This is a genomic window from Pseudomonas palmensis, from assembly GCF_017848315.1.
GTDB classification, from domain to species: Bacteria; Pseudomonadota; Gammaproteobacteria; order Pseudomonadales; family Pseudomonadaceae; genus Aquipseudomonas; species Aquipseudomonas palmensis.
The window spans coordinates 1-48,710 of the sequence record NZ_JAFKEC010000041.1; the positions used below are offsets into that span (position 1 = coordinate 1).

Here is a 48,710-nt window from a genome sequence, read left to right on the forward strand (position 1 = left end):
TTTGCCTGGTAGATCCGACCATCGACCACGACCATCTGGTCTTTCACGTATGGCTCACCTGGGTCGTATGCCTTGAGCCCGTCCAGCGCATCGATCTGGTCTTGCAGGCCATCGATCTTGTCGATGACTTCTTTGCCCAGCTGGGTCTCGCCGATCTGCCCTGCAATGAGGTCGAGGATCGGCGAAGCATCCATGCCGCTCTGCCCCAGTACGCCGTTGTCCACGGGATACCATGGACCGATGTTGCCGGTGCGGTCGACGAGGCGTGCCCAGAAGAAGAACGACACGCCCGCAGCCAGCCCCTGCAGCATGAAGTCGCGCTGCGGGTACGCCAGGTCGGTGAGCTTCGTTGCCACCGACAGGTCGTTGCTTGGGCTGTACCAGATCTCGGTACGCTGTGTGTCCTCGGCGCCGGGCGGAAAGCCCCAGCGCAGCCCGATCGCGAACAGCTCGCTGGTGGCCAGCAGGTGGGTAACTGCCGGCGGCGGCGTTGTCTTGCCCGCCACCTCGGTCAACATTGAGCTGGCAGGCATCGACGCCACGTTCATCGCGTTTACGGCGCGCACGCGAGCCAGGTACTGGCCGGCATACACGCCGCGCACGTCGGCAGAGAGCTCGCCAGTGCGCGGCAACTTGATCCAGTCCCGCGCACCCCAGCGCCATTCGACCTCATAAGCCACGGCCCCCGGCGCGGCATCCCACCCGATTGTCATGGTGGTGACAGCCAGCCCCTGCTCTATCGAGCTGTGGCTCCTGATCAATACCTGCGCCGGAGCTTCCTGCACACCTGGCGGCAGCACGCTGATCGGCCGATCGTCGATCACTGCGCCGTAGTCAATGACATCAAACTTTTCTGGCTCGTGCTGGATCAGCTCGAACTGGAACTGGTGCCATTCCGGGCGCGTCACGTTGCGCACGAAAAACTGCATCAGCTTCAGGTCGTCGAAGTCCAGCGCCCAGGCGCATTCCGACTGCGGGGCCTCGCTGAAATCGGCGATCACTGTCACAGCCCGCCCGGCAACCGATCGAACTTGCCGGGTCTCAGACTTGCCGCTGGGCAGGTTGACCAGCAGGCGGGCACCGGGTGTCACCTCGGTATCCCGGTCGAGGGTGATAACCCGGCCTGCAACTGCAGCGATACGCCCGCCGTTGGCGCGGCCAGAGAGCATCGGATCAGACAGGGCGATCACCTGGCCTGGCCGCGGGATATGCCCATCGAGCCCAACACGAATAGTCGCACCCCGAGTTTGCAGCTGCTCGGTCATTAGCGCCCACTGGCCGGCGCGCTGCGCCTGGCCGAGCGATGTGCACCCCAGCGCCTCGACGGACACTTCGCGCACGCCGATTTCGGCCATGGCCTCGTCGTCGAAGATGGGCTCCTTGTCGGTCTCGAAGCCCTGGGCCGGGTTGTCCCAGGCCACCATCGCCAGGCTGTGCCGGTCACGCAAGCGGCTGCCGCCGTACTTGATTGCGCCGTCGCCCAGGATCTGCGACGGGGTGTAGGTGTATACCGGGTCGCTGGGCATGTCGGCGTTGACGACGATCTGGCTACCGTCCCAGAAAGCCATGCCGTGGAAAATCGAGGCCAGATCCTGGAGCACAGCATAAGCCTCGGCCTGTTTCTGCAGGTAGAGGTTGCAGGTGAACCGCGGCTCCTGGCCGCCGGCGCCGTTCGGCACAAGCTGGTCGCAGTACTGTGCGATGCGGTAAAGAGACCAGCGGTCAATCTGCGTGGCATCGATGCGCTCGCCCAGGCCGTAGTACGGGTGCAGGACCAGGTCATAAAAGACCCAGGCTGGGTTGTTCGTGTAGGCCTGCTTGAACGTGCCGTTCCAGACGCCATTGGTGGTACCAGGGCCGCTGGTGTGATAGGTCCGTGTCTCCGGCTCGTAGTTCGCCGGCACGCTAACAATTCGGCCGCGCATCAGCGCTGCGACTTTGGCGATGTCCCCGCCGAACTGCTCGGCGTCGTACTCCAGGCAGCCGACGGCGGTCAGCGGGTACTCCTGGTCGCTGTCGACGACTTCAGCGATTGCATCGATCCACATCCCATCCTGTACCAGGGAGCTGTTGGCTTCTGGCGTGATGCGGCGAGCACGCACCGACCACCGGCTACCCTCGGGCAGGTTGATGCGGTGGGAGCGCTCGTACTTGGTGATGTTCTTGCGGTTGACCGAAGACGCCAGTACCTGCTGGTACGGGCCGCTATCGGTGGCCACGTCGATCGCGTAGTCAATCCGCACGCCGTTGATGTTGCCGGACTTATCCTGAGACTGGAGCTGCGGCCAGCTGAAGCGCACGCGCACGGCGTCGACCATGGAGTTGGCCACGGTGTAGATGTAGGGCGTGGTGCTGCGCAGCTCCTGACTGACGCCGATCTCGTTACTCGACTCGGCAATACCGTCCAGGCGAGGCTGGTTTAGTTCGCCAGAACGGAATTGCCACTTCACACCCGGGTAGTTGATGGTGCCATTGGCGGCCTGGATAGGCGTGTCGCCGAGCTTGATCGACCGCAGGCCATCCACCGGGCCAACAATTGGCCCCCAGCTCCACAGATAGACGATGCGGGCCGTGGCGATGGAGGGCGTGCTGTTCGATGCAATGCTTGGCTGCTTCGGCTTCGAACTGCCGCCCTTGGCCCCGGCAACACGATTGCGGGATGCCTGCGGCCTCGCTGCAATTGCGCTCATGCAGATCTCCTGAAAACAAAAAAACCCGCCGAAGCGGGTTGGTGGTGGCTCAACAGCTACAGCCTGTCCTGGGTGTAAATCCCGCCAGACTCGATGGCGCCGCCAATCTCGCGCTCGCCGTACAGCAGCGGGTACGGGTTGCCCTGGGCGATGGTTGTGACCGCGCTGCCGAAGCCGTAACTCGGGTTGTTACCGTCTTCGTTCTTGGTTCCGGTACCAGTCCGCGCCGTGGGGGACAGCATCTGCACCACGCCACCGAGCGACAGTGCAGCACCGCCCGCGATCAGTGCCATGCCGAGGCCCGTGGTGGTGCCGCCGGCGAAAAAACCGGCGACGACCAGTACGGCCCCGAGGATCGTCTGGAACATCCCGCCCTGCTTGCTGCCCTGGATGATCGGCGCGATGCGGATCTGTCCTGGGTCATCGCCCTTCAGATCGAGCTCGGAATTGGCCAGGTTTCGGCGGCCAGAGAACACTGCAAAGACCAGACCCCGCTCCTCACCCGTGCGCAGGAACTTCTCGAACCCCGGCACCATGGCGCACAGGGCGCTGATCGCGTCCCGCACGCTGCACACGTCGAGGGTGAACTCATTGCCGAAGTGCTTGCGCAGCACGCCGTAGAGCTTGATGGTTCGCATCATGGCCGGTAATCCTTGTGGCGCAGCACCAGGCGCAGGCGGCTGGCCATCGACCAGCCGTAGATTTCACGAGTCGATGCCCGCCCTGCCATGTGGTGATAGATGAACGGTCCGCTGCCACCCAGGTCCGGGGCTGGCTCGCTGACAAAGGCCGGCTCGTCGCCCAGGTAGATGGCGGCGTGGTTGGGGTGGTGGCATGGCCGGCCTGGTGACGGCACGATGAATACCAGCATGTCGCCGCGGCGGGGCTCGTCAACCAGGTAGAAGCCGGCGTCCGCGAAATTCGCCTCATACAGGCTCGGGCCATCACGCTCTTCCCACCACAGATCTTTGCGCTCGAAGTTCGGCAGCACCAGACCGGCCTCGCGGGCGTACCAGTCGCGGCACGCGCCCCAGCAGTCCAGCAGGCCGCGCGCAAAGTCACGCCCCAGTAGAGGCGCCTGGTAGGCCGAAGGCTTGAACCACTCCATCTCACCGCCGGGCCAGCCGACTATGCCCCACGGCAACTCATGCAGCTCACAGCTCACCTGATCAGCCATGCTGGGTGCCGGCGACTTGTCGGGGTGGCTGTGGATGATCGCGAGGACCTGGCCACGGTCTTCAGCCTGGGCCAGGTCTTCGGGGTTCAGCGAGAACTGCTCGCGAGGTGTGCTGGCCTGGTTGCGGCACGGCACATACTCGCGGCCTTGCTCGGTCTTGATCAGCACCCCGCAGGCCTCGTCCGGGTATGCCCGCTCGGCATGCTCGCGAATGGCGGCTTGTAGTTGTTGGTTGATGCGCATGGTTACCTCGAGCTGGCAATGAGACTGGCGCCCATGGAGCCGCCGAAGCGGCGCGTATTACCCCGAGCCTTGCAGCTCTTCCAGCGCCCGCCACAGCGGTCCAGCGCGGGGTTGTTGGTGGGCTCGTCCTTCTTGGTGAACTTGGCTGTGCCGGTGTAGCCGCACGCCTCCTGGCGGTATTGCCCACGGCAGGCCCAGCGGCACAGCTTGGTGATCTGCTGGGTAGGCAGCATCTGCCCCTCCAGGTCCAGCGGGCTGGAGAGCTGGAAGGTCACCTGCTCCCGGTCCTCATCGGTCTTCTGCTCGATGTACCAGAGGTTGATGCGCGCCTGGTTGGCGGCGGCTGGGTTGCCGTCCGGGAAGTTCGCGGCATCCAGGAAGTGGCGAAAGGTCTCGATGACCTTGACCTTGGCGCCGGCCAGGTCGCGCAGGTGCAGGCATAGCGCTGAAATTGCACCCCTCACCCCACCCAGCTCGTTGGCCAGCTGCAGGGTCGGCGACGAAGGCCGGCCATCGCCGCGGATGTCGAACCCTTTCGCCTCGAGCTGGATCGGCTCGTAGAGGTGGCCCTGCCAGATGATGTCGCCCTCTTGGGCGTGGCCGTGGAAGCGCCAGAGGTTACCGCCCAAGCGCGTGGCATCCACTTCGAACAGCCGGATCTGGTTGCCCGGCTCGAGCTTCTGGATATCGGTATTAAAAGTCATGGGGCCTCAGAAACAAGAAGCCCCGCACGGGCGGGGCTTAGTAAGGGGTGAATCGTTGATCGAACGTCCAGCTGATCGTTACCAGCTTGGGGTTGCCTCTGGCTTTGAGCTTGTAGCCCTTGACCCGATACCGCCCCTGCACTCCACCAGGCGGGGTCCAGAAGAAGGTTTTGTAGCCTTCGTGCCGATCAAGAAATTTGCAGATCTCAAGGGCCTCCTCTCCCTGCTCCAGCAGGCCTGTGTGAGTTGCATTCCAGGACTGCGACTTCGTATTGATGCCGGTACCGCCTGACTGCGCGTAGCCATCGCCGAAGTCGTTATCCCAAGTGCGCTGACTGATGTCGCCATCGGCGTCCGCCTCTATGTCGAAGTCAAAGGTTTCTGTCATTACCGCCTCCACATAGAGCCGCCCTGCCCGAACTCCTCTCGGACAACCTCCCGGCACATTTGCCGGAACCCGTCCTCCATCGCTGCCCCCTGGCGGCGTGCGGCTTCGTCGCTCATACCGGGCTGGGCCTGAACATTGATCGGTGAGTTGATGATGATCGGCGCGGGGCCGCCGGGCGCCGGCGCGGTCGCGGGAGCGCCGCCCGAAGAAGTACCCACCATCCCGATCTGGCCGTTACTCAGCGCCTCCAAACGACCCACGCCAATGCGCGCAGTGGCCTCGGCGTCGAACACGTACTCGCCGCGGTGCACTGGCCCCGCCACCTCATCACGTCGGCCGTGGCCGGTGTAGCCGCCATCCATGAAGCCCGCGCCCGCCATCGCGGTCGCGGTGGATACCGCTGCAACCATGGGTGCAGTTGCAGCAGCAGCCGTAGCTGCCGCGCCCGGGGCCAGGCCAGGCCCCACGACCGGTATCGCAGCCGTGGAGGCATACGCAGCAAGGCTGGCCTGGAACGACGTTGCCTGGGCGTTGGCGACCATGCCAAGGCTCGCAGCGCTCTGCGTCGTGGACCCGACCAGTGCCTGCACCGCCTGATACACAAGCCACTGCGCGGCCATATCGCTGAGGGCGTTTATCATCGACTTCGCCATGCCGGCTGCAGCATCGGCGAACGCATCCTCTGCACTCTTCGACTGCGTGATGATGTCGGAGAAAGCGCCGCCCAGCTCGCTGGTGGCAGACCCAAGCGTGCCACCTACAAAGTCCGCCGCCTGCGCAGCGTAGTTCTGCGCCGCATCAGCGAAGTCGGCCCAGGCGTCCCGAGCTCCATTCACCCAGTTCGATTGGGCCTCATCGACCTGCTCGTAGTAGAACTGCTGAGCAATCAGTTGCTTGTTCAGCTCGTCCTGCAGCACCTTGCTCTGGCTAGCGTACAGCTCCGGACTGATCTGCCCGGTGTTGCTTTGCTCGTTGAGCGCCTTCAGATCCTCGACGTACTTCTGCTGAATCGCCAGGTTAGCGCGCATCCGGTCGCGAGCTTTATCCCCCATGCCGATGCCGGCCAGCTCCTGCGAGTAGCCGTTGATCGTCGTCTGGGTACCGGCAGCCTGGGCGGCCTTAAACGCACTGAGCTTCAGGGCGTCCTCGTTGGCCTTCTTGATCTTGTTCAATCCGTCCAGCTCGGCGGCCAGCTCAAGCAGGCGCTTCTGCTGAACCTTGGACAGATTCCCCAGCTTGCCCTCCTGCAGCTCGAACGAAAGCTTGGCTACCTCGGTGGCGTCCTTCTGCTTGTCGCCGGAGGTGTTGATCAGTTCGATCTGGCGCTTGTAGCCCTCTTCGGTCGACTCGAAATCCTTGAGCTGTTTCTTGCTGGCTTGCTCGCTTTCCGAGGCGCCCTTGCGCTTGGCCTTGTTCGCGGCCTCGTTGACCTTCTTCTGCGACTCAATCGCGTTCGCCGCAGAGATAATCGCCTGACGATCTACTTCGGTGAGATCCGCATTCTCGGCGAGATGCCGGTTGGCGATCTTGAGCGCGTCGCCGTTGTCCTGCAGGCCGGCCAGCTGTTTCTGCAGCGTCTCCAGGTAGGCCTGGCCGGCAGCGCTCATGCCAGCCTTGGCGACATTGTTGGCCTGGGTGGCCGAGGTGTTTTGTTCGGTGACACCGGTTAGCACGCGCAGCGTCTCGGCGATTAGCCCAGAGCGCTGATCGGCGTCACTCACAGCGCCGGCCTGCGTCAGCCATCGCTGCACTGTGCTGGCTGGGATCTGCAACCGATCGGCAACCTCCTTGAGCGTCGGCGAGAGATCTTCCCCGGCGGCGCGCGCCTCGTTTAGCCGATCAATGATCGACCGGTAATCAGCCAACTGCTTGTTGTACTGCCCGTTGGAGTCTCGCGCCGGGGCAGTAACAGTGGCTGAGCGAATGGACTGGGCCAGATCGCCATAGGCATCCTTGACCTTATCCGTAGCCGTGATCTGCTCCTGCTGCCATTTCACCAACGATGCTTCGCGCTGATCCTTGTTGAGCTTGGCGAACTCTTCGCGCAGTTGAGCAACAGGCTTGTGCAGATCGTCGAGGCTCACGCCAGCCTTGTCCGCGTTGTCCCGCAGCAGCAAGAAGCTTGCGGCCGCCGTTCCAGCAAGCAGAGCCAGCCCCATCGGGCCGCCCAGTGCGGCCAACAAGCCGCCAGTCGCTACCCGGGTCAGGTTTGCCTGGGCTACCGCCAGGGCATCTGTGGACGCCTTGAGCGCGGCCTGCCGCGGGATCAGTTGTGTCTGCACCAGCGACAACCGCTGCAGACCACTGGTGGCAGCGACTGAGGCCTGAGCTTGCTGGAGCTGTGCCTGAGCATAGATCCGTTGGGCGTCGGCGGCTCGCAGCGCTGCGCGGGCATTCTCGACCTCGGCAGCGCGCTGGGCCAGTGCAGCCTTCAAAGCCAGGCCGGCCTTCGCGACGTAGTTGGTCAGCGCAGCGGCGCCTGCGCCCCCCATCGCGATGGCGACCAGGTTGACGTGCTCAGCCAAAACCAGAAGAGCCTTGGAAAGCCCGGCCACTAAGCCGGTGCGCTCCTCCATGCCACCGAGAAAACTGCCAATAGCTGTGCCCATGTTGGTCAGCGCGTCCTGCACGCTGGTGGACATGTCCGCCGCTGCCTTACGGTTTACCTCAACCGTACGCAGTAAGCCAGTGTTCAGGTCATCCAAGGCCAGCTTGCCATCAACGCCGAGTGCGCGGATTTCCTTCGCGCTCTTTCCGGTCGCGCTGGCGATCGCGTCTGCAACAGTCGGCATCGCTGCTTGGATAGAGATCCAGCCGTCGGCGGAAACCTTCCCAGTCTGCAAAGCCTTGGAGTAGGCATCAAGTGCTGATCCCGCCTTGTCGGCAGATGCAGCGTTGGTCACAAGCAGGAAGCTGAAGCTATCGGTGATATCGAGCGTCTGCTGGGTGTTGAAGCCTAGGGTTTTCATTACGTCCGCGGTGCGGATGTAAAGCTCTTGTGCCTCGGCCAGCGGGCGGTAGGTCTCCTGGGCGGTACGTAGCAGGTGTTGCTGTACGGCTTGATACTCTTCAGAGCCCCCTGCCGCAGCCCTCATGCGATCCGACATCTGCCCATAGGCGTCGACTTGTTTAATGATGCCGCCAATCAGCCCTGCGCCAGCTACAGCAGCGAACGCTCCCCTGATCAATGTTCCCGCTTGCTGAGCCGCGGTGCCAACTCTATCGAATGCAGTGTCGACCCGTACCAAGTTCCGATCAATAGACTGCGAAGTTCGCCCCACCAACTGATCGGCACTGGCAAGCTCGCGGCGCAACTGGGCGGTGGTGGCCTCAATCTGAACCAGCATCCCCTGGACTTGTTGGTCAGCCATGCTTTTCTCCAGGCAATAAAAAACCCGCCGAAGCGGGCGGTAAAACGAAAAAACTAACGACAGTGCGTTGACCAAGCTTTCTCAAAATCGCCCGGATTCATGCGGCCATCATTTTCGAAAACTACCATTTCCTTGCTTGCCGCGATAAATCTCCTGAAACCAACATAGCCTCCAAAGGAATTTTTAGAATTCACTTCGCCACAAAGCCCGCGCTGATTACGAAATTCAGCGCTGTCGGGATCTTTTAAGGCTCCACCCACAAACTCTCTAGCCACACGCTGGTTTCTTATCTCAGCCATTGCGGCAGCACTTTCTGCCTTCTGGGCATCCGATTGCCCGCATGCTGCCAGCAACAAAAAGGCAGGAAGCATCACCATCATTTTCAGCATCGTCAATCCCTCGCACTTGGACAGGGAAGACTAACAAAATGCTAACTAGCGCGCATTCCCGTCAGCGCCTGCCGCAGCTTCTCAGCAACATCAGCAGGCTTGGGCTTCACCTTCTGGCTGGCTGCTTTGCCGCTGCCAAACGGATTGGTCATCTGCGACCACTCGATCTTGGCATCCAGCGCAATGAACAGTTCGGGCAATGGTGTACTCCAGGCCGTGGCGGGGGTCCATCCCAGCCAGCCTGTCGCGATGGCGTAAAGCCGGTCGACGTAGCTGCCGTCCTCAACGACGCTTACGCCGCCCCGGCTTGGTCGTTTCCCTGGTCACCACCGCGCGGGTTATAGAGTGCAGCGAGGTAGGCGTTCAGTTGCACCGACACTCCCAGCACACCAGCTTGCCAGACCTTCTCGGGGATCGCCTCAGCTGACTTGCCTTCCAGACCGGCGCCGGCGGCAAGGATGATGGCGCAGCCATCCACGCTCATGGCATTGAGAGTCTGCGAGGCGCCGCGCAGCCCGCCAAAGCGGCTTTCGATCGCGCGCACCGCCTTCAGCGTGGGCTGCAGGGTGAACTCCTCGTCGCCCAGCTTCACGGTCAAGGTACCGTGCAAAGTCTTGTTCATGGTTCAGGTCCTGTTGAGGCGGGGCCGAAGCCCCTGTTGGTTACGGGGCTGCGTGTGCTGGAATTTCCAGAATCTCGGTGTTGATGGCGAGAGTGATGTTGCGGCGCACCACGTTGTCAGCCGCACCAGGTGCCACGGTGTTGTTCATCACCTTGACGCCGAAGTAGAACGTGGTCGGAAGGATTGCCGGGGTCGCGCCAGGGTCGCCGTCGTTGAGGGTGACCATGGTGTTGTAGTTGCCCTTGGTGCGGTCCTTGTGCGCGACGGACACCGCTTTCTGGCCGGCATCGCCGCTATCCAGGCCGACAGTCAAAGTGATGTCGCCCGCGTCTGCGGTGCCCTTGTACTTACGCACCCGGCCATCGCTCAGCGCGGTGAAGGTCACGCTGCTGAAGGTGTCACCGAATTCGCCCAGGTCCTCGATCTCTCCCACGTCAATGTAGTCATCGGCCTTGTACTCGGTTTCGGTGGTGGCGGCGGTCTTCCCGCCAAAGCGTAAGCGGCAGCCGGCCGCCGTGTTCAGGTTGTCTTCGGCCATGGGGGTTCCTCCAAAGGCACATCGGATAAAGCCGCGGGGCGGCCGATAGGTGAATCAGTGGGTGGTGATCACGCGAACCGTGATCGAGCCCTGGTACGTGGTGCCATCAGCATCGCGCTGGGCGTCGGCCTGGAGCACGCGCACGGACACTGCCCGCCCGTGCTCGAGCACCAGACGGCGCTCGTCGAGGGCGGCGATGACCTTGCCGTTGATGCGCTTGACCTCTGCCTGGCCAACGGCATCAGACCAGACAGACAGGTAGATCAGGCGCTGCTCGCGCTTGCGCCCAGCGATAGGGCTGATGTTGGTCGAGACCTCACGGTCGATGGACACATAGGGCATCGGGGTGTTGATCCCGGCCCCGTCCAATACAGGACAATCGACCTCGTCGCGCAGGCGGGCGACCAGCGCTTCCTGCAGCGCAAGGGATGGGTCAGCCATTGCCGGCCCCCTGACTTGCTCGCCGCAACGTGCGAGTGATAGTTGCCCCGATCTCGGCCAAGACAAACTCCCGGTTGACCTGCAAAGCTGGCCGAAGCCAGGGGTGCGCCGGCCGTGCCGGAATGTCCGGATACTTGCCAAAGAAGTTGGCACCGTCCGACTTGTTCTTCACCTCGCGCTGCCGCAAGGAATTGCGGCGGCCCCTAAGCTGTGTTGTGTCGCGGTTCTTGGTGTGCGCACCGCCGATGGCATTGCTGTCGGCGCGGCGATAAATGGTGCCGGAATAGCCCTTCGTACCGTACTCAATGAAGCGCATGTAGAAGAACCGCTCGTTGTCCCACTTGCCTCGCAGGCCAACCTGGGCATCCAGCCCGCTCTTCGATACGAACGCAGACAGGGCCGCCGAAGCGGCCCCAGTGTCTTTAGGGATAAGCTGCTGCATGGTGCCGAGGATTCTGTTCGCACACGTCTGCATGGTGCTGCGCAGCTCGTTGTCCATCATATTGTGGATATTGCGTAGCGTCCGCCGCAGCTTGAAGTCACCGCGCAGCCTTGATCGACGGGCCATGGCTTACTCCTTGGCCGGGGCGGCCTTCGGCCTCTCGGCTTTGTCGGTGACCGCTTCGGCGTAGCCGCGAGCAATCAGGCCCTCGGCATACTCCTTGGCCAGCTCGAACTCTTCGCCCTTCTCTCGATCGCCGGAGGCGCCCGAGAGTCGGCCCAGTGCACGAATTTTCATTGGAGGTACCTCATGGGTTGGGGACTGATGAGCACAAGAGCCTCATCATTGAGTTTTCGTTGTCAGGCAAAACAGCCTCGACCTTGTAGGTAATCCCGCGCCTGGTCACCCGCCAGCCCGCAACAATGTCAGTGCGTGACCTGGCGATGATCTCGGCAGTGACGACGGCTTCCAGTCGCTCGGCAACAGATGAAACCCGACCGCTGGGGGTCCTGATTTCAGCCCACATATCAGGACGAGCAGCGGGCAACCACGTCACTGTGGCGCCCCCGGACTTATTGCGCTCCTCGTGCGGGAAGGTGACCTTGCACAGATGACGCAGCGGGCCGGCCCTCATACGCCCCACCCAATGCGGTGCGGCGTCAGGAGTGCCTCCGAGCCTTTCGGCAGCTCAGTGGCGGTGGTCCCGATCACAACGTCCTCACGGTTCGCGTAAAGGTGGCCGAGGATCAGCAGGCAGGCAGCCCTGATCTGCTTGTTGCAGACCATGGGGGACTCGCCGGCAGCTCCGGCGGCGACAGCCTCATCCAGCGCCTGCTGATCGGCATAGAAACGACGGTTCAGGTAGTCCATCGCCTGCCCTTCCGAGGCCTCGATCAGGAGTTCTAGATACTCGTCATCGTCGTCAGGGTCTCGAAGGTGATGGCGTGCAATGGTCAAACTGATTACAGGCATGCCTTCACTCCTCCAGCGGCTCGAGCGATGCCAACTTCCGCTGCACCAGCTCCTCTGCATGCCGGCGTGGCACCATGTAAGCGGGACCGCCGCGGCGACGCAGTTCGCCCTCATCCATGTAGGAGCGCATCGGGTAGATCTGAAGAGTTGCTGGATTGGGGTTAGCTGCAACCAGATCCTCGCCAACTGGCTGGTCGATATCGTCGCCACTCTCAGCCGCCGCTGGGCCGCTCTGTCCTGCGCCTTCCGATGCCCCCGTTTCAGTAGCGGAGGCTTCGGCAATAGTGCTCAGGTCGCTTGCTGAGACGTTCGATCCAGGCCCCGAGTCTCCCGGTGCGGGTGGCAGTGCCTGCTCTGTGCTATCCCCCGAGCCTGGATCAGTTTCAGAAGCGGCCGATTCGCCAGGATTTGGCGAGACTGCATCACCCGGCGAGAGGGCCAAAGCCCCATCTTCAGGCTGGCTGCCGCTCGTTTCAGTGGTCGAGGCAGGATCCTGCGGCTCGACCGTAGACTCTGGTTTTTCCTGTTTACGTGCCATGGGAGTACTCCGTTGAGGCGCCATTTCTGGCGCCGTGTTGCGGAAAGATTAAGGCGTGACCAGCGGGCCAGTGACGAACGCTTCGTCGCGATAGATGGCAAAGGCCAGGCGCTCTTCAGCACGAATCGTTGCCATGTTTTTCTCGAAGTCATCACCGTTTTCGGTCGAGATCAGCACTTCAATTTCCATGCGATCGAAGATCTGAGCGCCGAGCTTGAAGGCGCCGACCAGGAAGTCGTTCTGTGTCATGGCCTGGGTAGAAACCACTGGGCGATTCCAGAGTTTCGCGTTGGTGCCTTCCTGAGGCTGACCGATGATGTAGCGGCCCTCCCCGTCCTTGGTCAGCTCGATGGCCGCCCAGTCGATCGGGTTGAGCACGATGCCGTCGGATGGGAACTCGGCCAGCTCGGCCTGCAGCAGCGCCAGGCGCAGGCGGTCAATGCGCTGCTCGCCCACTACAGCTACGCCAGCCGGGGCGGCGTACAGTTGAGCAACCGTCATGAGGCCCTGCAGGTTCACGCCGGTGCCGTTGCCGTAAAGCAACTGAGCTTCTTCTGCCATGGTGAGGCCATAGCGTGCACGACCGTCGATATAGCTCTGCAGTGCCTTGGCGTCGTCCAGCATCTGGCGGCTGGCTTTGAACAAATGGGCGATGGTCCGCACGTTCGCCGTGGCCAGGCCGAAGGTCAGGTCGGAGTACGGCTTGGCAGTGTTCTCCGCCACAGTGCGGGCGTTGTTGACGAAGCCGGTTTCACGGACGTACTCGATGGAGTTCGATTCGGTGGTACCTGGCGCGACCAGGTCGCGGACGGTCAGTCGGCGCTGAGGCGGGGCAATGATCCCCGGCAAGCGCTGAGTCTGCACCAGGTCACCGCCGGTTGCGGTGGTGATGGCCGCGCGCGGCACGGAGACACGGCGGGAACCACGGAAGGACGAGTTCATGTCCTTCATTTCTTCGCTCTCGATCACAAGAGCGCCTACCGATTTCTGCGGCTCTTCCTGATGGCTCCGATCCCGGCTTGCATTCACCAGTTTCTGCTCTGCCTCGCCCAGGCGCGCCTGAAGTTCGCCCTGCTTGGTCAGCAGTTCATCGACCTTGGCACGGGTTTCGGTATTCATTTCACCGGAAGCCTTGATTTGCTTCTCGGTCGCCTCGGCCTGGCTTTTGATCTGGTCGCCAATGCCCTTGAGGCTGGCGTTGAGTTCTTTGACTTGGGCTTCAAAGTCCATGGTCACTTTCCTTTCAGAGAATTGAGGAGATTGGTTGCCGCGCTCAGAGAGGCGGAGAGGTCTGGCGCGACAGCGCGAGGCTTATCGGTCAGGGCAGCGTTATGCGTGCCCCCGCCGGCAGCGCGAGGCATGCCGGACTTGAAACTGGCGAACAGCTCGCGTCTCTCGGAGCGAGGCATTCCTCCCTTGGCCAGGGCTACATCCATGGCCTTGAGTGCATTGGCCTGGGCAGCGTCTTCGGTTTCGCGCTCGGTGACCTCGGCGGACGACAACAACCCAGTGGCCAGACCAAGCTCCACGGCACGCTTGCCGCGGATGTAGGTTTCGTCGTCCATCAGTTCGGCCATGTCTTCAGCCGACTGCCCGCTGGTCTCGGCATAGAGGTCAGCCATCGCGGCATCGAATTCCTCCATATCGTCGGCGATATCGCGGAGGTAGTTGCGGTTGCCGGCAAGCCAGGTCCAGCAGTTGTGGATCATGAGGAAGGCGCTGCTGGCCACCTCTCGCTTCTTCCCCGCGAGGAAGACAATCGAAGCAGCGCTCGCCGCCATGCCGAGCACCTTGGTGGTGACCTCGTGACTGTGCTCTTGCAGGCGGTTGTAAATGGCAATGCCTTCGAACATGTCACCGCCTGGCGAGTTGATGTAGACGGTGACATCACGCTCGCCGATCGCCCGCAAGGCGGCGTCGATTCGCTTCAGCGTGACGCCCTCGCCATACCAGTCTTCGCCGATCACGCCGTACACGGTGATGGTGTCTGAGGTGTTCTCGACGGCCGCCTGGATCGCGGGATTCCATTTGTCGAGCGCGCGCGGGCTCATCTCGCTGCGCAGGCCGCGAGACTGGATCTTGTGCTTCATGGATTACTCCCGTGATTTACTTTTCGGGCTGTTGGAGCCAGTTCATCAGAGCGGCCCTTGCGGCCTGGCTATCGTTTTGCTTGCCCAACTGGTCAAGTGGAACCAGGTTGGATTGCACGGTCAGTACATCGCCACCCGGCATGCTCGGAAGGTTCTCTTTTCGCCGGCCCTCGTTTCGGGTCAGGTAGCCGTTCTGTCCCATCGTGCTGAGATAAGCCGCACGGCCCGCGCTATCCGCACGCAGGAATGCTTCAAGCGAGTACTCCGCATAAAACTTGATCCGGTCAACCGCCGTCATGCACCACTTGTTCACGCACTGCTCAATCGGCGCCGTGAAGGACATGATGCAGTAGGTGAGAAACGCGATCTGCTGCTGCTCCAGTCCTGTGCCCCAGTTGCTGCCCTTGTCGGTCTTCATCACCATCCAGGGTGGAACCCCGAACCAGCGGCAGATTTCCTCGATGCTGTGCCCTCTCGACTCCAGCAGTTGCGCATCGGCGGGGTTGATGCCGATCATTTCCGGCTTCACGCCCTGCTCGAGCACTGGGCTCTTGCCGGCATTCAATGCCCCGGAGATTGTCTTAACGTACTCACGAAACTCGACGCGCTGAGCCGGGTTAAGCGTCTTGTCGACCGAGAACGCGACTGTGGGCATCATGCCGTTGCGGAAGGTGCTGTTGGCGGCATCGTCTGCAGACATCGCAGAACCGAACACATCTGCGCCGTACCGAATAGCAGAAAGCCCGACCCGCCCATCCAGGGTGAATGCTGGGATATGCAGCATGTCCTGCCGCTGAATCTCTCGGCGGGCTCCCTTTCGGGGCCTGAAGAAGTATCGCAGCCTGCCGTCATCATCGAACTCGAGGTCGACTCGAGACGGCATCAGGAAGTCCAGCGCAATGACCCGACCTGCGGAGCGGTGAATCTCGCAGTAGGCGTTGCCCCACAGCAGCATCGATGCCACGACTGCCTGCCAGAAATGGAAGGCAGCCATGTCTTCGTTGGGGCTGTTGTGCACAACGTCGTACAGCGGGAAATCGCGGGCACTCTCTCGGCTACCATCGGGCATCCGCCGGTAGATGCTCAACGGTAAGCCGGCTACCGAGGTCGAGATGATACGAACGCATGCCCACACGGTGGACAGGCGCATTGCCTTGTCGACGCTGACTGACTTACCACTACTGGACTGGGCGCCGTTAAAGGCGCTCCAGAAACCTCCATCCGACAGTTTGATAGTCTTGCCCAGCCATTCACTCATACTGGCTGAAGGCTTGGTGGCAGCAGCGCCCAGTGCCTGGGATAGGGTTTTAATCACTGACAAGCCCTCTGCGGATGAAGCCGGCGATGCAGAAGAAGCTCAGTGATCCGGCCAGCAAAGCCCAGCCGGTACCAGCCAGCATCCAGACCCCGCTGCATGCCAAGCAGAAAGCGACCACTGCGCAGGCGATGAAAATATGAAATGCGTTCATGCGATCAATGGGTCCCGAATGCCAGCCATGAAGTTTTCCATGCCACCTTGGCCGGCGGGGTTGAGGGCCATAAGCGTCACAGCGTTAAATAGAGCCATCAGCGGGTCAATCTTGGCCGAGCCGCTGGCCTGCTTAGTAATGAGGATCGAGTTGCCACGCGGCTCGACTTTGGCGTTACCGCAGCACCAGGCCATCATCGGCTGGCCCCCGTGTAGCAGCGTGCCCTCGGCCAGCTTGCGTTCGGCAGTCTTGATGGCTCCGCCCAGGCGCCACCCTTGTGAAATACCGTCGATCTTTTCGCGCGGAATACCCATAGCCTCCAGCGCGTCGAGGATCGCGCCGACACCGGCCGGGTCCAGCCCGACCTTGTCCAGCAGGCCGGCCTGCTCGACCTGCGCCACCAGGTGCGCAACCGCTTCAATGTCGTCGCCGATGCGCTCAACAAGGGTAAGGTGCCCATCCTTGGCGAAGTCGCGGATGCGTGGCGCTTCGGCTTTACGCCGTTCCAGTACTGATGGATGGGCCCAGGCGTGAGTCCAGGTCAGCCAGCGCCGTGTGCCCTGCTCTCGGCCAAGTGCTGCAAAGCCAAGCAAGTCATCCAGCCCTCCGCCATCGACACCGATGTCGATCACTTCGCAGCGCTCGATCAGGTCTTCCAACGTGCGGCATAGCTCGGAGGTCTGCGCCTCCCAGAAATCAGCACCAGCCCATCGATCCGAAAGCAGCGCCAAGCCGATCTCGACGTTGAGGTGCTTGGCCAGGAAGACGCGGAACGACTCCTCGCCGTCCAGCTGGGCCTGTGCGTAACCACGCTCGATGAAAGGTTCGTCGACCGACAGCCCAAGGTTAGGGTTGGTGATGTACGCGTTGGAGAAGTCCCGGTGTTCGCCGGCATCCAGCATCGCCTTGGGAAACTCATACAGCACCGGCAAGAACGACTTATCGACGATCTCGCCGTCGCGCACCTTGCGGGCGTACATCAGCTTCTGCCGGAACACACCAGCAGGCGGGGCGTCGGACTGGGTGGTGGCCCAGATGATGAAACCCTCCGGTCGGGATGCCAGGCCACCGGTGGCCTCTCTCAGCATCGCCTCGGCATTGGCGCGCTTGCCGAACACCCACAGCTCGTCGATGAACACGCCGATTGCCTTCTTGCCCGACACCGTCTCGCTGTCTGCCGCAACGACCTTCAGCGTGGCGTTGGTCTGACGGTGGGTCACGGTGCGCAGGTGGTCCTGCACCTTCAGCAAGGCTTTGAGCTCGTCGTCGGCCGCCACCATATCCCTGATCGGCAGGTAAGAGTTGTCCGCGATCTCCTTGGTCGGTGCGAGGATGATGAACTCACCTGAAGCTCGCCAGTTGAGGATCAGCGCGCTAAGCATGATACCGGCGGCGATGGTCGACTTGCCGTTCTTCTTGCTGATAAGCAGCATGAATTCGCTGACCAGGCGCCGGCCTGAGTCTGGGTCGTAGGCGCCGAAGATTGCGGCCACGAACTGGTTGACCCAGTCACGCACGGTCTCGCACATCAACGGACTGCCAGTGGCGTCCACCATGCGCAATGCACCGAACACGTCCAAGGCTTCCTCAGCCTCAGTCGGGAACAGCGGCTCGAATGGGATCAGGCTCTGGCGGGCAACAATGCGCTGCTCCCAGTCTGGACAGGCGGTTGACCACTCCATCATTTCACCGACTGCAGTGGGCCGCGGCGCGTGCCGAACTTGCCGGTGGCCGCTTTCTCGGCATTAGCCTGAGCTTGGTCCTTCTTGCCGCTCTCACCCTTGCGCGGGTGAACGAATGGCATCAGGGCTTTGGCTGCATCAACACGCAGCTTCGGTTCGCTGCCGTGGTCGTTCATCACGGACAGCAAGAAGTCTTTGGGGTCTCGATGCAGGAGCGCCTGGGTCAGGTCGAAACCAGCTGGCTCGGGTTCCGGATGTTCCTCGGCTACAGGGTCCGAATCTGCCGCCTGCTCATCCTTTGCCGAGGCCTTCTCAGCAAGCTTGGCTTTAACATGCGCTTTAACATCGCCTTTAACATCTTGAGGCATCAAACCCAGGGCGCGGAGCTTGAGCAGCTCAGCCGCTACATCCTTGTCCTTGACCAGCCGAGAGCCCGCCGCAGACGCTGTCTTCTCGGAATAGCCGGCCGCCACGGCAGCGTCTCGATTAGACGCACCTTCCCTCAGCGCAGCGATGAAAGCGCGCTTGCGGGATGTTAAAGCCATTTAACAAAAATCCTGTGGGGGAAAAAAATCTGTACATGGGATCGGAGGCGGTCTAGCTAGATGAGAATCCCTAGCTTTTGACCCCCCCTACCCCTTTTTGATGGGAATCAGTCTCATTAGTGACGATTCGGACGCTTCAGCGGCACTTTCGAGGCCGGTCGCACCAATCCGGTGCGAAATGCGGATTTCTACAGCCCTCTCCATCCAATTTTTCTTAGAAAAATAAGATTTTTATAGCGCTATAAGATTCCGGCCGCTTCCTCAGCCTGCTTAACAGAGTCGTGGCAGAGCTTGCAGAGGCTCTGCCAGTTGGCCTGATCCCAGAAAAGAACCATGTCTCCACGGTGAGCAACAATGTGGTCGACAACCCTGGCAGCAGTAGTGCGGCCGTTCCGCTCGCAGTAGACACACAACGGGTTGTCGCGCAGGTACCGATCTCGGGCTTGCTGCCACTTGTAGCCATAGCCGCGCTGGGAGCTGGTCATGCCGCTTCGCCAACTGCCAGGGCTCACCGCCTTGACCCGAGAGCCTGCGCTCTCCTTTATACGAGAGCCGAGCGTCTTGAGCCTGGCCATCAGTCTTTCGACTCGGTGATCAGGCGCACGATGTCATCAGCCCGCTGCTTAACCTCCAGTACCTGACCGTCGAACGTGCGAACGATGGCGCAGATGCCGTGCCACTGACTGCTGGTGCAGGCTTCGTCCACACGTGCGATGGCGGCGGGAGCGAGGTAACGCTTGAGGCCGTTGCTGTCGGTCAATGTGATCATCTGCTTACCCCTGAGCCTTGCGAGATAGGAACAGGTCGGAGTAGCCGCGAAGCTTCTCCACGCCCATGAAACCGACCATGCCGCCTGCGAAGGTGGCCATGCCTTGAGGCAGACCCATCCATTCGAGCAGCGGTACCAAGGCCAGGGTGATGAGGCCGCACAAGGCGCCCTCCAAGAACATCTGCCGGCGGGTGCCACCGCCATACACCACCCGGAGGACGGCGATCGCGACGGAAAGGCCAGCGGCATACAGCTGAGGCTGGTGGGCCAGCACCCAGGTGAGCACAGCGGCCCACAGGCCAGGATCCTTCTCGGGCATGTTTGGCATCTCGATTCCTCCCGTTGCAGGGAGCTTGGTTTATTGGCCGCTGGTAGCTGCAGCAAGCAGAAGTGCCTGCCCTTTCAGCAGCTCGACCACGCCGAAGTTGATCAGCTTGTAGTCTGCCGAGGAATGTCCATGCAGCAGGTTATCCAGCTCTCGTATCTCGGCCTTGAGGTCCTGCACTCGCTTCAGCACGGCGCCGTCATACTCGGCTCGCGCTTGCTCCACGATGGGGAGCACCACACTACGCTCGATCCCGACACCGGAACGATGGGCGGCCCTCGCGAAGATGCCAACCCCGTCGGTGTAAACCGCACCATATACAACCCCGTCCTCGTAGTAGAACGGCGGGAGCGTATTGACCAGGTTAGGGATGATGGCAGTGGAAAGTGACTTCTTCTGATCGGTGTTCAGCAGTTGTCTGGTAGCGTTCAGGAAAATGATGCCATCGCATTTCGACAGGCGACGCAGCGCTGACTCCAGCTTATCGGCATCTCCTGCCACAACTGCGTCCACAACAGCTTGCTCGTAACGCTTGGCCTGCTCGCTCATCCTTCTCTCCAGAAACAAAAAAGGCCCACCGACATGGCGAGCCTTCAAATAGGTCGGCCCCAACAGCACTCCCAGCTCGGAGCGATGGGTGTGGTGTAGCCGAAAACGAAAAAGCCCCGGCGAATGCCGAGGCTTCAATAAAAAACCCGGCCTTTCGACCGGGTATCCCGAACTACCTTGCCGACCCGTGTTGCCACGGGCATGTGCAGTTCGGGCGTCAATACTGCCACGCAATCGCTTCAACCGCCACGTCAGCTGGAGACGCGTCACCGGTGAACCGCAAAAGCTCAACGCAGATACAGCGTTACGCTTGCGGGACGGGAACTTCATCAACGCTGATGCAGTGCTCAATTTCGGTGATCTTCACAAGGGCCTGCTCTGCGAGCGGATAAGCGCCAAACACCCGACCTTGGTAGAACACAACCCATACGAACTCTACCGGTTCAGAGCCACCGAAAGTGCGAACCAGATCTTGGAACCTCTCAGCCAAGTCATCGAAATGCATCTGCGCCATGCCACGCAACACCATGCTGAACGCTCCTTCACTCAAAGCTGCATTCTGCGCTCAGTGAAATGTGTGGGCAACTCGGGGCTTGATTTCAAGGGTGCAGAGGGCCGGTGCTTACCCGGCTTGACGGGCTGGATCGCTGGGTCACGTACCCCAGCCTCTCATCGCGTAACCGATCAGGGAGCGCGCGGCTTTGATCGATGCCACTACCGACTTAGCCCAGCTGCCTGGGCGCGTCATCTGCATAAACGAAAAAGCCCAGCACGATGGCTGGGCTATTTGATAACACTACTCTTCTCAGGATGCCTGGCGACTATGGTGCCAGTAGAGGTATGCAAGGCCCACGGGCGCAATAAAAATAGCGAAGAACCAGCACATAAGCATCGTAATGACCTTCACCATTAACATCAGGGGCGCATTCACGAAGAACACGTTGTTTCCCATGATGTATCCAATGACGCTCTCGTAGACGAAGCGTGAGTAGGGATAGAGCAGCGTGCAGACAAGCGCGAGGGAAATCACGTCAAATGTGACGCCGCTTGGCGACCTCGCCTTCATGAAAATGATGGAGGCTGCGAATAGGGAGCCGAAGATCATCTGGCGAATGTAGTAACTCGGCGTCAGCCCACCGAAAGTCTTGGAGAAAAACTGTTGCATAAGATCCGTCTCAGGCTCGAAAAAGGACGCAAACTTTAACAGCTCTGCTCCACCATTCAAGGAAGTGCTGAAACAGAAAGCCCGACACGATGGCCGGGCTTTCAATTGTCTATCCTCTGAAACGCGCAGGAATGACAGGATGGGGATAATTTCGCTCACGCGCTCACTAATGTCAACAGGCAATTACGCAGCCTCTTGCATCAGCAGCCCTTCAGCTTGAAGGATCGCGCGAACTTCTGTTAGTGCGTCACTAACCATGCCGTCGAGTTTCTCGTTGATATCGGCCCTCCATCGGCGGCGCGTCGACTCCGGGGCAGCATCCAGATCCCAGGTATTCATGTCGTAGAAGCTGTCGACCAGGACGATCACCTCCTCCTGCTGCCCCTCGATGCGGTGCTTCTCTGCCTGGCCTGCCGCCACCGCAGCATTGACCAGCGAATCACGCCGCCAAGCAGGCGCATCCAGCGGCACCTCGACCGATACCGAGCGCGGCGCTTTCCGGCGGGCGCCCTTCAACTTAGGGATCGCCCAGGCCGTCACTGCCTTGAAGATGAACAGCTGCGGCGCAGGGCTGGCAATGCGCGGGCGAACAGCCGTGATTGCCTGCAGCTTCTTCACTTTGTTGGTGCTGTACTTCGCCACCAAGGCATCCCAATGCCAGTCCTTCAGGAGGTGATGAAGACGTGCAGCAATCCAGTAGTCCACTTGCGTCCGGTCAAGACCGTGCGCCTGCCCCCCCAGCGAAGCCAGGCACCCACCCTCCTCTTCAACTGCCCTGTACAGCTTCTGCCACGCCTGCCCCTTTGCTGAGCCCTTCTCGCCAGCCGCCAATGCCGCGACTACCGCCCCCGATACGCTGCTATAGATCATGTCCTTCCCCTCAATCGCCCGTGTAGTTTGTGCCGCCGGCGCCCAGCCGGTTGCCATCCTGATGCAGAGCCTCCGGCCCAGTGGCCCGAGGCTTCTTCAACTGCTCAATCTGCCGTGTCGCGGCCTGCAGCCTCATGCTGAGCTGGGTCACCAGTTCATCCAGGGGCAGGGCCTCGCCAGTTGCAGCCACCACCCAGCCTGAGGCGTTGCAGTGATCGCATGGCAGTTCGTAGAACGTGCCCATCGTGACCGCTCTCCCACGGCACAAAGGGCACTTGCCCAGCTCGATCACGGCCTTCTTGAAGGCTGGACCGTGCTTCCTAATCAACCAATCACCTTCAGTCCCTGAGACTGCAGCGACTTCTCCGCAACCTCCCGAGCCCATGCTGCGTCCGGATCACCCATCTGGACTGGGAACGGATTGGTGACGCGAAGTGCCTTGGTGCAATCCAGCCAGGTCTCCCAGCGGGCCGCGTAGATCGTGTTGAACACATCCGTGCAGCAATCGGCGCACTCAAGAACGTAATAGCCGGATAGCCCGACTACTGGGTCCCAGCGCAGGCCGCTCGGCACCGGATAGCGCCGCTCGAATTCGGCGCGGATCTGGTCAATGCTCTTCATTTCGAATCCTCGCCTATGGTTTGTCGTTGGAATGGCTGGAGCCCGCGCCAATCGCGGCCTCTGCGGAAAAACACGAAACTTCACGTAATGGCTCGGCAATGGTGTGAATCGAGGTGAAGCCACGCCCATCAAGCCATTGGTGCCACTTCTCCAGAGCCTCACGCTTTCCAGTCTCCACCCACGAATGGATGTAGGTCTGCACGTTCCGGCCCATCGCATGGTTGAGCAGCAGCTCGCCAATCAGAAAGTCGATGCCCAGATCCACCCAGGCAGTGCGCGCTACTTTGCGCAGGTCATGGCTGGTCCACTCGCCACGCCCCAGGCGGGTAAAGACGGCAAAAGCCTGGCTGTCGCTCAGCGGCTTGCCGGATTTGGCCGGGAACAGATACAGGCCGCTGTAGCCACTTGCTACCTGTGCACTGCGGTAGCGCTGGAGCAACCCACACACCTGCGCGGTCAGCGGCAAGTTCAGCTCGGTCCGGGTCTTGGTGTTCTTGGCCGGGATATGCCACTGACGCTCCTCCAGGCTGAAGTCCCGCCACGCCGCCAAGCGGGTCTCGGATACACGGGTGCCGTGGGACAGCATCATCAGAGCCAACATGGCCTCGGCCGGTACCTGAGCAAAATGCTCTTCCAGCTGGCTCAGTAGCCCTTCAACCTGAACGTCCCGCAGACGGGCGGGCTTGGGCTTGATCTTTGCCTTGGAGAAGTCACTGAAGCGAATGGCGGCCATGCCATTGGTGGTGATCATGTTCAATCGAGCGGCTTGCTTGAAGGCCAGGGCCAGCAGGCGAAAAATCAGGCGCAGGTACTCCAGCGACAGCTCGGCCTGCAGCGGCCACATCAGGCGCTGGTCGATCTCGGACTTGCTCACCTCCGCCAACGGCAGATCGCCCAGGCGCGGGATCAAATGTTTGGTCATAGCCGAGTGCGCGGTGGACTTGCGCTTGTCCGACAGATTGCGGTCCTTACTCATGCGCTCGTCGAACCACTTCAACAGCTGGCCAGTGGTGAGCCAGGTGCCCACGGACACAGCGGCGCCAGGTTCGCCCGCTATCCGAGCGCGCACGGCCGGCAGCACGCTCAGCACCGCCTTGGTGTTGAGGTCCGGATAGTTGGCGATCTTGCTCCACTTACTGCCATGGACCAGGTACCAGGAGCCGCGGGCGCGGTCCTGCTTGTAGCGGAAGCGGAAGGCTGGCTGCCGGGTGTCTCGAAGGTCGCGGACCTCGCTTTCCGCGTGCCGGCGAATCTCGGCATCGGACAAGGTAACGGTCAGTGTCTTGCTCATGCTGCCACCTTGGTCTGCGGTTGCAGCAAGTAAGCGCGGATTGCTTCCAGCGCATCAATGGAGCCCCGGCAGACGATCGCCAGATAGCCCTGGTCGAGCAGCGCCTGAATGTAGGCGTCTTGGCTCGGCGACACGGCAGCGTCGAATGGCGGCTTGGCCTTGAACTCGATGTACAAGCCGAAGTGTCCGCCGCGGGCCATCGGCAGCACCAGGTCAGGAACACCGGCCTTCACGCCCTGCTCTTTCAGCTTGAGCGCCACCAGCTTGTGCCGGTGCCCGCCATTCGGGACGTGGTAGATCAGCTTGGCAGCTGTCGGGTAGCGCAGCGCGACTTCGTGCATCAGTGAGGCCTGCTCAAGGCCTTCGCGGTCGATGGGCTTGGCGCGAGTCTTCTTCGGGGCAAAAACGCGGGGCTTGGCTTTCAGCATTCGTCGCGCCCCCACAAAAAACCCACAAGCCCCATCGCGTCGGCAATTGCGACAATCGCCCAAAAGGAGGCTGTAGAGTCGCTAGGACCTACACCAGCCTGACAAAGAGCCGCCGCGAGGCCGACAACCAAGACGCACATGAGGGTGAAGAAAATGGTTCTGCTCATGCGGCGACAGCCCCCTCGCGGATCAGAATGGCCTGGGTGCGCATAACGCCCTCGGCGTGGTGCTGGCGGGCTTCGGCGCGACCTATCAACTGGCTGCGTCCGTCACAGGCGTCATGGCAGGCATTGCAAGCCCAGGCGCCCTGCAGATCGTTCGGCTTCATGCCGACGCCGCAGGTACCGGACATCCGGTAGTGGGCCAGCACAGTGGTTTCGGGGTTGCCGCTGCAAACACCCGGAATGCGCACCTGGCATTCCCGGCCGCGCGCGGCTTTGGTCAACTTGGATTGCTTCATGAGCGGTCGTCCTTGTGGAGGTCAACAACGGTGAAGGTGGATGGCCACATGCGCAGGCCGTGCAGCCGCGCCGACTGCTCGTCGCGATAGAGAGCCACGGGCGGGTGAGGTTCGGCGGTGAGGTCGAGCAGATGCCCGCAGGCATAGAGCGCCCATCGGTACTCTGCGAGGTCGGGCGCGGCCAACATCAGATCGGCCATCAGAAGCGATCCTTGTTGGCATAGCGGCTGGCCAGGCTGGTGACTTTTTCAGGCTGGGCCTTCGGTTCGGGCACCCATCCGGCGGCCAGGTTTTCGAACCGGTTGTACTGCCCGAGGAAGGCGGTTCGAACCGTGCCGGTCTCCACGTCTCGCCCCTTGCCGATGATGATTTCGGCGATCCCTTTGGAGTCCGTGTTTTCGTTGTAGACCTCGTCGCGGTACACGAAGAGGATTACGTCGGCATCCTGCTCGATAGCCCCCGACTCGCGCAGGTCGGATGGGATCGGGCGCTTGTTCGGACGCTCTTCGCACTTGCGAGAGAGCTGACTGAGCAGCACGACCGGAATACTTAGCTCCTTGGCCAGCAGCTTGCAGCCACGGCTGATGCTGCTGACTTCCTCGGTGCGGTTGCCCCCCTCACCCTCCGTGAGCTGCAGGTAATCGATCATCAACAGATCGAGGCCATAACGCAGCTTGTGGCGTCGAGCCAGGGCACGGATGCGCCCGATGCTGGTACCGGCGCGATCAGCGATGTACAGCGGCGCGGTGTGAATCGCTGTGGCGGCTACCGAGAGCTGTGCACCATGGCTCTGGCAAGCTGCTCCGTTCTTGATCAGGGTGAGCGGAATTCGCCCTTCTGACGCGGTCAGCCGGTCAATCAGCTGGCCCTTGTTCATTTCCAGGCTGATGACCAAGGACGATTTCTTCTGGCGGATAGCGGCTTCGGCGATGAAGCCCATGGCCAAGGTGGTTTTGCCCATCGCGGGGCGGCCGGCGACAATGTACAAATTATCCGGCTGCAAGCCACCCAGCTTGTCGTCCAGGTCCTTCAGGCCGGTAGAGATGCCAATCAGCGATTCACCGCGAGCCAGGCGATCGTGCCGCTCTTGCCACACCTCGACCTGGTCGGCGATGACATCGCCAGCCTTGACGATGTCGTCATCCCCGGCGCTGCTATCGATAGCCATGGCCGCCGCCTGGATGGCTGCGATCTTCGCCTGCACGTCGCCAGTATCCTGAGCGATCTCCATGGCCTGCCCGCCAAGGTCATACAAGGCGCGCTCGATGGCTCGCTCTCGCACGATTCCCGCGTAGGTCTTGGCGTTTGCGGCGCTCGGCGTGTTGTTGACGATTTCCGCGCAGTAGCCGAGGGGCGTGCCCTCAAACGACCAGACGCCCATCTGGTCGGCCACGGTCAGGAAGTCCACGGCCTTGCCAGCAGATCGCGTCGCCATGATCGCGCGGAACACATCGGCGTTCTCGGCGAAGTAGAACGACTCAGGAGTCAGGTCATCGCGCAGGGTGTCGATGAGTTCGGGGCGGATCATCATCGCGCCCAGCAGGCCGTGCTCGGCCTCTACGCTGTGCAGGTCACGCATTGTAATTTCCTTCCACGACTTTCACGAAGTTGGTCGGCGCAATGAGCCAATCGAAGTTGCACCGGAATGGAGACCCACCAGCAGCGGACACCTCGCCCATCAGGAATTTGCTTGAACGCACCAATGCGAAGTACTCCGCCCAGAAGTTGAGATCCTGGTGCACGTCGCTCTCGTTCCAGCGAGCCCCGATCTTCGCAATCCGATCCTTGGTCAGCATCACGACCCGAGGAAACTCTGGAATCGTCAAGTTGAACAGGTCGACGATTGCCTGAGCCGGGCACTTCGGCTTCGAGATCTTCCGGGGCGCCCCATCGCCACCAAGGGATGACGGTTCACTTGATGGTTCTATTACGGTTCTGGGTGCAGCTGCTGCGGGGGTTTCTGTCGTGAGCTGCGGGGGTGGTGGTGCGGCTGCTGCGGGGTGCGGCTCTTGCGGGGGTGCATATGCTGCTGGGGTTAGGGTGTACATTGTCGATCGCCCCATCCGCTCACGGATGGACAGCAGCCCGACCTGGCACAGCCACTTGATAGCAGTTTGAACCGTCCTTTCCGCAAGGCAGGTTCGTTCCGCGATTCGGGCAACGGAGGGCCAGCAAACGCCCTCGTCATTTGCGTTGTCCGCAAGCGATATCAATACAGCCTTTTGAGGCCCGCTCATGCCTTGCAGCGGCCAGCAAGCGCTCATGATGATGGTGCTCACGCTTTAGCCCTCGGTGAATCGACCTGACGCGACAGGTTCGCGGAGAAACCGAAACCTGACGCGATAGGGCTGGTATTGCTTACATCGATTGCAATGTGCATAATCGACCCCGTTATGTTGTTGAAGAAGCCGCCCTGCCAGGCGGTTTTTTTATGCCTGCAATTCAGGCGCTCAAATGGGCGCCAAGCCTTCCGTGATATCGTTTTGACTCCACTCGAAACGACAGTCATGGGGACTTGGCATGAAGAAACTCAAGGAAGCGTTTAGCGCCTAGAAAATCAGGCACTGGGACGACAAATACAAAGCCATTGATGGGCCGAACCCGTGGCTGGATATCGATAGGCCGCCGCTGAGGCGGCTGTGGGAGAACCACAAGGCCAAGATCAAAACGCTGCTCACTTGGCTAGTCCCTCTGGTCGCAGGCGCGGCTATTCTCAAGGCCTTGGGCTTTAGTTGATCGCCCCGCCCAGATCGCGGCCTCTACCGATTTGATGAACCTCAGCATGTCTTCCTGCGACATCTCCGGATCGAACTGGACGTGTGCAACAGGCCAACGATCTGCCACAGATATGGTTGAGCGGCGTCGAGAGCGACCGGCGATGTGCCCTAGGGCGTAAGCCATGAGCAGGGCGGCACAAGCAAGGAAGATTTGTGCGACCAGGCTCATGCCGAACCTCCATCGCCAGTCACCATCAACCGTTCGGCGAGCTTGCGAACACGCTCTGGCTCGCCCGCGGCGTACAGCAAGCGTTCCTTCTCGGCCTCGTGCCAGGCAGCCCTGTCCTCAATCGTCTCGAAGCCATTCCCTTTGGGCCACAAAACCACCAAGGGCGCTTCAGGACCGGCATCCAGCGCTTCGATACCCGCCAGGATCTGGTAAGCGGCCTCCACGGGAGTGCCTCGAGCCAGTGCAGCGATAGCCTGCACGGCAACTTCCCGATCCAGGCCAAAGAGGCGCGGCCGAACATTGCGCGTGGCCGCCTCAGTGCAAGTGCTGATCTGTTCGCTGCTCATCGACCTCTCCTGCTGGATACATTCACAGGTGTTTTGGTCATCTACTGGCGGTGTGCCAGTGGATGGATAATTGACTCAGTTGACCCTGTCATTGCTGTGCAACGGACGCGCTCGTCGTGCGCAATGCGGGTACTGCTCCTTGCGGTTGGAATTGATTAGGCGGCGGTCTTGGTTGGCGCAGTGGCAGCCAGAAGGCGCTGAGCCTTGAGCGGCTTTCCATTGGCCTTGGCCAGGGCTGCGATCTTTTCGGCGTAGGTTGTTTCGCCGGTGTATTCGGTGCGCGGGAGGCAGCCAGCGGTGAGCCACTTGTAGACGGCGCGCGGCGTTTTCCCGCAAGCGAGCGCAACGGCAGTTACGCCGCCTGCGTCATCGATTGCCTTCTTGAGCTCCTGCATGGGGCCTCCAAACGAAATATGAACTGTCAGTACATATTATGTCGGAACTGAAAGTACATGCAAGCGCGTGCGATATTGAACCTATGGTTCAGATAGAAGAAATACGAGCGGCCTTCGCGGCGCGCTTGAGAGAAGCCCTGATCGCCAACGAAATTCCTTCGTGGGGCGCTGGTGCTCGTCTTGCGAAACTCGCTGGAGTGACGCCCAAGGCCAGCAGTAAGTGGCTGAACGGAGAGTCAATGCCAGGCGGGGCCAAGATGCTTGCCCTAGCCTCTGCGCTCAAGGTGCGTGTTGAATGGCTTGAGTATGGGCGCGGGGGCATGCGAGATGATGATCAGTCTGCTACAAAGCCACTATCCGCGCAGCCAGTCGACATACCCAGCTTCCCTACCGACGAAGATGAGGAGGACACCTACGTCCACATCAAGCAGTACACCGCCTTGGTTTCGGCGGGCCCTGGTCAATCTAATGATCATGTCGAGGTGAGGGGGACACTTGCATTCAAGCGCGAGTGGATCCGGTTCATGGGGCTTAACCCGAAGAACCTGAAGGTCATTTACGCCCAGGGATCAAGCATGGAGCCGACCATCAGTGATCGCGACGTTTTGTTGATTGATGAGTCACGGATCGATCCCGTGGATGGGCAGGTGTTCGCGCTCTTCAGCGAGAACAAGGGCGCCATCGTCAAGCGGCTGATCTTCTCCGATTTGGATGGTTGGATCATTCGCAGCGACAACCCGGACAAAGCGCTCTATGCAGATCTGAAAGTGCCAGACGGGGAAATCCATGAGCACCGCATCCTGGGTCGAGTCATTTGGCGCGGTGGAGTTCTGTAGCCATGCCCCTAACCAGGCCCAACCAGCAACTGCGCCGAGATCTAAAAGAGCAGATTCGCATTAGCAATGCCGCCGCCCTTCGCAAGGCAAAAGCCCGCGATAATTCCAAACAACGAGCCGTATAGCATCATGGATGAGTCAGCAATGAGTCGAAGAATTCACCGTAGTCACTCCGAGCCAGAGCGACTCGACATAGACTGGAATTCGGTTTGGAGGGGTGCCGATCTAGGGTTGATTAAGTCTTGGGAGATCGGCCGTAAGCTCGCGGATCAGAAGCCAGAGTTAGCTGCATGCGCCAAAGCGGAGGAGCTCCCGCCGCTGAACTGGAAGGGCGGCGTCAGCAAAAAACTCAAGAAGCGTGAAAAGTTCGGGTCACTACACTATCTAGCCCAATGGCAAGGGCTGCGCGGTCAAGACCTTGAAATAGACATGGATGCCGAGATCACTCTGACCTGCTCAAAGACTGGGATGGTAGTAACTTTCACTCCAGATCTTCGCAAGCTTGCAAGCCAGCAGAGCGATGGCGAAGAAGAAGTAGCCGCACCTATCTGACCGAGAGTAAGAGCAAGCACCAGGGAGCGGCAATGTGAGCATTATTAAGTTTAGGTATTGCGATTCGAAGGGCCTAACAACGGAGCGCGAGCTTCTTCAGTGGTCCGAAAACTCCAGCTATATCCAAGGCAGAGCTAGCGGTGACGCTTTCCCTAAAACGTTCCGCAAGGATCGGATCGTGGAATTCCTTCTGGGCGAGGATTTGTTGCTCAAGGACGCAGCGCCTCCCGCACCAAGACCTAAGCCCTCAGATCTCGCAGCGGCAGCCGCCATGTCTAACAAGGCGGCTAGGAAATCCTCGAATGGCCCGAACGTTATTCTTTTCACCGGATTTTCCGCCTCCTATAGGTCCGAGCTGGAGCTGCTAGCCGAGGGATTTGGCATGAAGGTACTTAAAACACCAAGTAAGTCGCTGACTTTTCTCTGTTATGGCGATAACGCCGGCCCGAGCAAGGTTGTCAAAGCGCAAGAAGCAGGTGCATTCATCATCAGTGCCGGGGATTTTCTGAACCTGCTCCAAACAGGCGAGCTGCCTTAGCAAATGCCCCTTAAATGCCAGCGGTAAGTAAGCCATGCCCCTAACCAAACCCAACCAAGAACTCTACGAAGACCTCGACGGCCATGCTGCCACTCTGGACTGGATTGCGCTGGAAGTCATCGAAATCGCTAGGCGCATCAATGATGCAGGCCTGCCCGATGATGCCATGGCGCTGCTGGAGGTCAGCAAGACCCTCCGAGGACAGCATGAAGTCATCCTTGATATCGCAGACGACGTTCAGGACGGACTGATCGCCAGGAGCGGAATGTGAATTTAACCACCTCCAACCAGGACCTTCGCCGCGACCTACAAGGCCTGGCCTCTGACCTCAAATGGTCAGCGGTCGAGCTGATGAGGATCGCCGTGCGCCTGAGTGAAGCCGGGAATGAGGCTGACGCCCAGGCAGTGATCAGGATCTGCCAGGTGATGCAGGATGGAGAGGATCGGCTGGAGGGGTATTCGGAGGAAGTGAAGGGTCAACGCATCATCAGGTCCAGCGCAGATATCTAGCACAGCAAGCCTAAACGAATTTTCTCAAAGGATAGAATGATGACTGACGATCCTGAAATGTTGAGTGTTGGCAACATTCATGAAATGGACTACTGGTGTGAACCTCAGAAGATTTTCAAGTATCTCGATACGGTCGCCCCTGTAAGCGGATCGAAATTTAAATGTTCAGTTTGCTCTGGCGAGCAATGGGGATGCTCAACAGTCGGCATCAAAATTGGCGACGCCCCGATGCGCGATCTTGTTACGCCTTGCGATTTTCCCGTCTTGCTTCCGGACGGCAAGCGACTCCAAATGAACGGCCGAGACTACCCAAACTTCCACTACGCTATTGTCTGTCTTACCTGCGCTAATACAGTTTTTCTGAATGCTGCGATGGTGCAAGCAAGGATCAAGGTTACCGAGGGTTTAAAGGATGGCCTCTGAACGCCTCTTCGAGGATCATCATCTTCCGGAAGGCATGAGGATTGCCACAAACACCGGCAAAAGCCTTGACGACGTGCTGGCAGCGATGGAGCTAGCGCTAGAAAAGCAAAGATCAGATGAGACGTCGTTTTATAGAGATCTTTTGCCTGGGCGATCGAAAAGTGACAAGTCAGAACCTAAAGACCATACTGACAGCATGAACGATATCACTCGCGAAGAAATCGATACAAAACTGCAGCTGATCGAGGAGCGCCTAGATCGCAAGGTTTCCGACATCGCTAAATCTGTCAGCGATTTCAACACCGCAAACCAACGGACTGTCGACGCCCTGCAGAACGCAAAATGGTGGTCAATCGGTACAGCTATCGCTGTCTTGGCAGTGTTCATGGGCACCCTGCAATGGGGGCTCTCAGCGCAGAAAGAAGAAAATGCTCGCTTCAGCGGCTACATCCGTGAGGATATTAAATCGATTGGTGATGACGCCAAGGAGATATCCCGAGCCGTCACTGAGATGAAGATTCGCGCAGAATCGAAAGCAGATACGCCGAAAAACTGAATCTCATAAAGCCCGCCTCGGTGGGCTTTTTCATGCCTGCTATTCTGATCTGACCTTCAGAGGGTCTCGCCATGGTCACCGACAAATTCACGCTTGACCTGCTCCCTCGGCTGGCAGACGCACAGCTTGCACTTGCCAGTTCGATGAATGGCGTTTCCTCGTCGAGCCGAAATTACCCGGAGGATTCACTCCGAAGCATCGCCGAGGCCTTGGATGCAATCGATGTGTTGCTGCTTGAGGTCAGCCAATTTATCGAGCGCGGGAGCTTGAGTGTAGATCCTGAGCTACACTGACCAAGCTGACGGCGATTAACTCCCTTTCTCGTCTAGGCATCAGCCCGCCTCGGCGGGCTTTTTCATGCCTGCGCGCAACGGGAGCACAAATGTGCCCCATACAGTATTGCCAGCTACCCCTAGATAAATTACTGTTTATACATACAGTAAATGGAGGATCAGCAATGGCCAAGCAGCAGTCGAAACCCAAAACCCCTGCTCCGCCCACGCCCTACGAAATCATGGGTTCCCGCATTCAAAAGGCCATCAATTCGCCGGCCGCGCAGAAAGCCAGATCGGCGGTGATCGCCAAGGAGGATCATGAAGCCGCCCACGATTGGGAGCGTTTCTTGGACGAGGTGATCGAGAACGACAACGTAGCGCTCGAGCATCGGGATGACGGCTCGGTGCTGCTGACCTGGACAGTGCCCGCCGAAGATTGATTTCTTGATCCCTCCCTTGCCCGCCTTGTGCGGGCTTTTTTGTGGCCGCAGTAAAAATGTGTACTTTTGGTACTTGACGACTGTGAACCATTGGTACATATTTGCACCCATCGAGGCGCTACACAGCCCCTCGGGAGGTCCTCAAGCCTCACCGCTCTTTAAAAACCAAACCGATTCAAGCTTCTGCCGGGAAAGGCGTTAGCGAATCCACATAGCCATGCGGCTCCCTGGGATTGGCCGTATCGACCTCGGTAAGCGGGAGCGGAAACACCAAATTGAATTAGCGTGCCCGATAGCTTCGGCTGGGCGCGCCGGACCTCATGCACCCTGCCCCATTCAGCCGGGCATTCAGAGCTGTAGCGTGCATGTTGTAAGGACCTGTGATCCGTGGCGAACAGATGCTGTTTGACGCCGCGGGAAGGAAGCTCGAAGCCCACACCGACGACGAACGGCCAGCCTTGCAATCAGCGGCGGGTAACTGGCCAACACAACTGACGCATTACCCTGGCCTGTCGCCAGTAGCGAGGCCGGATTCTACGGAAATCATCACCTTTCTATCAGGCGAGTGATGTTTCGCGTGGATTTCACTGACTGACCAACCAGCGCCACGTCAGCCTGACGTTAACTGCCCGATGCCCTACTCCCCATCGCAGGCTGCATCGGGAACCACACTGAACGCGAGTTGATCGCCGCGAATTGTGAGCGTGGGTAGCGCCTCGCCCTTTGGTGAGGCGTCCCGACACCCGGTTTGCCCCGGAGTGTGGTTCCCGATGCATCCCGCCCCCACCCGACACAGGAACGACTCAATGAACGCACAGCAGCAGCTCACCCCGCCGGCCGTTGGCAAGCCCTGGCCAGGCCAAGGCGGTATCTACCTCGGCCTTCGACATTACCCAGAAGGCCTCTGCCACTTAATCGCGGCAGCGAACGATGTGCCAGGTCGTCACGCCTTCGGGGACTACGGCGTCTCGGTAGAAGCCCTCAGCCGCACCGATGGTCGAGCCAATACCAATACCCTGATTGCTCGCGAAGGCAAGCATCCGGCCGCAATCGCAGCAGCAGAGTACGAAGCTGACGGCCACAAGGACTTCTACCTGGCCGCAATTGGTGAGATTCACCACGCATGGCAGTACGCGCCGGAATCGTTCGCGACGGACTGGTACTACATTTCGAGTTCGCAGCGCTCCGCCAACCTCGCATTCGACATGAACTTCGCTGATGGCTCTCAGAGCAGCTTCGGCAAGTACTACGAGCTCCGTGTCCGCCCCGTCCGCAGATTCCTTCAGTAATTCATTCCTTCAATCGCTTGAGCTGCAAAGTCAACTTTAAGCGGCAGCCTGGGCAGCACCAGGCTGCATTGGTCGTGACGTTCGCCCTCCCCTGGTCCGGGAGGTTCATGGCAGCGAGCGTTACGACCAATGCAGCCCACCCTTACGGAAGTTAATTGCATGACCAAGTCATTCAAGCAAATGATCAAGGATGGCGATGTGCGCCGCGCAGACGCCATGCGGGTGAAGCTGGAAGACCTCAACGAGGAACCCGGCTTCAACCTGCGCATTGAGGGTGAAGCCCTCGAAGCAAGCATTGAGCTGCTGGCCGAGTTCATCGCCAACGGCGGCCAGATCCCGCCCCTTGAAGTGCGGCCGCGGGCTGATGGCGGGGTCTGGATCGTAGATGGTCACCGCCGACGACGGGCCATGCTCAAGCTAGATCAAGCTGGGCGGCTGCCTCGAACGCCCAACAAGGACAACCCCGAAATCCTCGAAGCCTGGGTGCCTGTGATTGCGTTCGAAGGCAGTGATGCCGACCGCGTTGCTCGGATAATTTCCAGCCAGGAGAACGAGAAGCTCTCGCCTCTTGAGCTGGCCGAGGGCTATAAGCGGTTGCGCGCCTTCGGGTGGTTGCCCGAGCAGATCGCCAAGAAAGTCGGCAAGACGCGACAGCACGTTGAGCAAGTGCTAACCGTAGGCAACGCGAACACAGACGTGCAAAACCTGGTTGCGGCGGGTCATGTGTCAGCAACGACCGCCGCACAGGTGGTGCGCGAGCACGGCGACGGCGCCGGCAAGGTACTGGGTGCCGAGCTGGAGAAGGCCCAGGCCAGCGGCAAGAAGAAGGTCACGGCGGGCACGATGAAGGGCCCAGCGATACCGAAACCTCGACTCGAAGCCGTGCATATCGCTTCGCGCAACTTGATTGCATCGCTCGGTGCAGTCGACGAAGACAGCAGATCCCTCACCCTACCTACCGCGCTTGTCCTTGAGCTGCGCAAAGCCCTGGACGGCGCACTACCGAGATAAATCATGGATACGATCACCTGCGGCTCATGGACCGGCCGGCTCGGACAGGGCCTGGCTCCGCGAGAGCTGGAAGCACTATTGGCTGTTGCCCAGGGCATGACCGCCAAAGAGATTGCCCGCGTAATGAAGATCTCGCCCGGCACCGTCGCCAACCGCATCGAAAACGCCATGTTCAAGCTTGGCGTACACCGCCGCGCCGCCCTGGTCGCCGAGGCCATGAAGCGCCAGATCATCAGCCCGATGTGCTTTGTGCTCGTCGCACTGATCGCCATGCACTCACTTGCTGCCGGCGGTGGTGACCCGATGCGCCGCGACCGCCGGGCGCCTGAACGGCGCATTGCCCAGGTTCGCGTGCTGCGCCGCGCTGAGAGCGTGGAGCTGCACTCATAGGTGGCCACTGCTTTCCCAGTGGCGCACAACGGAGGATGCCGCCATGTAACCGCCAGCCCTTGCCGTGCCGCCACATGCGGCCTCGGTAGCTCACGTGAGGTGGTACTTACTGAGCCAGCCCGGTACGCCGGGCTTTTTCTTGCCCGTCCCTTGGAGATCCCCATGCACCCATCCATGCAGCAGCGCGTCGACGGCCTGGCCGCGATGCGTGCACGAACCACCCTGCCGCCGGCAAACCTGCACGTCATCCTCGGCCTGACCGCGCCGGCCCAGTCGGTGCGCTACCAGGTCGTCGCTAAGGGCAAGGCCTACCACATCATCGAGCGCGCCACGGGCAAGACCCGGGTGTTCTGCTTCAACTACAAGGTTGCGGTCAACACCGCCCAAGCGCTGGAAGCCGCGGCTGATCGCAAGGCAGGCCGGCAATGAACATCGGCAGCCCTATTCCCGACCCACGGCTTCAGGTGATGGCCGACCTCAGCGCGCAGATCGACCAGTTCTTTGCGGCAGGCCGGCGCCCCGTTGTGATCCCTTCCGGCGTGAGCGGCGAATGCTGCGGCATGAAGAACCCGCACCAGCGCAAGCAGCGCGCCGCACGTGACGCAGCGGCGCCCATGGTGCGCGAGTTGGCAGCCCAGGGCCTGAACGCCCAGGAGATCGGCGAGGCGATGAAGACCAGCCATACGCGCATCAGGCTGATAGCCCAAGAGAACAGCATCACCCTCGGCGGGTCGGCATGATCCGGCGAGCACTCAACCGCGCACGGCACGGCCGGCGCCAGCAGCAGATCACTTTGCCGCCCAGCGGCTTGGGAGGTACCGGCCATGGCCGAGAAGAAGACGGGTGCAGCGAAGCACTCGGCGGATTACCGCGACAGGAGGAAGGCCGAAGCCGAGCGCCTGGGTATAGAGACGCTGCCTGTGGAGTCAGCAGCCGGGACGCGTGCGGAAATGGCCAAGGCGATGAAGGCTCACGGCTACACTCAGTTGCAGGAGCTGCTGCAGGACCTGCACCGGGCGTTCATCGCTGTTGACCATCGAGAGCAGGCGCGCCGCCTGAAAAAGCCCGACGCGCCAGCTTTTAAGATATCGCCAAAACTAGCTCGACGGTTTGAAGCGGCCAGCAGGGCTGAGTTGAAGCGAGAGCCTGGGTGCGAAGCCATTCCCCGTTGACGTGCCGCTCAATCATCCTGATCGGCCTTGTGGATGACGTTTGCGCAGCGACCACAAAAGCCGCCGTTGTGTTTTGCCTCATACTTCTCCGGCCAGTCGATGCCATTACGACACCTTTTGCAGGCGCCGGGATCATGTTTTCGCAGAACAAAATTATCAAAGACGTTTTGCTGGGCTTGCGACAGTTCCTCATCCTTGATAAATGCGTTAGCCGCTCCGATTTCAGGCCCCTGTAAATAGCCTCCCTCGAGAAGCTCACTGACATATCCGCTTTGTCCATCATCTTCTTCAAATGACATAAAACGCTCCTCGATTCGGCCGCATGCCGGTCACCCGTAATACCCCATCCAAAACCAAATTGCCACCATGCCGCATCCAGCCATGGAGGGCGGCGCCATCCTGAGGATCACTCATGAAACCTGAAATGATCACTTTGAAGCACGGCGACACGACGATCAAGATGCCGGCGTCCTCCCTCGCGAAGCTGGCGGTCGCCAGCGTGTTTGCCCAGGTGCTACCCCCTGCGGCCAATGTTCAGCCGATCGCGCAGGCCGATATCCCTGCTGTCGGCCAGCCATGGCCTGGCCAGGGCGGCATCAACGGCGGCTTCGTGCCGGCCATCGGCGACGTGCCAGCGCACTACCTGATCCTCGCCGAAAGCGATGTTGGCGAGCATGAGTGGGGTGGCCGGAACACCGAATCGAAAGCGATAAGCCGGAACGACGGCAAGGCGAATACCGACATCCTGATCGCCGAGGGCGGCCACCCTGCTGCTGAAGCCGCCCGGGCATACCGCGCTGACGACCATGCCGACTTCGACCTTCCGGCCGCATCCCAGCTCTACCAGGCCTGGGTCCACGGGCTGATCACCGAGGGGGCGTACTGGAGCAGTTCGCAGCGCTCCGCCCACTACGGCGCATTCTACATGGACTTCGCTGATGGCTATCAGAACTACTACGTCAAGGGCTACGAGCTCCGTGTCCGCCCCGTCCGCAGATTCTTCATTTAATCCTTCATCCATTCGAACAAACGGGCGCATCGGCGCCCTTTTTGTTGCCTGCACACAAGGAGCAGCACATGAGCGCAGTTGAGAAAGCAGCACAATCCACCACCCTCCCAGCAATCGGCAAGGCCTACGGCGGCGGCTTCGTCACCGGCATCACCCGCGATCCGGAAACCGGCGAGCGCCACCTGTGGATCACCGCCGGCGCCGAGCATGAACTTCAAGGCCGCTGGGGCGAGTATGGCGAGAAGATCCATGGCGCCGAGAGCTTCACCAACAGCCGCGCCAACACCGAGGCAATGGCCGCTGCTGGTAGCGCCATTGCCCAGCAGGTCCTGGCGCTGAACATCGGCGGCCACAACGACTGGGCGATCCCTGCACGTGATGTGCAGGAGCTGCAGTGCCGCCACTTCAAGCCGACCACCGAGGAAAACTACTGCTGGAACCGCGATGGCGAGAACCTCAACAGCGAGCCAGCAGGCCAGCTCTACACGGAGGAAAGCCCAGGCCAGACCGTGCACGAGGCGTTCCGCTCTGGCGGCCCAGAGGCCTTCCAGCGCGCCTGGTATTGGTCGTCTTCGCAGCGCTCCGCCGACTACGCATTCCGCGTGTACTTCGATGCTGGCTATCAGGACACCGGCGGCAAGACCAACGAGCTCCGTGTCCGCCCCGTCCGCAGCGAAATTATTCAGTAATTCATTCATTTAACCGCCCGGCAACGGGCGGCCACCCAAGGAGGGGCATGCCATGGCAATGCATACCGAGCTTTCCATCTTCAAGGCCGCCAGCGGCTTGTTGCAGATGGCCACGAACCTCACCAAGAACATTCCCCGCGAACTTAAACAGTCGCTGGGGCGGCGAGTGATCGACGAGTGCATTGACGTGCTCATGCTCATTGCCCGGGCAAACGCGACTCAGGACAAGCGACCACACCTGTCGGTACTGGTCGAAAAAGTCCAGGTCATCGAACTGCTCATGCGCCTCTTCAAGGACAACCGATTCATCAGCGTTGAACAGCACGCCAGAACGATGGAGGTCACCACATCGATTGGCAAGCAGGCCAATGCCTGGAAACGCTACACCCCATCCGCGCCCGCTGCCTGAAGGTTACGGCTTCCAGGCCTGTGCGAATTGAATCTGGTCGTGCCGCTGACTCGATGAGTCACCGCCATGCGCACCATGGATACCGCCGGTCTAAAGCGTCCGTGTAGGTCCAGCGCAGTTTGTCCGCCGAGCAATCGGCAGGCCGACGTAGATAGCACGACAGGTCGCAGCGCTCCGCCAACAACGCATTCAACATGAACTTCGATGATGGCTATCAGAACAACAACGACAAGAACAACGAGCTCCGTGTCCGCCCCGTCCGCAGATTCAACGCCCTACCCGTTCAGCGAACTGGTCCAGGCGTACTACGATTGCCGGCGCTCGAAGCGCAACAGCAACAGCGCGTTGGCTTTCGAAGTGAACCTGGAGCGGAACCTGACGGAGCTGCACCGCGACCTGGTCACCGGCCAATACCGGCCTGGTCGCTCTATCTGCTTTGTGGTCACCCGGCCAAAGGCCCGCGAGGTGTGGGCCGCCGACTTTCGCGACCGCATCGTGCACCACCTGCTGTACAACCGCATCGGCCCCGGCATCGAGCGCAGCTTCATAGCGGACAGCTGCGCCTGTATCCCGGGTAGAGGCACCCTGTACGCCGGCAAGCGCCTTGAGGCGAAGATCCGGAGCCAGACGCAGAACTGGTCGAGGCCCGGCTTCTACCTCAAGTGCGACCTGGCCAACTTCTTCGTCGCAATCGACAAGCGCGTGCTGGGCCGCCAGCTGGTAGCCAGGGTCACCGATCCATGGTGGCAACAGTTGGCCCTGCAGGTGCTCATGCACGACCCGCGCGAGAACTACGACGTGCGCAGCCCGGCGCACTTGTTCAACCGGGTACCGCAGCACAAGCGCCTGACCGCGCAGCCAGCACACCTCGGCCTGCCGATCGGTAACCTGTCCTCGCAGTTCTTCGCCAACGTCTACCTCGACGCGCTGGACCAGTTCTGCAAGCACGAACTGCGCGCTAAGCACTACATCCGCTACGTCGACGACTTCGTGCTGCTGCACGACTCAGCGCAGCAGCTGAGCGAGTGGCTACGCAGGATCGAGCAGTTCCTGCCCAGCCTGGGCGCCAGGCTCAACCCGAAGAAGACCATCCTGCAGCCAATTGACCGTGGCGTGGACTTCGTCGGTCACGTGATCAAGCCATGGCGACGCACGACCCGTAAACGATCAGTGGCCCAGGCCATGAAGCGCACCGCAGCCACTCCGACCGAGAACCTGCGCGAGACAGCCAACAGCTACTTCGGCCTGCTCAGCCAGGCCAGTCACAGCCAGAAAGACCGCGCAGCGCTGGCGAACTTGGTACTGCGCCGAGGCCATGTGGTAAACGGCGACCTGACCAAGACCTACCCGAAGCGATAACCCCAACCACATGCCGCATCCGACCACGGAGGGCGGCGCATGCCCAGGAGCAACCATGAGCAGCCAGCCAAAGTACCTTGGCCGAATGGACCACGGAAAGACAGAGTGCGGGCGCATCGTTATGAGTCGCTGGGACAGGCCAACGGAACCAGGCAACGATGCTGATCTGCAGCGCTTCATTAAGGACATTCGCCGAAGCGGATACATCCACTCGAGCGTAGAGCGCCATGAAGGAGATCCTATGCCGGACTGGGTAGGCCAGAGCAACTGCAAAGACCTCAACTGCCGCTGCCAGATTTTCTGATCGAATCCCCGGCGCTGCCCGCCAGCGCGTTGGCGCATTCGGACAACTAGTGCGCAATGCCCATGGCAACAGCTGAAGTCTTCCTGATCAAGGCAACGTCGACGTGGTAGTTGGAGAAATCGCTCGATCTGGCGTCAGTTCGCAATGTTGCGCTAAGGACGACATCTTGTTCCTTCTTCAGCTTTTCCATCGCGTTATAAAACTGATGCTCGTGGACAAGGAGCAGAAGAACACTATCTGCACCTTCGGAAAGTCTCTGCTTCACTTCTTCGGCGCTGAACGCTAAAGCAACGCTGCGCTGGTAAGAGGCAGCAAGATCACGGGTGGCTGCAATATCCAGATTCAGAACACCGTCAGCTCGACGAAGGTTGGCTACCCGCGACTGGGTCAGTACATGGCCACATGCCTGCAAAAACAACGATTCATACCACTCCACAGCGCTCTCCTTGAAATAAGCGCGACACCAATACCCCACTTCAACGAATCACGCCACCCCGGCGAGGGCGGCGCCTGCATGGAAGGACCACGACATGACCGAACAACATCACGACGAAAGCAAACTCGAACGGGTCATCCGCAAAATCAAGCGCTGCCTGGCCCTCTCGAAAAGCTCGAACGAGAATGAGGCTGCAACCGCGATGCGTCAGGCGCAGGCGCTAATGCGTGAATACCGCCTCACTGAAATAGATGTGCACCTGAGTGATGTGGGCGAAGTCGAGTCGGAGAAGGCCAAGGCCAAGCGCAGGCCAACTTGGGACCAGCATCTGGGCTCGATCGTTGGAGAGGCATTCGGAGTTCGGTCGTTCTCCATGCGCCGTTGGTGCAAATCGACCAGCCGCATTATGGACCGCGAATTGTTCGTGGGAGTGAGTCCGGCCCCACAGATCGCTATGTACGCCTACGAAGCACTGCTGACCAAGCTAACTCAGGCCCGACGTGAGTATGTGTCGCAAGTGCGAGCTGGCAAACAGCGCAGTTCCTATTCACCTGAAACTGCTGGAGATCATTTCGCGCTGGCCTGGGTGTCGGCAGTACACGACAAGATTCACGAACTGGTACCCCGGGGCGAAGAAGATCTCGCCATCGGCCAGCACTCCAATGGTCGCGAGCTGGTGGCGGTCGAAGCGAAAGACAAAGCCCTGATCGAGCAGTACCTGTCAGGCAGAGAGATTGGTAAGGCCAGGAAAGCCCGCGATATCGAGCTCGACCTCGATGCCCAGATTGCTGGGCTGCTCGCCGGTCGGCGCGTGGATCTCAATCCAGGGCTGGCCACTGGCGGCCAAGAGGCCCTACAGATCGGCATCGCCTGACAAGGAGACCACCATGAGCACATTCGCAGTCTTTGGCATGACCGCCGACGTAGCGCTGGCTGAGGCCAGGAAGATCACCAAGACGACCAGGCCGAGCGGGAAAGCCGGCGCCCCCCCCTGCAGCTTACCCTTGCTGAGTGGAATGAGGCCGTGGAGCAGCGCGCCGCAGCGATCATGGCCAGCGAGAAGGTCAAGCAGCTGAGCCATCTGTTCGATGCGCCGCAGTACGCCCAGCAGTTCATTGAGCTGGCCAGAAAGTCAGGCCAGTGCCGCGATCTGCGCATCAGGGCCAAATGCGAGCTCACCGATGCCAAGGGCAAGCCGGTAATCAACCCCAAGACCAAGCTGCCTAGGATCGGCTGGACCGAGTACAGCCACGCAACCTCCAGCGCCGCTTAACCCAGGACAAAACCCATGACCACAGCAATCGATCTGTTCGCCGGCCTCGGCGGATGGAGCACCGGCGCGCGCGCCGCAGGCGTCCAGGTTCTCTGGGCGGCAAACCACTGGCCGGTGGCCGTTGAATGGCACAGCGCCAACCACCCCGACACGCAGCACGTCTGCCAGGACCTGCACCAGGCCCGGTGGGAGCAAGTGCCGGCGCACGACATCCTATTGGCCTCGCCATGCTGCCAGGGCCACGCCAAGGCCCGCGGCAAGAAGTCGGGCAACCCTGAGCACGACGCTTCGCGCTCGACGGCCTGGGCGCCGGTGTCAGCGCTGGAGTTCCACCGGCCGCAGGCGGCAGTGATCGAGAACGTACCGGAGTTCACCGACTGGGTGCTCTACCCGGCCTGGTTGCAGGCTGTTCAGGCGCTGGGGTATCAGGCGGCACCGCATATCGTCGACTGCGCCGACCTGGGCGTGCCACAGCACCGCGTGCGCCTGTTCATGGTGCTTACCCGTAGCAAGGCGCCGCTGATGCTTCAGTTGCCGCAAGAGCGCCATGTACCGGCGAGCAGCTTTCTCGACTTCGATGCCGGGCGCTGGTCGCAGATCGAGAAGCCAGGTCGGGCCCAGGCCACACTCGACCGGGTGCGCAATGGCCGAGCGCGGTTCGGCGACAGGTTCATCATGCCCTACTACGGCAAAGGTTCCGGCACCACCGGCCGCGACATCAACCGGCCAATCGGCACTATTACCACTGTGGATCGCTGGGCTCTGGTCGATGGCGACCGCATGCGAATGCTCAGTGCTGACGAGGGCCTGGCCGCCATGTCGTTCCCGGCCGGCACCCTGCGCCCGGACAACCACCGGCTGACCATGCATATGGCCGGCAACGCGGTACCGCCGCTGGCTGGCCAGCGCATCATCGAGGCTCTGAAGAAGGCCGCGTGATAGCGGCTTGTTGGATCGCCAGACATTGCTCCTTGATCTTGGTGAGGATTGTGTCACCGGGAATGCAAAGGAACTCCTCGCCGGTTGTTGTAGTGGCAAGTGCCCGCAACGTCTTAATGTTCCTCTTCCAGTCAGCCCCCAGCGATTCAGCCATCTTTGTAAACCAGCGCTGATCGTCCACCGAAAATAGCCATTTATTTGCTACACCGGAAGCTTGAAGTGTCGGCAAGTCGTTGCTCAGTTGCCTGTCAAATAACTGGATGAAGCTGCTTCGGTCTTTTTTCTTCCCGAACACCCAGCCAATAGAGTCTGGGTGAAAGCTCCGGTCTCCTGTATTAACCAGTTTGTAAACAATATGCTCTGGGTGATGATCCGATCCTTGCTCCGCCATGAGCATAAGGTTCACCGATAGATTCGCATTCCGTTTGCCACCTTTTGTTGAAAGGTAGAGGGATACTATTACTGCCGATATCGTGCCAATGGCCGCGAGCCAATTTGCGAAGCCGTTAATTACCCCCCACTCCTCCACCGTCAATCCAAACACAGCACACCCCTCCTGAACTTGAACAGATGCGAACTATATCCGCGAGGTATCCCCATGCCCACAGAAAACCGATCCAGCAACACCGAACAGATGGTCAGCTTCCCCTGCGAACTGAGCGACGAGATGGCTGAGCGAATCGCCAGGGCGGCTCATGTCTGTGGTGGCGGAGCCTACGAAATCTGGGAAGCCATCTGCGAGGGGTTCGGCAAGCCCGCCGACCAGCACCAGGGCGAGCCCGTTCTGATCCAGGCCGTAGCCGTGACCCGCGCGGACGACGAGGACGGCCTGCGCCTGGAATGGCTGCTGGAGGGCGGCATTGCTGAAATGGAGTTCCCGGGCCAAGTGCTGTTTGCCATGGCCGAGGCAAACGATCTGTGCGCCGAAGACGGCAGCGCTTATGTGTACCTGCAGCCGCCAGCCGATCCAGAGGGGGTTGAGCGGCTGCACAAAGGGCACGTCAAGGCGCTGGAGGTCCTCAACCAACAAACCGAAAAGCAGCGTGACCACTGGATGGCAGAGTGCGAAGAACTGCGAACCCAATTGCGCCTGATCACCGGCGACTACCGTACGGCCATCGTCAATGGCCATGAGCGCATCACCTTCTTAGGCGGTGACTGCGACAGCGTCGAGAAGATGCTGGCGGACAACCCGAACTACGCGAAGGCCAGAGCGCTGTTGGAGCACAAGCCCTGACCGGAGAACATTTGTGCTCCACCAACATGCAACCTCTCTCCGTCTATTTAGAGGCGGCCAGAAGGTCTGCGTAATGAACGCCCTCAGAGGCGATACGCCGAGCCCGGCCAACACCCCATGCAAGAGCCCTAGTCATTGATTCGCCAGGTCGTGAATCAAAGGCCTCTTCGTGAACAACAAACCCACGTGGAGAGTAAATGCCGATGAACATTTGGGTGTTGCCTGTTCGCGACAGTCGCACTTGCACATCGATGTACGTGCCATCGTCCAGCGTCTCGTCGTGAGTGCGATGGTGAAGCATTGGGTCAGCCCAGTTCCAGAAAACATCACCGCGAATTTTCATGAGAACTCCTACGACTTTCGTCTAAACCGTTATGCGTCTTCCCACCATAGCCCTCTCGGTCGCGAGCACGAACAAATAATCCCGAAATAAGCGGTTATTCGGACTGCCGGGCCGAGTACTTATACCGGTCCTAACTTCTTGTACAACTTACTGCCGCGATATGGCGGCCAAGGAATCGTCATGCCTGAAGAAATCAAGCTGATCCAACGTGTGGCCGTCGAGCGCGATCAGGACGGCTGGTGGAGCCACCCCGACGAGCCGGACTTCGACGAAGACTACGCCGCCTTCAAAGCATGGCTCGTACAGCAAGGCTTGGAGTTGAAGCAGTGGCACATGGATTCAGATATCGGCGACCACCACCCTTACGACGACGGCGAGTGCCACTGCCTCGGCTGGGAGCCGGAATGCCCTGGGCTTGAATGGTTCCTGCTGGGGATCTTCGACACAGAGGATGGCCCGTGCGTCAGCTGGGCCCGGCGGAATGCTGAGGAAGCCTGGTCAGTGAATGGCGATGACGGATCGTGGGACTACCCGAACCTTACCGCTCTGATCCGCGACAACTTCGGCAGCGAGGCGGATGGCACAAGCTTCGGCCCAGGCCGGGGCAACGGCCTCAAAGTGGGCGACACCGTACACACCGGCACCGTTTGCAAGGCAGACCCTGCCGGGTTTCTCCCCGATGCTGATGACATGCTCAATCACATGTTCGAGGCGGCCGCTGGAAGCGACGCGGGGGAATGGGTCGACAACTACCCAGACCTCGACGATGAGGCGACAGCCGCTCTCGAACAAGCGCTGGAGCCGCTGAAGGCTTGGGCCCGCAAGTTCTGCAAGCCCAACTTCTTCACCATCGAGAAGGTGGTTCTGCACACCGTCACCAAGGAAGACGTGCGCCTCGCCAAGGCCAGCGGGGTGCTACTGTGACCCGCCTCGCCCTCTGCCTCCTGCTGCTGGCCACCGGCGCCAGCGCAACCGAAAACATCATCGACATCGAGCACGACAGCCAGCGCGGCGTCACCTGCTACATCCTCAATCACGTAGGCATCAGCTGCATCCCCGACAGCCAGCTGCAGGCCGGCAACGAGCGCCAGCTCTCCCCGCACGAAACACAACCCGAACCTACACCCGCACTGGCGCCTGGGCGCTTGATTGTTGAGAGGTATCAGCTGTGACAGAAGACGACATCATCAAGCTGTCGGCCAAGGCCATGGGTTTTGAGCTGGAATACCGGCGCGGCAGTGACGCCTTCTACTACGACGACCCCGAGGCGGGCCGGGAGGTCTGGCTGCCAATGCAGGATGATCGGCAGACGATGCTCATTATCGCAAAGCTCAGGATGGACATCTGCTGCTTGCACCACCTCGCTCGGGCCGCAGCCCATGTGCCGTATGTCGGCTTTAAGCAGAGCGAGGTGTCGCATGCAGACGAACCCGGCGCCCGGATGAACGCGCTGCGCTTGGCAGTTGCAACAGTGGCTGCCAAGTATGGCCAGGGAATGCTCGTCGGCGGGACAGATGAGCGAGTTCTGGGGCACTTGATCGGCATTGAGGGATCAACCGCCCACGCCATGCGCGGCGCAATCCGCGAATCTCGGGAAGAGATCAGCAAGGCATGCCAGCGCCTGAAGCGAAAGGGCCTGGTGACCAACAAGGGGCCTTACTGGCAGGCGGTGCAGCGATGACCGACCTGATCGAAGTGAAGACTGCTGACCTGGTGGGCGAGCAGTTGGCCTGGGCGGTCGCCGAGGCCGAGGGGCTAGATGTGCATGTGGCCAAGCCGCACTACGGCACGCCGGCCAGGGTGTTCGTCCAGTACCGCGGCGAATCAACCGAACGCTGCGAGCGGTACGACCCTCACGAGAGCTGGGCGCTTGGCGGCCGGCTCATCCAGCAGCACCAGGTCAATCTGCACGCACCGCAAACCAGCGACGACTGTTGGGCTGCATGGGTGACCATTCGCGGAAAGGACTTTTGTCATGGCGGTTGGCAGCCACTTGCGGCGGCCTGCCGCGCCATCGTCGCTACCAAGTTCGGCGATACCGTCCAGGTGCCGAAGGAGCTTACGCCGTGAGCGCCGCAGCCAAAGTGCTCGACCCCTGCAGCGCCAGCCGCATGATGTGGTTCGACAAACAAGACCAGCGTGCCCTGTTCGGCGACATCCGCGACGAAGAACACCTGCTGTGCGACGGCAGGGTTTTGAAGGTCGAGCCGGATGTGCTGATGGACTTCCGGCAACTGCCCTTCGAGGACTCAGCCTTCCGCCTGGTGGTGTTCGATCCGCCGCACCTCACCCGCGCCGGTGTCGATAGTTGGTTGCGCGCCAAGTACGGCCTGCTCACCAGCGACTGGCGCGAAGACATCCGACAGGGGTTCGCCGAATGTTTCAGGGTACTGGAACCTGAAGGAATATTGATCTTCAAGTGGAATGAAACGCAGGTGTTGGTGAGCGAGTTGCTGGCCCTGACAGATGAAAAGCCCCTGTTTGGCCACAAGTCCGGCAAGCGCGAGAAGACGCACTGGATCACCTTCATGAAACGCCCAGCCTAACCCCCCCAACAACTCAAGCCCGCCGACATGCGCGGGCATGGAGAGCTATTGCCATGATCATCGACGACGTGATGACGGACAAAATCACGCTACACGGCCTGGGCTTTGTCCAGGTGCAACTGAAGGGTGACCAGCGCCTGCACGTGTGGCACCCAGAACTGCCCCGCCGCGCCTGCTTCGAGCACTCGGCGATCCACGACCATCGCTTCAACTTCATCTCCCGGGTGCTGGTCGGAACGCAGATCAACCACTGTTACTGGCATATGAGCAACCCCGAAGGCGAATTCGTGTTGTACCTGCATGAAGGCAAGCGCACTGCCAACGGCGGCCGGCCGTGGACGCCAGACGGGCGCGCCGACCTGGTGCACGAAACCACCTTCAAGATCGAGGCCGGCAACGACTACAACACCCAGGCCTATGCGTATCACCGTACGGAGCCAGGCGGTGACGGTCGCGTGGCCACCATCATGCAGAAGCGCGGCGAGTACCCGGCCGGAGCCCATTCCACCTGCCGCCACGGCGTCCAGCCAGACACTGACTTTGATCGCTACCAATGGCCTGCCGCCCGACTCTGGGAAGTCGTGCGCGACGTGCTGCTGGCCTGACCAACCTGCCGCCACCGGCGGCGTGGAGACCACATATGCGCCACGCAGAAAATATTGATCGCTTCCTGCGCATCGATGAGGTGCTGCACGTGACCGGCATCGGCCGGAACACCGTGTATCGCAGAATCCGGGAAGGCACCTTCCCAAAACAGGTTAGAATAGGACCCAACTCGGTCGCCTGGCGGCAGTCGGACATCTCTCAGTGGATGACCTCTTTTGAGCCCAGCGTCGACCAATCAGTACATTGAGCAGTACATCGAATCAGACAATTCCGCTCAAGCCCTTACCCCACCAGCATTACAGGTCCACCAGTGGAAATTTTCAAAGAGTTCACCTTCGAATCGGCCCACCGCTTGCCGAATGTGCCCGCCGGGCACAAATGCGGGCGCCTGCACGGCCACTCCTTCAAGGTTGCCTTGCACCTGACCGGCCAGCTGGATCCGCATACCGGCTGGATTCGCGACTTCTCGGAGATCAAGGCGATTTTCAAGCCGCTGTACGAGCAGCTAGACCACAACTACCTCAATGACATCCCTGGCCTGGAGAACCCGACCAGCGAAGTGATTGCCAAATGGATCTGGGACCAGGTCAAGCCATTGCTGCCAGAACTGAGCAAGGTGCGTATCCATGAGACCTGCACCAGTGGCTGCGAGTATTACGGCGACTGAGCTGACAGTGACATATCTGAAAACCACCTCCCAAGGTGGTTTTTTTATGCCCGCCTTGCAGGAAACTTTCGGCCCACAAAGACAAAACCCCTACCTGCAGATGCAGATAGGGGTTTCGGAATTTAATCTTGACGATGACCTACTCTCACATGGGGAAACCCCACACTACCATCGGCGATGCATCGTTTCACTACTGAGTTCGGGATGGGATCAGGTGGTTCCAATGCTCTATGGTCGTCAAGAAATTCTGTTGCCAGAAGGTCTTGTTCAGACACTCCAGCGAATCGGGTATGTGATGTTCGTGAGTTACAAATCTTCGGCTTACTGTGTCTTCACAACACCGCAATCTGGTCGTTCGACGCAAATTGCTTGGGTGTTATATGGTCAAGCCTCACGGGCAATTAGTATTGGTTAGCTCAACGCCTCACAGCGCT

The 48,710-nt window shown here is 60.4% G+C and carries 74 protein-coding genes and 1 rRNA gene; 31 read left to right on the plus strand and 44 right to left on the minus strand.

Features of this window, described 5'->3' with window-relative positions:
* The 39 genes from JZZ72_RS19200 to JZZ72_RS19390 form a co-directional block, all read right to left on the minus strand.
* Window positions 1–2,690: host specificity protein J (locus JZZ72_RS19200; RefSeq protein ID WP_210014912.1), on the minus strand; the 2,690-nt coding region annotated here is incomplete at its 3' end.
* 56 nt (window positions 2,691–2,746) lie between these two features.
* Window positions 2,747–3,331, minus strand: coding sequence for a tail assembly protein (locus JZZ72_RS19205; protein ID WP_210014913.1), 585 nt, complete (start codon window positions 3,329–3,331; stop codon window positions 2,747–2,749).
* Window positions 3,328–4,110, minus strand: a complete 783-nt coding sequence (locus tag JZZ72_RS19210) for a C40 family peptidase (RefSeq protein ID WP_210014914.1) — start codon at window positions 4,108–4,110, stop codon at window positions 3,328–3,330. The genes JZZ72_RS19205 and JZZ72_RS19210 overlap by 4 nt, the downstream gene beginning before the upstream one ends.
* 2 nt (window positions 4,111–4,112) lie before the next feature.
* A complete protein-coding gene (locus JZZ72_RS19215) occupies window positions 4,113–4,814 on the minus strand; it encodes a phage minor tail protein L (protein WP_210014915.1) in 702 nt (233 codons plus the stop codon).
* 37 nt (window positions 4,815–4,851) lie between these two features.
* The gene (locus JZZ72_RS19220) at window positions 4,852–5,202 is read right to left on the minus strand and encodes a phage tail protein (RefSeq protein WP_210014916.1); all 351 of its coding nucleotides are present in this window, start codon (window positions 5,200–5,202) and stop codon (window positions 4,852–4,854) included.
* The gene (locus JZZ72_RS19225; protein ID WP_210014917.1) at window positions 5,202–8,573 is read right to left on the minus strand and encodes a phage tail tape measure protein; all 3,372 of its coding nucleotides are present in this window, start codon (window positions 8,571–8,573) and stop codon (window positions 5,202–5,204) included. The genes JZZ72_RS19220 and JZZ72_RS19225 overlap by 1 nt, the downstream gene beginning before the upstream one ends.
* A 53-nt stretch (window positions 8,574–8,626) precedes the next feature.
* A complete protein-coding gene (locus tag JZZ72_RS19230; RefSeq protein WP_210014918.1) occupies window positions 8,627–8,962 on the minus strand; it encodes a hypothetical protein in 336 nt (111 codons plus the stop codon).
* 41 nt (window positions 8,963–9,003) lie between these two features.
* Window positions 9,004–9,162, minus strand: coding sequence for a hypothetical protein (locus JZZ72_RS19235; protein ID WP_236066301.1), 159 nt, complete (start codon window positions 9,160–9,162; stop codon window positions 9,004–9,006).
* A 92-nt stretch (window positions 9,163–9,254) separates the two neighbouring features.
* Window positions 9,255–9,584: a hypothetical protein gene (locus tag JZZ72_RS19240; protein WP_210014919.1), complete on the minus strand. Its 330-nt coding sequence runs from the start codon at window positions 9,582–9,584 to the stop codon at window positions 9,255–9,257.
* A gap of 40 nt (window positions 9,585–9,624) precedes the next feature.
* The gene (locus tag JZZ72_RS19245) at window positions 9,625–10,122 is read right to left on the minus strand and encodes a hypothetical protein (protein WP_210014920.1); all 498 of its coding nucleotides are present in this window, start codon (window positions 10,120–10,122) and stop codon (window positions 9,625–9,627) included.
* Between the two features lie 54 nt (window positions 10,123–10,176).
* A complete protein-coding gene (locus tag JZZ72_RS19250) occupies window positions 10,177–10,563 on the minus strand; it encodes a DUF3168 domain-containing protein (RefSeq protein WP_210014921.1) in 387 nt (128 codons plus the stop codon).
* The gene (locus tag JZZ72_RS19255; protein ID WP_210014922.1) at window positions 10,556–11,131 is read right to left on the minus strand and encodes an HK97-gp10 family putative phage morphogenesis protein; all 576 of its coding nucleotides are present in this window, start codon (window positions 11,129–11,131) and stop codon (window positions 10,556–10,558) included. Before JZZ72_RS19255 ends, JZZ72_RS19250 begins: the two co-directional genes overlap by 8 nt.
* A 3-nt stretch (window positions 11,132–11,134) precedes the next feature.
* Entirely contained in the window at window positions 11,135–11,302 is a 168-nt protein-coding gene (locus JZZ72_RS19260; protein WP_210014923.1) for a hypothetical protein, read from the minus strand.
* Window positions 11,303–11,312: 10 nt separating this feature from the next.
* On the minus strand, window positions 11,313–11,639 hold the full coding sequence (locus JZZ72_RS19265; RefSeq protein WP_210014924.1) for a phage head closure protein: 327 nt from the start codon (window positions 11,637–11,639) through the stop codon (window positions 11,313–11,315).
* Entirely contained in the window at window positions 11,636–11,977 is a 342-nt protein-coding gene (locus tag JZZ72_RS19270) for a head-tail connector protein (protein ID WP_210014925.1), read from the minus strand. Before JZZ72_RS19270 ends, JZZ72_RS19265 begins: the two co-directional genes overlap by 4 nt.
* A gap of 4 nt (window positions 11,978–11,981) precedes the next feature.
* Window positions 11,982–12,515 carry a hypothetical protein gene (locus JZZ72_RS19275; RefSeq protein ID WP_210014926.1) on the minus strand — a complete coding sequence of 178 codons (534 nt, stop codon included), beginning with the start codon at window positions 12,513–12,515 and terminating at the stop codon, window positions 11,982–11,984.
* A gap of 48 nt (window positions 12,516–12,563) precedes the next feature.
* Window positions 12,564–13,745, minus strand: a complete 1,182-nt coding sequence (locus JZZ72_RS19280) for a phage major capsid protein (protein WP_099453655.1) — start codon at window positions 13,743–13,745, stop codon at window positions 12,564–12,566.
* Window positions 13,746–13,747: 2 nt separating this feature from the next.
* Window positions 13,748–14,605, minus strand: coding sequence for a head maturation protease, ClpP-related (locus tag JZZ72_RS19285; protein ID WP_210014927.1), 858 nt, complete (start codon window positions 14,603–14,605; stop codon window positions 13,748–13,750).
* 16 nt (window positions 14,606–14,621) lie between these two features.
* Entirely contained in the window at window positions 14,622–15,920 is a 1,299-nt protein-coding gene (locus tag JZZ72_RS19290) for a phage portal protein (protein ID WP_125855663.1), read from the minus strand.
* 150 nt (window positions 15,921–16,070) lie between these two features.
* A complete protein-coding gene (locus tag JZZ72_RS19295; protein ID WP_210014928.1) occupies window positions 16,071–17,759 on the minus strand; it encodes a terminase large subunit in 1,689 nt (562 codons plus the stop codon).
* Window positions 17,756–18,301, minus strand: coding sequence for a terminase small subunit (locus tag JZZ72_RS19300; RefSeq protein ID WP_210014929.1), 546 nt, complete (start codon window positions 18,299–18,301; stop codon window positions 17,756–17,758). Before JZZ72_RS19300 ends, JZZ72_RS19295 begins: the two co-directional genes overlap by 4 nt.
* 239 nt (window positions 18,302–18,540) lie before the next feature.
* The gene (locus JZZ72_RS19305; RefSeq protein WP_210014930.1) at window positions 18,541–18,876 is read right to left on the minus strand and encodes an HNH endonuclease; all 336 of its coding nucleotides are present in this window, start codon (window positions 18,874–18,876) and stop codon (window positions 18,541–18,543) included.
* A complete protein-coding gene (locus JZZ72_RS19310) occupies window positions 18,876–19,070 on the minus strand; it encodes a hypothetical protein (RefSeq protein WP_197854300.1) in 195 nt (64 codons plus the stop codon). The genes JZZ72_RS19305 and JZZ72_RS19310 overlap by 1 nt, the downstream gene beginning before the upstream one ends.
* Window positions 19,071–19,074: 4 nt before the next feature.
* The gene (locus tag JZZ72_RS19315) at window positions 19,075–19,398 is read right to left on the minus strand and encodes a phage holin, lambda family (protein WP_010952643.1); all 324 of its coding nucleotides are present in this window, start codon (window positions 19,396–19,398) and stop codon (window positions 19,075–19,077) included.
* Between the two features lie 30 nt (window positions 19,399–19,428).
* The gene (locus JZZ72_RS19320; protein ID WP_210014931.1) at window positions 19,429–19,944 is read right to left on the minus strand and encodes a hypothetical protein; all 516 of its coding nucleotides are present in this window, start codon (window positions 19,942–19,944) and stop codon (window positions 19,429–19,431) included.
* 304 nt (window positions 19,945–20,248) lie between these two features.
* Window positions 20,249–20,473 carry a hypothetical protein gene (locus JZZ72_RS19325; RefSeq protein WP_210014932.1) on the minus strand — a complete coding sequence of 75 codons (225 nt, stop codon included), beginning with the start codon at window positions 20,471–20,473 and terminating at the stop codon, window positions 20,249–20,251.
* 276 nt (window positions 20,474–20,749) lie between these two features.
* A complete protein-coding gene (locus tag JZZ72_RS19330) occupies window positions 20,750–21,268 on the minus strand; it encodes a hypothetical protein (RefSeq protein WP_328825170.1) in 519 nt (172 codons plus the stop codon).
* 24 nt (window positions 21,269–21,292) lie between these two features.
* Complete coding sequence (locus tag JZZ72_RS19335; protein ID WP_210014933.1) at window positions 21,293–21,979, minus strand: hypothetical protein; 687 nt, start codon at window positions 21,977–21,979, stop codon at window positions 21,293–21,295.
* A 10-nt stretch (window positions 21,980–21,989) separates the two neighbouring features.
* Window positions 21,990–22,307: a hypothetical protein gene (locus tag JZZ72_RS19340; protein WP_210014934.1), complete on the minus strand. Its 318-nt coding sequence runs from the start codon at window positions 22,305–22,307 to the stop codon at window positions 21,990–21,992.
* A complete protein-coding gene (locus JZZ72_RS19345; RefSeq protein ID WP_210014935.1) occupies window positions 22,304–22,600 on the minus strand; it encodes a hypothetical protein in 297 nt (98 codons plus the stop codon). Before JZZ72_RS19345 ends, JZZ72_RS19340 begins: the two co-directional genes overlap by 4 nt.
* A 13-nt stretch (window positions 22,601–22,613) precedes the next feature.
* Entirely contained in the window at window positions 22,614–23,891 is a 1,278-nt protein-coding gene (locus JZZ72_RS19350; RefSeq protein ID WP_210014936.1) for a tyrosine-type recombinase/integrase, read from the minus strand.
* Entirely contained in the window at window positions 23,888–24,319 is a 432-nt protein-coding gene (locus tag JZZ72_RS19355) for a VRR-NUC domain-containing protein (RefSeq protein WP_210014937.1), read from the minus strand. The genes JZZ72_RS19350 and JZZ72_RS19355 overlap by 4 nt, the downstream gene beginning before the upstream one ends.
* 163 nt (window positions 24,320–24,482) lie before the next feature.
* Window positions 24,483–24,779, minus strand: coding sequence for a DUF1364 domain-containing protein (locus tag JZZ72_RS19360; protein ID WP_210014938.1), 297 nt, complete (start codon window positions 24,777–24,779; stop codon window positions 24,483–24,485).
* Complete coding sequence (locus JZZ72_RS19365; RefSeq protein WP_210014939.1) at window positions 24,776–24,979, minus strand: hypothetical protein; 204 nt, start codon at window positions 24,977–24,979, stop codon at window positions 24,776–24,778. The genes JZZ72_RS19360 and JZZ72_RS19365 overlap by 4 nt, the downstream gene beginning before the upstream one ends.
* The gene (gene dnaB / locus JZZ72_RS19370; RefSeq protein WP_210014940.1) at window positions 24,979–26,358 is read right to left on the minus strand and encodes a replicative DNA helicase; all 1,380 of its coding nucleotides are present in this window, start codon (window positions 26,356–26,358) and stop codon (window positions 24,979–24,981) included. The genes JZZ72_RS19365 and dnaB overlap by 1 nt, the downstream gene beginning before the upstream one ends.
* Window positions 26,351–27,058 carry a helix-turn-helix domain-containing protein gene (locus JZZ72_RS19375; RefSeq protein ID WP_328825172.1) on the minus strand — a complete coding sequence of 236 codons (708 nt, stop codon included), beginning with the start codon at window positions 27,056–27,058 and terminating at the stop codon, window positions 26,351–26,353. The genes dnaB and JZZ72_RS19375 overlap by 8 nt, the downstream gene beginning before the upstream one ends.
* A 403-nt stretch (window positions 27,059–27,461) precedes the next feature.
* The gene (locus JZZ72_RS19380) at window positions 27,462–27,725 is read right to left on the minus strand and encodes a hypothetical protein (RefSeq protein ID WP_210014941.1); all 264 of its coding nucleotides are present in this window, start codon (window positions 27,723–27,725) and stop codon (window positions 27,462–27,464) included.
* Entirely contained in the window at window positions 27,722–28,072 is a 351-nt protein-coding gene (locus tag JZZ72_RS19385; protein WP_210014942.1) for a hypothetical protein, read from the minus strand. The genes JZZ72_RS19380 and JZZ72_RS19385 overlap by 4 nt, the downstream gene beginning before the upstream one ends.
* Window positions 28,073–28,227: 155 nt before the next feature.
* Window positions 28,228–28,467 carry a carph-isopro domain-containing protein gene (locus JZZ72_RS19390; RefSeq protein ID WP_100633219.1) on the minus strand — a complete coding sequence of 80 codons (240 nt, stop codon included), beginning with the start codon at window positions 28,465–28,467 and terminating at the stop codon, window positions 28,228–28,230.
* Between the two features lie 38 nt (window positions 28,468–28,505).
* Between JZZ72_RS19390 and JZZ72_RS19395 the strand changes: the two genes are divergently transcribed.
* The 15 genes from JZZ72_RS19395 to JZZ72_RS19465 all read left to right on the plus strand — a co-directional run bounded on the left by JZZ72_RS19395 (window position 28,506) and on the right by JZZ72_RS19465 (window position 36,459).
* The gene (locus tag JZZ72_RS19395; protein WP_408004349.1) at window positions 28,506–29,303 is read left to right on the plus strand and encodes a S24 family peptidase; all 798 of its coding nucleotides are present in this window, start codon (window positions 28,506–28,508) and stop codon (window positions 29,301–29,303) included.
* A 144-nt stretch (window positions 29,304–29,447) separates the two neighbouring features.
* Entirely contained in the window at window positions 29,448–29,855 is a 408-nt protein-coding gene (locus JZZ72_RS19400) for a hypothetical protein (protein ID WP_210014975.1), read from the plus strand.
* Window positions 29,856–30,033: 178 nt separating this feature from the next.
* Window positions 30,034–30,393 carry a BRCT domain-containing protein gene (locus JZZ72_RS19405; protein ID WP_210014943.1) on the plus strand — a complete coding sequence of 120 codons (360 nt, stop codon included), beginning with the start codon at window positions 30,034–30,036 and terminating at the stop codon, window positions 30,391–30,393.
* A gap of 34 nt (window positions 30,394–30,427) precedes the next feature.
* Window positions 30,428–30,664 carry a hypothetical protein gene (locus JZZ72_RS19410; RefSeq protein WP_210014944.1) on the plus strand — a complete coding sequence of 79 codons (237 nt, stop codon included), beginning with the start codon at window positions 30,428–30,430 and terminating at the stop codon, window positions 30,662–30,664.
* A complete protein-coding gene (locus JZZ72_RS19415) occupies window positions 30,661–30,903 on the plus strand; it encodes a hypothetical protein (protein WP_210014945.1) in 243 nt (80 codons plus the stop codon). The genes JZZ72_RS19410 and JZZ72_RS19415 overlap by 4 nt, the downstream gene beginning before the upstream one ends.
* Window positions 30,904–30,942: 39 nt before the next feature.
* The gene (locus JZZ72_RS19420) at window positions 30,943–31,326 is read left to right on the plus strand and encodes a hypothetical protein (RefSeq protein ID WP_210014946.1); all 384 of its coding nucleotides are present in this window, start codon (window positions 30,943–30,945) and stop codon (window positions 31,324–31,326) included.
* A complete protein-coding gene (locus JZZ72_RS19425; protein ID WP_210014947.1) occupies window positions 31,316–31,882 on the plus strand; it encodes a hypothetical protein in 567 nt (188 codons plus the stop codon). Before JZZ72_RS19420 ends, JZZ72_RS19425 begins: the two co-directional genes overlap by 11 nt.
* 71 nt (window positions 31,883–31,953) lie before the next feature.
* Entirely contained in the window at window positions 31,954–32,175 is a 222-nt protein-coding gene (locus JZZ72_RS19430; protein ID WP_210014948.1) for a hypothetical protein, read from the plus strand.
* 164 nt (window positions 32,176–32,339) lie between these two features.
* A complete protein-coding gene (locus tag JZZ72_RS19435) occupies window positions 32,340–32,597 on the plus strand; it encodes a DUF1654 domain-containing protein (RefSeq protein WP_210014949.1) in 258 nt (85 codons plus the stop codon).
* A gap of 806 nt (window positions 32,598–33,403) precedes the next feature.
* Window positions 33,404–33,886: a DUF1566 domain-containing protein gene (locus JZZ72_RS19440; protein WP_210014950.1), complete on the plus strand. Its 483-nt coding sequence runs from the start codon at window positions 33,404–33,406 to the stop codon at window positions 33,884–33,886.
* 159 nt (window positions 33,887–34,045) lie between these two features.
* On the plus strand, window positions 34,046–34,897 hold the full coding sequence (locus JZZ72_RS19445) for a ParB/RepB/Spo0J family partition protein (RefSeq protein WP_210014951.1): 852 nt from the start codon (window positions 34,046–34,048) through the stop codon (window positions 34,895–34,897).
* Between the two features lie 3 nt (window positions 34,898–34,900).
* Entirely contained in the window at window positions 34,901–35,287 is a 387-nt protein-coding gene (locus tag JZZ72_RS19450) for a response regulator transcription factor (RefSeq protein WP_123753201.1), read from the plus strand.
* Window positions 35,288–35,449: 162 nt separating this feature from the next.
* Complete coding sequence (locus tag JZZ72_RS19455) at window positions 35,450–35,716, plus strand: hypothetical protein (protein WP_210014952.1); 267 nt, start codon at window positions 35,450–35,452, stop codon at window positions 35,714–35,716.
* Entirely contained in the window at window positions 35,713–36,027 is a 315-nt protein-coding gene (locus JZZ72_RS19460) for a hypothetical protein (protein WP_210014953.1), read from the plus strand. Before JZZ72_RS19455 ends, JZZ72_RS19460 begins: the two co-directional genes overlap by 4 nt.
* 84 nt (window positions 36,028–36,111) lie before the next feature.
* Complete coding sequence (locus JZZ72_RS19465) at window positions 36,112–36,459, plus strand: hypothetical protein (protein WP_210014954.1); 348 nt, start codon at window positions 36,112–36,114, stop codon at window positions 36,457–36,459.
* 8 nt (window positions 36,460–36,467) lie between these two features.
* Here the strand turns inward: JZZ72_RS19465 and JZZ72_RS19470 are convergent, their stop codons facing one another.
* Complete coding sequence (locus tag JZZ72_RS19470; RefSeq protein ID WP_210014955.1) at window positions 36,468–36,758, minus strand: hypothetical protein; 291 nt, start codon at window positions 36,756–36,758, stop codon at window positions 36,468–36,470.
* A gap of 113 nt (window positions 36,759–36,871) precedes the next feature.
* Here JZZ72_RS19470 and JZZ72_RS19475 point away from each other — a divergent pair, with 113 nt between their 5' ends.
* The 4 genes from JZZ72_RS19475 to JZZ72_RS19490 all read left to right on the plus strand — a co-directional run bounded on the left by JZZ72_RS19475 (window position 36,872) and on the right by JZZ72_RS19490 (window position 39,925).
* Window positions 36,872–37,468 (plus strand): DUF1566 domain-containing protein, encoded by a 597-nt coding sequence (locus JZZ72_RS19475; RefSeq protein WP_210014956.1) that lies wholly within the window; start codon window positions 36,872–36,874, stop codon window positions 37,466–37,468.
* Between the two features lie 68 nt (window positions 37,469–37,536).
* Complete coding sequence (locus tag JZZ72_RS19480; protein WP_210014957.1) at window positions 37,537–38,157, plus strand: DUF1566 domain-containing protein; 621 nt, start codon at window positions 37,537–37,539, stop codon at window positions 38,155–38,157.
* A gap of 52 nt (window positions 38,158–38,209) precedes the next feature.
* Entirely contained in the window at window positions 38,210–38,566 is a 357-nt protein-coding gene (locus tag JZZ72_RS19485; RefSeq protein WP_210014958.1) for a four helix bundle protein, read from the plus strand.
* 204 nt (window positions 38,567–38,770) lie between these two features.
* The gene (locus JZZ72_RS19490) at window positions 38,771–39,925 is read left to right on the plus strand and encodes an RNA-directed DNA polymerase (RefSeq protein ID WP_210014959.1); all 1,155 of its coding nucleotides are present in this window, start codon (window positions 38,771–38,773) and stop codon (window positions 39,923–39,925) included.
* A 350-nt stretch (window positions 39,926–40,275) separates the two neighbouring features.
* Here the strand turns inward: JZZ72_RS19490 and JZZ72_RS19495 are convergent, their stop codons facing one another.
* Entirely contained in the window at window positions 40,276–40,665 is a 390-nt protein-coding gene (locus JZZ72_RS19495) for a hypothetical protein (protein ID WP_210014960.1), read from the minus strand.
* A gap of 94 nt (window positions 40,666–40,759) precedes the next feature.
* Here JZZ72_RS19495 and JZZ72_RS19500 point away from each other — a divergent pair, with 94 nt between their 5' ends.
* The 3 genes from JZZ72_RS19500 to JZZ72_RS19510 all read left to right on the plus strand — a co-directional run bounded on the left by JZZ72_RS19500 (window position 40,760) and on the right by JZZ72_RS19510 (window position 42,877).
* A complete protein-coding gene (locus tag JZZ72_RS19500; protein WP_210014961.1) occupies window positions 40,760–41,539 on the plus strand; it encodes a DUF2786 domain-containing protein in 780 nt (259 codons plus the stop codon).
* A gap of 150 nt (window positions 41,540–41,689) precedes the next feature.
* The gene (locus JZZ72_RS27870) at window positions 41,690–41,938 is read left to right on the plus strand and encodes a hypothetical protein (protein WP_236066303.1); all 249 of its coding nucleotides are present in this window, start codon (window positions 41,690–41,692) and stop codon (window positions 41,936–41,938) included.
* Between the two features lie 15 nt (window positions 41,939–41,953).
* Window positions 41,954–42,877, plus strand: a complete 924-nt coding sequence (locus JZZ72_RS19510; protein ID WP_210014962.1) for a DNA cytosine methyltransferase — start codon at window positions 41,954–41,956, stop codon at window positions 42,875–42,877.
* On the opposite strand, the gene JZZ72_RS19515 is transcribed toward JZZ72_RS19510, so the two are convergent.
* Complete coding sequence (locus JZZ72_RS19515) at window positions 42,849–43,421, minus strand: hypothetical protein (protein WP_210014963.1); 573 nt, start codon at window positions 43,419–43,421, stop codon at window positions 42,849–42,851. The genes JZZ72_RS19510 and JZZ72_RS19515 overlap by 29 nt on opposite strands.
* Window positions 43,422–43,475: 54 nt before the next feature.
* Here JZZ72_RS19515 and JZZ72_RS19520 point away from each other — a divergent pair, with 54 nt between their 5' ends.
* Window positions 43,476–44,114, plus strand: a complete 639-nt coding sequence (locus JZZ72_RS19520) for a hypothetical protein (RefSeq protein ID WP_210014964.1) — start codon at window positions 43,476–43,478, stop codon at window positions 44,112–44,114.
* Window positions 44,115–44,157: 43 nt separating this feature from the next.
* On the opposite strand, the gene JZZ72_RS19525 is transcribed toward JZZ72_RS19520, so the two are convergent.
* Window positions 44,158–44,457: a hypothetical protein gene (locus tag JZZ72_RS19525; protein WP_210014965.1), complete on the minus strand. Its 300-nt coding sequence runs from the start codon at window positions 44,455–44,457 to the stop codon at window positions 44,158–44,160.
* Window positions 44,458–44,637: 180 nt separating this feature from the next.
* Between JZZ72_RS19525 and JZZ72_RS28120 the strand changes: the two genes are divergently transcribed.
* The 8 genes from JZZ72_RS28120 to queD all read left to right on the plus strand — a co-directional run bounded on the left by JZZ72_RS28120 (window position 44,638) and on the right by queD (window position 48,276).
* Entirely contained in the window at window positions 44,638–45,381 is a 744-nt protein-coding gene (locus tag JZZ72_RS28120) for a hypothetical protein (RefSeq protein WP_328825173.1), read from the plus strand.
* On the plus strand, window positions 45,378–45,629 hold the full coding sequence (locus tag JZZ72_RS19535) for a hypothetical protein (protein WP_210014966.1): 252 nt from the start codon (window positions 45,378–45,380) through the stop codon (window positions 45,627–45,629). Before JZZ72_RS28120 ends, JZZ72_RS19535 begins: the two co-directional genes overlap by 4 nt.
* Window positions 45,626–46,138 carry a hypothetical protein gene (locus JZZ72_RS19540; RefSeq protein ID WP_210014967.1) on the plus strand — a complete coding sequence of 171 codons (513 nt, stop codon included), beginning with the start codon at window positions 45,626–45,628 and terminating at the stop codon, window positions 46,136–46,138. Before JZZ72_RS19535 ends, JZZ72_RS19540 begins: the two co-directional genes overlap by 4 nt.
* Entirely contained in the window at window positions 46,135–46,527 is a 393-nt protein-coding gene (locus tag JZZ72_RS19545; RefSeq protein WP_210014968.1) for a phage protein NinX family protein, read from the plus strand. The genes JZZ72_RS19540 and JZZ72_RS19545 overlap by 4 nt, the downstream gene beginning before the upstream one ends.
* Window positions 46,524–47,003: an SAM-dependent methyltransferase gene (locus tag JZZ72_RS19550; RefSeq protein ID WP_328825174.1), complete on the plus strand. Its 480-nt coding sequence runs from the start codon at window positions 46,524–46,526 to the stop codon at window positions 47,001–47,003. Before JZZ72_RS19545 ends, JZZ72_RS19550 begins: the two co-directional genes overlap by 4 nt.
* A 53-nt stretch (window positions 47,004–47,056) precedes the next feature.
* The gene (locus JZZ72_RS19555) at window positions 47,057–47,608 is read left to right on the plus strand and encodes a hypothetical protein (protein ID WP_210014969.1); all 552 of its coding nucleotides are present in this window, start codon (window positions 47,057–47,059) and stop codon (window positions 47,606–47,608) included.
* Window positions 47,609–47,643: 35 nt separating this feature from the next.
* Window positions 47,644–47,856 carry a helix-turn-helix transcriptional regulator gene (locus tag JZZ72_RS19560; protein WP_210014970.1) on the plus strand — a complete coding sequence of 71 codons (213 nt, stop codon included), beginning with the start codon at window positions 47,644–47,646 and terminating at the stop codon, window positions 47,854–47,856.
* A 63-nt stretch (window positions 47,857–47,919) separates the two neighbouring features.
* Complete coding sequence (gene queD / locus JZZ72_RS19565; RefSeq protein ID WP_043861143.1) at window positions 47,920–48,276, plus strand: 6-carboxytetrahydropterin synthase QueD; 357 nt, start codon at window positions 47,920–47,922, stop codon at window positions 48,274–48,276.
* A 126-nt stretch (window positions 48,277–48,402) separates the two neighbouring features.
* On the opposite strand, the gene rrf is transcribed toward queD, so the two are convergent.
* Window positions 48,403–48,518 (minus strand): 5S ribosomal RNA (gene rrf / locus JZZ72_RS19570).
* Window positions 48,519–48,710 lie beyond the last annotated feature (192 nt).

Coding starts and splice junctions, on each gene's coding strand:
- JZZ72_RS19225 (WP_210014917.1), bottom strand. CDS start 8,573: ATGGCTGACCAACAAGTCCAGGGGATGCTGGTTCAGATTGAGGCCACC.
- JZZ72_RS19470 (WP_210014955.1), bottom strand. CDS start 36,758: ATGTCATTTGAAGAAGATGATGGACAAAGCGGATATGTCAGTGAGCTT.
- JZZ72_RS19265 (WP_210014924.1), bottom strand. CDS start 11,639: ATGAGGGCCGGCCCGCTGCGTCATCTGTGCAAGGTCACCTTCCCGCAC.
- JZZ72_RS19360 (WP_210014938.1), bottom strand. CDS start 24,779: ATGAAGCAATCCAAGTTGACCAAAGCCGCGCGCGGCCGGGAATGCCAG.
- JZZ72_RS19430 (WP_210014948.1), top strand. CDS start 31,954: ATGGTCACCGACAAATTCACGCTTGACCTGCTCCCTCGGCTGGCAGAC.
- JZZ72_RS19390 (WP_100633219.1), bottom strand. CDS start 28,467: ATGCAGGAGCTCAAGAAGGCAATCGATGACGCAGGCGGCGTAACTGCC.
- JZZ72_RS19315 (WP_010952643.1), bottom strand. CDS start 19,398: ATGCCAAACATGCCCGAGAAGGATCCTGGCCTGTGGGCCGCTGTGCTC.
- JZZ72_RS19275 (WP_210014926.1), bottom strand. CDS start 12,515: ATGGCACGTAAACAGGAAAAACCAGAGTCTACGGTCGAGCCGCAGGAT.
- JZZ72_RS19305 (WP_210014930.1), bottom strand. CDS start 18,876: ATGGCCAGGCTCAAGACGCTCGGCTCTCGTATAAAGGAGAGCGCAGGC.
- JZZ72_RS19205 (WP_210014913.1), bottom strand. CDS start 3,331: ATGATGCGAACCATCAAGCTCTACGGCGTGCTGCGCAAGCACTTCGGC.
- JZZ72_RS19510 (WP_210014962.1), top strand. CDS start 41,954: ATGACCACAGCAATCGATCTGTTCGCCGGCCTCGGCGGATGGAGCACC.
- JZZ72_RS19345 (WP_210014935.1), bottom strand. CDS start 22,600: ATGAAGAGCATTGACCAGATCCGCGCCGAATTCGAGCGGCGCTATCCG.
- dnaB (WP_210014940.1), bottom strand. CDS start 26,358: ATGCGTGACCTGCACAGCGTAGAGGCCGAGCACGGCCTGCTGGGCGCG.
- JZZ72_RS19480 (WP_210014957.1), top strand. CDS start 37,537: ATGAGCGCAGTTGAGAAAGCAGCACAATCCACCACCCTCCCAGCAATC.
- JZZ72_RS19285 (WP_210014927.1), bottom strand. CDS start 14,605: ATGAAGCACAAGATCCAGTCTCGCGGCCTGCGCAGCGAGATGAGCCCG.
- JZZ72_RS19410 (WP_210014944.1), top strand. CDS start 30,428: ATGCCCCTAACCAAACCCAACCAAGAACTCTACGAAGACCTCGACGGC.
- JZZ72_RS19425 (WP_210014947.1), top strand. CDS start 31,316: ATGGCCTCTGAACGCCTCTTCGAGGATCATCATCTTCCGGAAGGCATG.
- JZZ72_RS19210 (WP_210014914.1), bottom strand. CDS start 4,110: ATGCGCATCAACCAACAACTACAAGCCGCCATTCGCGAGCATGCCGAG.
- JZZ72_RS19230 (WP_210014918.1), bottom strand. CDS start 8,962: ATGCTGAAAATGATGGTGATGCTTCCTGCCTTTTTGTTGCTGGCAGCA.
- JZZ72_RS19300 (WP_210014929.1), bottom strand. CDS start 18,301: ATGGCTTTAACATCCCGCAAGCGCGCTTTCATCGCTGCGCTGAGGGAA.
- JZZ72_RS19475 (WP_210014956.1), top strand. CDS start 36,872: ATGAAACCTGAAATGATCACTTTGAAGCACGGCGACACGACGATCAAG.
- JZZ72_RS19255 (WP_210014922.1), bottom strand. CDS start 11,131: ATGGCCCGTCGATCAAGGCTGCGCGGTGACTTCAAGCTGCGGCGGACG.
- JZZ72_RS19325 (WP_210014932.1), bottom strand. CDS start 20,473: ATGGTGTTGCGTGGCATGGCGCAGATGCATTTCGATGACTTGGCTGAG.
- JZZ72_RS19245 (WP_210014920.1), bottom strand. CDS start 10,122: ATGGCCGAAGACAACCTGAACACGGCGGCCGGCTGCCGCTTACGCTTT.
- JZZ72_RS19500 (WP_210014961.1), top strand. CDS start 40,760: ATGACCGAACAACATCACGACGAAAGCAAACTCGAACGGGTCATCCGC.
- JZZ72_RS19355 (WP_210014937.1), bottom strand. CDS start 24,319: ATGCTGAAAGCCAAGCCCCGCGTTTTTGCCCCGAAGAAGACTCGCGCC.
- JZZ72_RS19490 (WP_210014959.1), top strand. CDS start 38,771: ATGATGGCTATCAGAACAACAACGACAAGAACAACGAGCTCCGTGTCC.
- JZZ72_RS19380 (WP_210014941.1), bottom strand. CDS start 27,725: ATGAGCCTGGTCGCACAAATCTTCCTTGCTTGTGCCGCCCTGCTCATG.
- JZZ72_RS19545 (WP_210014968.1), top strand. CDS start 46,135: ATGACCGACCTGATCGAAGTGAAGACTGCTGACCTGGTGGGCGAGCAG.
- JZZ72_RS19555 (WP_210014969.1), top strand. CDS start 47,057: ATGATCATCGACGACGTGATGACGGACAAAATCACGCTACACGGCCTG.
- JZZ72_RS19560 (WP_210014970.1), top strand. CDS start 47,644: ATGCGCCACGCAGAAAATATTGATCGCTTCCTGCGCATCGATGAGGTG.
- JZZ72_RS19400 (WP_210014975.1), top strand. CDS start 29,448: ATGAGTCGAAGAATTCACCGTAGTCACTCCGAGCCAGAGCGACTCGAC.
- JZZ72_RS19365 (WP_210014939.1), bottom strand. CDS start 24,979: ATGGCCGATCTGATGTTGGCCGCGCCCGACCTCGCAGAGTACCGATGG.
- JZZ72_RS19520 (WP_210014964.1), top strand. CDS start 43,476: ATGCCCACAGAAAACCGATCCAGCAACACCGAACAGATGGTCAGCTTC.
- JZZ72_RS19445 (WP_210014951.1), top strand. CDS start 34,046: ATGACCAAGTCATTCAAGCAAATGATCAAGGATGGCGATGTGCGCCGC.
- JZZ72_RS19395 (WP_408004349.1), top strand. CDS start 28,506: ATGTCGGAACTGAAAGTACATGCAAGCGCGTGCGATATTGAACCTATG.
- JZZ72_RS19240 (WP_210014919.1), bottom strand. CDS start 9,584: ATGAACAAGACTTTGCACGGTACCTTGACCGTGAAGCTGGGCGACGAG.
- JZZ72_RS19455 (WP_210014952.1), top strand. CDS start 35,450: ATGCACCCATCCATGCAGCAGCGCGTCGACGGCCTGGCCGCGATGCGT.
- JZZ72_RS19215 (WP_210014915.1), bottom strand. CDS start 4,814: ATGACTTTTAATACCGATATCCAGAAGCTCGAGCCGGGCAACCAGATC.
- JZZ72_RS19220 (WP_210014916.1), bottom strand. CDS start 5,202: ATGACAGAAACCTTTGACTTCGACATAGAGGCGGACGCCGATGGCGAC.
- JZZ72_RS19435 (WP_210014949.1), top strand. CDS start 32,340: ATGGCCAAGCAGCAGTCGAAACCCAAAACCCCTGCTCCGCCCACGCCC.
- JZZ72_RS19350 (WP_210014936.1), bottom strand. CDS start 23,891: ATGAGCAAGACACTGACCGTTACCTTGTCCGATGCCGAGATTCGCCGG.
- JZZ72_RS19270 (WP_210014925.1), bottom strand. CDS start 11,977: ATGCCTGTAATCAGTTTGACCATTGCACGCCATCACCTTCGAGACCCT.
- JZZ72_RS19485 (WP_210014958.1), top strand. CDS start 38,210: ATGGCAATGCATACCGAGCTTTCCATCTTCAAGGCCGCCAGCGGCTTG.
- JZZ72_RS19295 (WP_210014928.1), bottom strand. CDS start 17,759: ATGATGGAGTGGTCAACCGCCTGTCCAGACTGGGAGCAGCGCATTGTT.
- JZZ72_RS19320 (WP_210014931.1), bottom strand. CDS start 19,944: ATGAGCGAGCAGGCCAAGCGTTACGAGCAAGCTGTTGTGGACGCAGTT.
- JZZ72_RS19450 (WP_123753201.1), top strand. CDS start 34,901: ATGGATACGATCACCTGCGGCTCATGGACCGGCCGGCTCGGACAGGGC.
- JZZ72_RS19280 (WP_099453655.1), bottom strand. CDS start 13,745: ATGGACTTTGAAGCCCAAGTCAAAGAACTCAACGCCAGCCTCAAGGGC.
- JZZ72_RS19460 (WP_210014953.1), top strand. CDS start 35,713: ATGAACATCGGCAGCCCTATTCCCGACCCACGGCTTCAGGTGATGGCC.
- JZZ72_RS19310 (WP_197854300.1), bottom strand. CDS start 19,070: ATGATCACATTGACCGACAGCAACGGCCTCAAGCGTTACCTCGCTCCC.
- JZZ72_RS19465 (WP_210014954.1), top strand. CDS start 36,112: ATGGCCGAGAAGAAGACGGGTGCAGCGAAGCACTCGGCGGATTACCGC.
- JZZ72_RS19260 (WP_210014923.1), bottom strand. CDS start 11,302: ATGAAAATTCGTGCACTGGGCCGACTCTCGGGCGCCTCCGGCGATCGA.
- JZZ72_RS19440 (WP_210014950.1), top strand. CDS start 33,404: ATGAACGCACAGCAGCAGCTCACCCCGCCGGCCGTTGGCAAGCCCTGG.
- JZZ72_RS19385 (WP_210014942.1), bottom strand. CDS start 28,072: ATGAGCAGCGAACAGATCAGCACTTGCACTGAGGCGGCCACGCGCAAT.
- JZZ72_RS28120 (WP_328825173.1), top strand. CDS start 44,638: ATGCCTGAAGAAATCAAGCTGATCCAACGTGTGGCCGTCGAGCGCGAT.
- JZZ72_RS19335 (WP_210014933.1), bottom strand. CDS start 21,979: ATGATCTATAGCAGCGTATCGGGGGCGGTAGTCGCGGCATTGGCGGCT.
- JZZ72_RS19250 (WP_210014921.1), bottom strand. CDS start 10,563: ATGGCTGACCCATCCCTTGCGCTGCAGGAAGCGCTGGTCGCCCGCCTG.
- JZZ72_RS19525 (WP_210014965.1), bottom strand. CDS start 44,457: ATGAAAATTCGCGGTGATGTTTTCTGGAACTGGGCTGACCCAATGCTT.
- JZZ72_RS19420 (WP_210014946.1), top strand. CDS start 30,943: ATGACTGACGATCCTGAAATGTTGAGTGTTGGCAACATTCATGAAATG.